Origin of the sequence: Kitasatospora sp. NPDC059827 (assembly GCF_042731675.1) — a bacterium.
Lineage (GTDB): Bacteria > Actinomycetota > Actinomycetes > Streptomycetales > Streptomycetaceae > Kitasatospora.
The window spans coordinates 1-57,671 of the sequence record NZ_JBHWIV010000046.1 but is presented as its reverse complement, the minus strand read 5'-3'; the positions used below and the strand labels follow the sequence as shown (position 1 = coordinate 57,671).

Genomic DNA, 57,671 nt, shown 5'->3' with positions numbered 1-57,671 from the left:
GCGCTCCACCGAGCCCCCGGTCCACGAGGCCGCCCGGCACCAGGGCAGCTCGGTGATCCGCAACCGCGGCCTCCAGGTGCTGATCCTCACCTTCGTCGCCACCGGTGCGATCTTCGGCTCGGTCGAAGTGGTCACCGTCGCCTACTCCGAGGCCCAGGGGCACAAGTCGGTCTCCAGCGTGATCCTCGCCCTGTGGGCGCTCGGCTCCTGTGCGGCCGGGGTGGTGTTCGGCGCGGTCAAGCTCACCGGCTCGATGGCGAAGCGCTTCTTCCTCGGCGTGCTGTTCATGGCGCTCAGCATGGTGCCGATCCTGCTGGTCGCCCACGCCGTGCACGGCATCGGCGGACTCGTCGCGGTCGGCGCCGCCCTGCTCGTCGCCGGCATCGCCATCTCCCCCACCCTGATCACCGCGATGGCCCTGGTCGAACGGCTCGTCCCGGCCGCCCAGCTCACCGAGGGCATGACCTGGACCACCACCGGCCTGGCCCTCGGCGTCGCGGTCGGCTCCTCCGCCGCGGGCTGGGTGATCGACGCCTCCGGCGCCGCCGCCGGCTACTGGGTCCCGCTGACCGCCGGCGTGCTCGGCGCCCTCGCCGCCCTGGCCGGACTCGGCCGGCTGCGCGCCGGACTCGACGCCCAGCAGCCCACCGACCAGGCCGGCGGAACGCCCGGCCGACCCGTAGACGTCGAACGGTGAACTGACTAATCTCGCCCTACCCGCGGCCCTTACCCGCGGGTAGGGCCTGTCTCCCGGGATCCGTCGGACCAGGCCCCACCGGACCGCGCCGACCCGATCGGCCACGGAGCAGGAGGCAGCGCAATGCCCCAGGCCAGCACCGCGACCCCCACCCGGTGGACCAACTGGGCCGGCAACCAGAACGCCCGGCCGGCCCGGACCGCCACCCCCGGCACCGCGGCGGAACTGGCCAGGGAGATCGCCCGCGCCGCCGACCAGGGCCGCAGTGTCAAGGCCGTCGGCTCCGGCCACTCCTTCACCGCCATCGCCTCGCCCGGCGACGGCCTGCTGATCCGGCCGCACGCGCTCACCGCCGTCCGCGGGCTCGACCGCGAGGCCGGCACCGTCACCGTCGAGTCCGGCCTCCCGCTCAGCCGCCTCAACCGGCTGCTCGCCGCCGAGGGCCTCTCCCTCACCAACATGGGCGACATCGAGGTCCAGACCGTCGCCGGCGCCACCAGCACCGGCACCCACGGCACCGGCCGCGACTCCGGCTCGCTCGCCGCCCAGATCCGCGCCCTGGAGATCGTGCTCGCCGACGGCAGCGTCCGGCACTGCTCCCCCACCGAGAACCCCCGGCTCTTCCAGGGCGCCCGGCTCGGCCTCGGTGCCCTCGGCGTGATCACCGCCCTCACCTTCGGCGTCGAACCGGCCTTCCTGCTCACCGCCCACGAGCAGCCGATGACCTTCGACGAGGTGCTGGAACGCCTCGACGACCTCACCGCCGTCAACGAGCACTTCGAGTTCTACTGGTTCCCGCACACCGACCGCTGCGCCACCAAGCGCAACAACCGCAGCCAGGGACCGGCCGCCCCGCTGCCCCGGTTCAAGGAGTGGCTGGAGGACGACTTCCTCTCCAACACCGTCTGGGAGGGCGCCTGCCGGGTCGGCCGCCGCTTCCCCGGCGCCGTGCCCTCGATCGCCTCGCTCGCCAGCCGCGCCTGGTCCGACCGCAGCTACACCGACACGGCGTACAAGGTGTTCACCAGCCCGCGCAAGGTCCGCTTCCTGGAGATGGAGTACGCCGTCCCGCGCGCGGCCGTCGCCGGGGTGCTGCGCGAACTGAAGGCCCTGGTCGAACGCTCCGACTGGAAGGTCAGCTTCCCGGTCGAGGTGCGCTTCGCCCCCGCCGACGACCTCTGGCTCTCCACCGCCTCCGGCCGGGACAGCGCCTACATCGCCGTCCACCTCTACCGGGGCACCCGCGACCAGGGCTACTTCACCGGCGTGGAACAGCTGATGACCGCCCATCAGGGCCGCCCCCACTGGGGCAAGCTGCACACCCGCGACGCCGAGTACCTGGCGGGCGTCTACCCGCACTTCGGGGACTTCACGGCCCTGCGCGACGAGGTCGACCCCCGGCGCGTCTTCGGCAACGACTACCTGCGGCGGGTACTGGGGACCTAGGGAGTCGCGGTGGCGGGCGGGGGCGGGGGCACCGTCGCGTTCGCCGGAGCGTTGCTCGACACGGGCGGCTGCGGCGTGGCCTCACCGGTGGGCCTGCCCGAGCCGCCCGCCGACGGCGAGGCACCGGCCGACGGGCTCGCACTGGGGCCCGCCGAGGGCGAGGCGCTTCCGCTCGCACCGGTGCTCGGGGTGGCGGTCGGCTCCCGACCCGGCCGCGTCGTCGTCGGGGCCGAGGCTCCGCCGGACGGCGCGTCCTGCGAGCCGCGCCCGGTGGACGGGCGCTGCGACGGGACGTCCTGCGGCGGCGGGTCCTTGCGCGTCACCGTGCCGCCGAAGGACGTCCCGTCGCCCGACTGGCCCTTCACCGTCGCCGCCACCGGCCGGCCGGTGGCCAGCTCGAACGCCACGATCGGCGTCATCGCCAGCACGAAGACCAGACCGGAGACCGCCGCGTAGCCCCGCCAGCCCAGCCGCCGGCGCGCCCGCACCACCTGCGGCGCGTTCCACTCCGAGGTGAGCACCGGCGGTCCGGCCGGCTCCCGCACCGACCGCTGAGCCGGGTGCTCCTGCTCCGCGGGCGCCTGGCGCAGGCCGTTCACCGTCTGGTTCGGCCCGCGGTCCACCGCGTCGCGCAGCTGCTCACCGGTCCGCCGGAACACGTGCTGGAACAGCGCGCCGCCGGTGGTGGCCCCGATGCTGACCACCGCGGCGCCCATGATCGTTCCGTACACGCCGAGTTCGGAGGCGAGCAGCGCGCCCACCACCGCGGCCAGCGCGCTCGCCACGACCTGAGCCACACTCAGATCGATCCGCTTGCGCTCCTCCTTGCCGCCCTCCTCGGCGGGGCTCCGCTCCGGCATCAACATCCCTCGGTCCGTACGACTGCAACTCGAACAAGCCTCTCCATCTTGCCCAAAGAAGGACACAATGGACGAAAATGCGGTTCTCCGCTCCCGGATTGTGTGAAGATGATCACCGTTCATCCGCCGGTGGTCCGCCGTTGGGGGCGCGCGCTCTTGAGATTCCCGTGAATCGCGGGAGACTTGAGCGGCGAGCCGCCCCTCTGGATGCCACGAATGGAGTACTGTTCGTAAAGCCCGAGCCTTGGGTCGACTTGTCGACTGTGCCTTCACCGGCAGCTTGACGAAGAGCCACTGAGCGGGCACGCACGGCGACGCCGGTCCCGGATCGTCGCGAACACTCCGCGTGCGAGGACGGCCGGGGCACCCAGGCGCGACGTCGACGGATGACGTGGCAAAAAGGCAACCGTGCCACAGCGGTGTGGCCGGGCGTAAGCCCGACACGCCGGGGAACTCAGCAAGGTTGTGGCCAGTCGCGAGTGGGCAGGCCACACTCAGTACGGGAGCAGCGACGCAGGTGACGTCGGCAGGCACAACCCGGGAGGTGACCGTGCCCGAACTGCGGGTTGTGGCCGTCAGCAACGACGGCACACGGCTGGTGCTCAAGGCTGCCGACAGCACGGAGTACACCCTCCCCATCGACGAGCGGCTGCGCGCCGCCATCCGCGGCGACCGGCCGCGCCTCGGCCAGATCGAGATCGAGGTCGAGAGCCACCTCCGCCCCCGGGACATCCAGGCCCGGATACGAGCCGGAGCCTCCGCCGAGGAGGTCGCCCAGGCCGCCGGCATCTCCGTCGACCGGGTCCGCCGCTTCGAGGGGCCGGTCCTCGCCGAACGCGCCTTCATGGCCGAGCGCGCCCGCAAGACCGCGATCCGCCGCAACGGCGAGTCCCCCGGGCCGCAGCTCGGCGAGGCCGTCGCCGAGCGGCTCGCCCTGCGCGGCGCCGAGAAGGAGACCGAACGCTGGGACTCCTGGCGGCGCGACGACGGCACCTGGGAGGTCATCCTCTCCTACCGCGCCGACGGCGAGGGCCGCAGCGCGTCCTGGACGTACGACCCGCCCCGGCGCCTGGTCCAGCCCAACGACGACGAGGCCCGCGCGCTGATCGGCGAGACGGTCGAGCGCGAGGAGGACTCGGTCTTCCCGTTCATCCCGCGGATCGCCCGGCTCCCCCAGGACCGGCCGCCCCGCCCGATGATCGACCGGCCCTCCGCCGACCGCATCATGTCGGCCCGCGAGGTCCGCGAGTCGCGCGAGGCCACCGCCGACTCCCGGGACTCGCTGACCAGCCTGCTCGACGTCGTCCCGGCCTTCCGCGGCGACCTCGCCGTCGGCGGCCCCGCCCCGATCGAACCGGTGCCCGCCGAGGTCGCCGAGGAGACCGAGGAGCCGGCCGCGGCCGCCGCCCCGGCGGTCGGCGCGGGCTCCGCCTACGCCGACATCCTGATGCCGCGCGCCGTCGCCCCGCACCGCGAACGCCTGGTCGGCACCACCGACCGGCAGGCCGAGGCGGACGGCGTCCGGCCCGGCCGCCGGGCCACCGTGCCCAGCTGGGACGAGATCGTCTTCGGCAGCCGGCGCAAGAAGCAGGAGTAGCGCACCGACAGTGCTGCGGGGCGCCGGCCGAGCCGGCGCCCCGCACTGCTTTGCGGCCGTCAGAAGATCCTGCCGCGGAACGGGTGCCCGCTCAGCCCGGCCGGTCGGTCAGCCCGGCTGGTCGGTCACCGCCACCGGGCGGCCCGGGTCGCTCGACCACTCGCTCCACGAACCCGGGTACAGCACCGCGTCCAGGCCCGCCGCCTCCATCGCCAGGATCTGGTGCGCCGCCGTCACACCCGAACCGCAGTACACCGCGACCTCGCGCTCCTCCGCGCCCAACGCCCGGAACCGGGCCAGCAGTTCGGCCACCGGGCGGAACCTCCCGTCCGGGCCCACGTTCTCGGCGGTCGGCGCCGACACCGCGCCCGGAATGTGTCCGGCCCGCGGGTCCACCGGCTCGCTCTCACCCCGGTAGCGCTCCCCCGACCGGGCGTCCAGCAGCAGACCGCTGCGGGCCCGGGCCGCGGCAGCGTCCGCGTCCAGCGTCGGCAACTGCCCCGGCACGGGCTTGAAGTCGCCCTCCGCCGGCTCCGGCAGCTCGGCCGTCACCGGCAGCCCGGCCGCCCGCCAGGCCGCGAAGCCGCCGTCCAGCACCCGGACGTCCGGGTGCCCGGCCCAGCGCAGCAGCCACCAGGCCCGCGCCGCCGCCATCGACGCCGCACCGTCGTACACCACGACCGGACGCCCGGAGCTCACCCCGAACCCGCGCATCGCCGCGCCGAACTCCTCCGGATCCGGCAGCGGGTGGCGCCCGCCCCGGCCCGGAGCGCCGGGCGGGGCCGCGAGATCCCGGTCCAGCTCGACGAAGTGGGCACCGGGCAGGTGTCCGGCCCGGTACTCCTCGGCCGCGGTCGGGCCGCCCGGCGCGGCACCGACCAACTGGTAGCGCACGTCCAGCAGTACCGGCGGCCGCGCGGAGGCGAGCGCCTCCCGCAGCTCGGCCGCGGAGATCAGCGGGGAACCGTCGTTGAAGGTGGTCATGCCGGCCATTGTCGCGCAGCGCGCCCGAACCGCGGCTCTTTGTGCGCTCTTTGCCGGACTTTCCGCGCGGGTCGAGGGTTGGGCGCGCGCCAGGGTGGAAGCATCACCCTCGCGCGCCCGGATCTCCGTGCGCCGAACACCCGTGAGGAGGCCCGCATTGCCCGCGGTGGAACTCCGACTGGCCCAGGGCACGCCCTGCTGGGTCAGCCTGCTGACCGACGACCTGCCCGGCGCGCGCGCCTTCTACGGCGAGCTGCTCGGCTGGACGTACTCCCCCGGGCCCGGCCAACTCGGCGCCTACGTCCGGGCCGAGCTCGACGGCACCCCCGTCGCCGGCCTCGGCGTCTCCAGCACCACCGGCTTCCCGGTGCAGTGGACCACCTACTTCGCCGTGGACGACGCCGACCGCACCGCCCAACTGGTGCGCGAGTGCGGGGGCACCGTCGCGGTCGGGCCGCTGCAGGCCGACGACGCCGGGCGGATGGCCGTCGCCGCCGACCTCTCCGGCGCCGTCTTCGGCCTCTGGCAGGCCGAGCGGCACCTCGGCCGGGAGGCCGGGACGGACCCGGGCGGACCCGCCTGGGCCGAACTGCTCACCCCGGACGCCGACGGCGCCGCCGTCTTCTACGGCACGGTGCTCGACCGGCCGGTCCGGCCCACCGCCGACGAGAGCGCGCTGCTGGTGCACGGGCGCCCGGTCGCGGGCATCCGCCACCGCGCCGACCTGCGCGGCCACCCGCCGCGCTGGCGCACCCACTTCGCCGTCCGGGACGCCGAGCTGACCACCCGTCACACCGTCGAACTCGGCGGCCGCGTCCTGGTCGAACCGCACGACACCGCCCGCGGCCGGGCCGCCCGGCTGGCCGACCCGCAGGGCGGGCACTTCTCGGTGCTCGAAGCCCTGTGACTCGCCCACTCGCCTCCGGGGCGCTCGGACCCGGCGCCGACGGTCGTCGCTCCGGCGCTCGTCCCTCGCTTGTCGCTCCTCGCTTTCGGCACCGGCGCACCCCTTCGGCTCGGGGCGGTTAGACCTGCTGCTCCTCGAAGGGCAGCACGTCCGGGGAGAGCACCGAGGCACGGGCGGTCGCGGCGGTCATCCGGCGGCGGTGGTGGCGGCGGCACAGCACCTCGTAGCCGATCTCGTCCTCGCTCACCGAGATGTCGCCGATCACCACCTGGGCGCCCTCGACCACCATCACGCCGCCGACCGTACGGGCGTTGTGGGTCGCCCGCGCGCCGCACCAGCAGAGCGCCTCGACCTGGAGCACCTCCACCCGGTCGGCCAGCTCGATCAGCCGCTGCGAACCGGGGAACAGCCGGGTGCGGAAGTCGGTGGTGATGCCGAAGGTGTAGACGTCGATGTCCAGCTCGTCGACCACCCGGGCCAGTTGGTCCACCTGCTCGGCGGCGAAGAACTGGGCCTCGTCGCAGATCAGGTAGTCCACCCGACCGCCCGCCGAGAGCCGCTGCACCACGTGCCCGTGGAAGTCGAAGTCGTCCGTCACCTCGACCGCGTCGGCGCGCAGGCCCAGCCGGCTGGAGATGGTGGCGGCGCCGGCCCGGTCGTTGCGGGTCAGGATGACGCCCTGCCGGCCGCGCGCGGCGTGGTTGTGGTCCATCTGCAGCGCCAGCGTCGACTTGCCGCAGTCCATCGTGCCCGAGAAGAACACCAGTTCAGCCATGGGTGGAGCAAGGGCCTTTCACATCAAGGGGGTTCGGGCGCGAAGGGGTCAAGGGTCCGCCTCAGCCCCGGACTTCGAGCAGCGGCACGAACTGTTCGACCGGAGTCATCGAGCCGTGCAGGCCGATCATCGCGGACTCGCCGGGCTCGTTGCGGGAGGCGACGATCGCGATGTCGTCGCGCGCCGCGGCGACCACGTCGCCGATCCGCCGGTACACCCGCTCGTCGACGGTCGGGCCGAACCAGCCCGCCGCGATCGCCTCGTCCCGGGTGGCCACCCACATCCGGTCGCCCAGCACCTCGCTCCAGACCGTGTGCACGTCGGCCGCGGCGCCCGGCACCGCGTACACGTGCCGGGCCCGGCCCTCGCCACCCAGCAGGGCGACACCGGCACCGAGCTCCCAGTCCTCGTCGAAGTCGATCCGGTCCTCGGGGGCGATGTCGATCATGCCGTGGTCGGCCGTCACGTACATCGCCGACCGCGGCGGCAACTGCTCGGCCAGTCGGCGGGCCAGCCGGTCCACCGCGTCCAGCGTCATCCGCCACTCGTCGGAGTCCACCCCGAAACGGTGGCCCGCGCCGTCCAGCTCGCTGACGTAGGTGTACACCAGTGCCCGGTCGTGCTCGGCCAGCCAGGAGGCGGCCAGGTCCATCCGCTCCTCGCCGGTGGTACGGCCCAGGAAGGTCCCGCCGGACAGCGCCACCCTGGTCAGCGGGGTCTGGGCGAACAGCGGGGAGGACACCTGGGCGGTCGCCACCCCGGCCCGGTGGGTCTGCTCGAACACCGTCGGGTACGGCTGCCAGACCTTCGGGTCGGTGTGCGGCTGCCAGCGCAGCTGGTTCATCAGGTAGTCGGTGCCCGGCACCGCCACCGTGTACCCGGCCAGGCCGTGCAGGCCGGGCGGCGTGCCCGTGCCGACCGAGGCCAGCGAGGTCGCGGTGGTCGACGGGAAGCCCGCGGTCAGCGGCCGGCCGGAGCCGCCCAGCGAGCTCCCGGCCAGCGAGGACAGGAACGGCGCGTACTCGGGGTGGCGCAGCAGCAGCTCCCAGCCCAGGCCGTCCACCAGGAAGACCACCGCCCGGTCGGCCGGGGCGATCGGCAGCGTCGCGGTGAACCCCGGGACGCCCAGGCCCGCCGCCACCGAGGGCAGCAGGTCGCAGAGCGAGCCGCTGCCGTACGGGGGCGCGGGGGCGTCGGCCGGGTCGAGGATCTCGAAGGCGTCGTAGCCGTCGGAGGGTGCGAAGGACATGGAACCGGATTCGTAGCGGGCGGGACCGCGGGCGGGCGCGCGATCGGGAACGGCGGGGCTCGGTGGCCGGGCGCGACGGGGCCCGGCCGGGACCTCAGACCCGCGGGCCGTTGTCGATCGTCGCGTCGGACAGCGCCCGGGCGAACAGCAGCGCCTGGGCCACCGTCTCCGGACCGTCCCCGGCCTCGCTCACCCGCAGCGAGAGGTCGTCGGCCGTCGCCGAACCGGTGTAGCCGTGGTCGGCCTCGCAGTTCGGGTCCGAGCAGCCGGCCGGCTCCAGGTCCAGGCGCTGCACCGCGCCCCAGCCGATGGTCAGCACCACCTCGCGCGGCAGCGTCCCGGGCGTGTACGTCTCCGGGTTCGCCACCATCCGGCTCAGCACGACCGAGCCGATCCGGTCCAGCCGGACGCTCTCCGTCGAGGTGGTGGCGAACGGCACGGCGGGGCTGCCCGCGTCGCCCGACTGCTCGTCGGTGTGGCTCACCACGAACCGGGTCGGGGTCAGCACCAGCACCGTCACGTGCCGGCGCACCTCGTTGGAGTCGAAGGTCGTCTCCTGGTGCACCAGGTAGGAGCTGATCGGCTCCGGGCCCACCGCGGACTCGACCGCCTCGGACACCAGGGCCGGGTAGTAGCCGCTGCGCTCGATCGCCGAGCGCAGGTCCTGAGTGGTGGTGGTACCGGTCTTCGCCATAACTCCATCCTGGCATGGTCCGCCGACGAAGCGGGCGGCGCGGCGCCGAGCTTCGGACATCAGCGCCCACGGGCAGGCGCAACCAAGGAAGATTACAGGGTGCTCATCGCGCGCGGGCCCAGATCGCTGCGGACGGGCAGCGGTGCGACCCGCACCCGCGCCCCCAGGATCGCCAGCCCGTGCGGGGCGACGACCACCGGTTCGAGATCCACCGAGGCGATCTCCGGTACGTCGTCCACCAACTGCGATACCCGCAGCAGCAACTCCTCCAGCGCGGCGGTGTCCACCGCCTCGGCGCCGCGCCAGCCGAACAGCAGCGGCGCCGCCCGCACCTCGCGGATCAGACCCGCGACGTCCTGGTCGGTGGCCGGGACGAGGCGGTGGGCCACGTCCCCGAGCAGCTCGGCCGGGGCGCCGGCCAGGCCGAAGGACAGGATCGCGCCGACGGCCGGGTCGACCGTGGCGCCGATCACGGTGTCCACGCCGCGCGGGGCCATCCGCTGCACCACCAGCTGGGCGCCGGCCGCGCCGCCGAGCAGGGCGTCCAGCTCGCGGTGGGCGCGGCGCAGGCCCTCCTCGCCGGTCAGGTCCAGCCGGACGCTGCCCAGGTCGGGGCGGTGGCGCAGGTGCGGGGCGGTCGCCTTCAGGGCCACCGGGTAGCCGAGCTGCTCGGCGGCCCGGACGGCCTCCCGCTCGTCGGGGGCGGCCAGCGTGGGCGAGACGTCGACGCCGTAGCGGGCCAGCAGCAGCCGGGCCTCGGAGTCGGACAGGGTGATCCGGGCGCCGCCGGGCTGGGTACGGGCGGCGACCGCGGTGCGGGTGCTGAGCGCCGCGTCCACCAGGGCGCGGGCGCCGGGCTCGTCGATCCGGTCCAGGTCGGGGACGCGCGCCGTCTCCTCCGCCGCGGCGGTGCGGCGGCGCCACTGCGCGTAGTGCACGGCGTGCGCGAGGGCGCGCACGGCCCGCTCGGGCGCCGCGTAGGCCGGGATCCCGCCCGGGCGCAGCCGGGTCGGCAGGTCGGTCAGGGCCAGGTGGGCCAGCACCAGGGGCTTGCCCAACTCCCGTGCCCGCTCGCCCGCTTCGAGCAGCCCGGTGGCGATCTCCGGATCGTCCGAGCCCATCTCGGGGTCGTCCGGGCCGGTCAGCCGGCCGCCCATGAAGGCGTGCGCGGAGGTGCCGATCGGCGGGATGGCGACGGCGATCACCGCGTCCACGGCCGGGTCGCCGAGCGCGACGTCCAGGGCGATCCGGAAGTTCTCACCGGTCGCCGCGGTGGTGAGGTCGACCGGCGTGCACGGGCGCAGTCCGGCGCTCAGGCAGGCGTCGTAGGTGAGCAGGCCCAGCGAGTCGGAGTTGCCGACCACGGCGACCCGGTCACCGGGCGGCAGCGGCTGCTGGGCGAGCAGCTCACCGGTGTCGAACAGCTCGGTGATGGTCGCCACCCTGGTGACCCCGGCCTGTTCGAACAGCGCGTCCACGGTGGCGTCGTGCAGGCCGGTGGCGGTGGCCGGGACGGCGTGGCCGGGCGGCAGGCTGCCGGTGTGGCGGGCGCCCTTGACCACCACCACCGGCTTGGCGGTGGCCAGTCGGCGCGCGATCCGGGTGAACTTGCGGGGGTTGCCGAAGGACTCCAGGTAGAGCAGCACCACCTCGGTGGCCTCGTCCTCGGCCCAGTACTGCAGGAAGTCGTTGCCGGAGACGTCCGAGCGGTTGCCGACCGAGGCGAAGGAGGAGACCCCGAGGCCGCGCCGGTGGGCGGACTCCAGCAGGGCCACGCCGATCGCCCCGGACTGGCAGAAGATCCCGAAGCCGCCGCGGTCCGGCAGGTGCGGGGCGAGCGAGGCGTTCAGCGGGTGGTCGGGGTCGGTGTTGATCAGGCCGAAGGCGTTCGGGCCGATCACCCGCATGCCCGCCGCGCGGGCCTGGCGCACCAGGGCGCGCTGGCGGTCGCGGCCCTCCGGGCCGGTCTCGGCGTAGCCGGCGGTGACCACCACCAGGCCCTGCACGCCGTGCGCGCCGCACTCGGCGACGGCCGCCGGGACGACGCTCTCGGGGACGGCGATCACCGCGAGGTCCACCGGCCCGGGAATGTCCAGAATCGAGCGGTGCACCGGGACGCCGTCCAGCTCGGTGCCGGGCGGGGCGCTGCGGTTCACCGCGTAGACGGTGCGCGGGGCGCCCTTGGCCTCGTACCGGCTCTCGAACTCGGTGTCGAAGCTGCCGAGCAGGTCGCGCAGCAGGGCCCGGCCGACGGTCTGCGGATTGCGGGAGACGCCGATCACCGCCACCGAGCGCGGGGTCAGCAGCCGCTGCACCGAGCGGGCCTCGGCGCGGTGCTCGCGGGCGCGCATCACGGCGAGTGAGCGGTCGGTCTGTTCGAGGGCGAACTCCAGGTGCACCACGCCGTCGGCGAAGCTGCGGCGCTGGGTGTAGCCGGCGTCGGTGAAGACCTTCACCATCTTGCGGTTCTCCGGCAGCACCTCGGCCTGGAAGCGGCGGATGCCCCGCTCCTGGGCCACCGCCGCGATGTGCTCCAGCAGCGCGGAGGCCACGCCGCGGCCCTGGTGGGCGTCCTGGACGAGGAAGGCGACCTCGGCGTCGGTGCCGTGCTCGGAGGGGCGGCCGTCGGCGTCGATCCGGTCGTAGCGGACGGTCGCGATGAAGTGGTCCCGGACCACCACGGCGAGGCCGACCCGGTTCACGAAGTCGTGGTGGGTGAAGCGGCGGACGTCCTTGTCGGAGAGCCGCGGGTAGGGGGCGAAGAAGCGGAAGTACTTGGACTGGTCGGAGACCTGTTCGTAGAACTCCACCAGCCGCCCGGCGTCGCCGGGGGTGATCGGCCGGATCCGGGCCGTGCCGCCGTCGCGCAGCAGGACGTCGGCTTCCCAGTGCTGCGGATAGTCGGGTTGCGCGGGGTTCGCCACCGCGGGGTCTTCCACATTCGTCAGGTTATCCGGCGGCGAGCCGAATGGCGCCGGGCGCGTGCCCACGGCAGGGTGGACAGGGCCGCTGGCCGGGCCTTATGCCCCGAAAAGAAACAATCACAAGTCCCGAACGCGGCGCCTCGCAGGGGTTGCCTGCGTGCAACACTGGTCTAGACAACACGGTCGTTCCCCCCGCTCGCCCGAGCACGGCCGTGACCAGCTTCACCGGAAAGGCACGTCTCATGGCTGAGCGCCGCGTCACCATCGGTTGGGCCGAGGGCCTGCACGCCCGTCCCGCCTCCGTCTTCGTCCGGGCCGTCACGGCCACCGGCGTGCCGATCACCATCGCCAAGCCCGGCGGCAACCCCGTGAACGCCGCCTCCATGCTCGGCCTGCTCGCCCTGGGCGCCCAGGGCGGCGACGAGGTCATCCTGGCCTCCGACGCCCCCAACGCCGACGAGGCCCTCGACCGCCTCGCCAAGCTCGTCGCCGAAGGCCTCGACGAGCTCCCGGCCGCGGCCTGAGCCCACGCAACACACGCGAAGAGCCCGGCGGTGCCTAGCACTGCCGGGCTCTTCTGTTCGCGGAATCGGTCGTATCCACACCATTGAGCGAACTGGTGATCGTTCGACCCCCTCGAACGGTGAATGGCGCCGATGCTCGCGGCATGACGTTCTTCGACCTCGAACGACCCGAGCACGCCTACATGTTCGCCTTCCTCCAGGCGGACGGACACCTCACCGAACAGTCCCGCAACCGCGGTCGACTCTCCGTGGAACTCTCCGCACGGGACGCCCCGATCCTGGAGGAGTTCCAGCGGCTCTGCCCGTACAACAGCACCATCAGCTACCGGACGCGGACGACGAACTTCAAGGCGGACCACACCTCAGTGCTCTGGACCGTCTGCGCCCGGGAGTTCCGAGAGGAACTGCAGGCACTCGGCCTACCGGTCGGACGGAAGTCCGAAATCATCGCGCCGCCAAGCGTCCCATTCTCCGAGCGCGACTATCTGCGGGGACTGATCGACGCCGACGGCTCGGTGGGTCGCTCCTCGCAGGACCTCCCGTTCGTCTGTCTTACGACGCAGAGCGACGCCATCGCCACGTTCGTCCATGGCTACCTGGACGGCCTCACTGGCACTCGACGCACATTCCGACGGAACAAGCGAGACGGGATCTTCAACCTCTTCTACTCCAGGGAAGAGGCGGTGACCATCCTCGGCCACATCTACTACCCCGACTGCTTGGCGCTGCGCCGCAAGAGGACCGCAGCCGCAGAAGCCGCGGCGTGGGTCCGGCCCTCGGGCGTGAGGCGCATGATCAAACGCAGCTGGAGCAAAGACGAAGATGACGTCCTCATGGCGGCACCCGACATCAAAGCAGCAGCAGAACGGCTCGGTCGCACCGAGAAGAGCTGCAATATCCGCCGGTGGCGCCTCAATGGCTGCCAGCCACGAAAGATAGCTTCGTAGATGAGGCGCCCGGGAATGACTCCGGGCGCCTCATCATTTTGTCAACCCTTCACGCAGACCACCTGCTTGAGGTGCGCAACCACCTCGACCAGGTCCTTCTGCTGCTCGATGACCTTCTCGATGTTCTTGTAGGCGCCCGGGATCTCGTCCACTACTCCGCTGTCCTTGCGGCACTCCACGCCCTTGGTCTGCTCGGCCAGGTCGCGCGTGGTGAACCGCTTCTTCGCGGCGGTGCGGCTCATCTTGCGGCCGGCGCCGTGCGAGGCGGAGTTGAACGACGCCTTGTTGCCCAGGCCGCGGACGATGTAGGAGCCCGTCCCCATCGAGCCCGGGATGATCCCGAGGTCGCCGGAGCCGGCCCGGATCGCGCCCTTGCGGGTCACCAGCAGGTCGACGCCGTCGTACCGCTCCTCCGAGACGTAGTTGTGGTGGCAGCTGATCACCTCTTCGAAGGTGACCTGCGCCTTGGCGAACTCGCCCCGGACGACGTCCTGGAAGAGCGCCATCATGACCGCTCGATTGTTCTTGGCGTATTCCTGCGCCCAGAAGAGATCCTGGCGGTAGTCCGCCATCTCCGGGGTCCTCGCGAGGAAGACCGCCAGATCCCGGTCGACAAGCCCCTGGTTGTGCGACAGCGAGCGGGCGACACCCATGTGGTGCTCCGCCAGTTCCTTGCCGATGTTGCGCGATCCGGAATGCAACATCAACCAAACAGAATCGGTCTCATCCAGGCACACTTCTGAAAAGTGGTTGCCACTTCCGAGCGTTCCCATCTGCTGCATGGCCCGTTCGCGACGCCATTTGACCGCTTCTGCCACCCCGTCGAAGCGCTGCCAGAAGTCGTCCCAGCCCTCCGTGCGGAAGCCGTGCAGCGTGGCCGGGTCGACCGGGTCGGTGTGCAGGCCGCGGCCGACCGGGATGGCCTGCTCGATCTTGGAGCGCAGGGCGGAGAGGTCGTCCGGGAGGTCCTTGGCGGTGAGCGAGGTCTTCACCGCGCTCATCCCGCAGCCGATGTCGACGCCGACCGCCGCCGGGCAGACCGCGTCCTTCATCGCGATGACGGAGCCCACCGTCGCGCCCTTGCCCAGGTGGACGTCCGGCATCACGGCGAGGCCGTGCAGCCAGGGCAGGGAGCTGATGTTGCGCAGCTGCTGGAGGGCCGCGCCCTCGACCGTCGCCGGGTCGGTCCACATCCGGATCGGGACGCGGATGCCGGGAACTTCGGTGTACGTCATGGTCGAACGACCTCCATGGGTCGGGGAGTTCACGAGAAGTGGGGTGCCGCGCGCATGCGATCCCGGTGCGGCTCGGGGAAGTTCGGGGACGGGTGCGCTCAGGCAGCCGTGGCGAGGCATGGGAGGTACGGCCTCGGGGAGCGTCGTCGTATGGCTTGCTCGACCCGCATGGTGACCGCCTCCCTTCGCTGCTCGCAGTTCGCACGTGGTGTGCGTCGGGGAACATCTATCCACGGAACGGGCCGGGCCCGCAACGGATTTACGAACGCGTCCGGTACACGCCCGGAACGCGTCCGGCCCGGCGGAGCGAAGGCGCTCCACCGGGCCGGAGGGGACGTCGGAGGGCGTCAGCCGACGACGGTGACCTCGCCGATCCCGAGCGCCCGCACGTCCGCCTCGATGGCGGCGGCGTCGCCGACCAGGACGGTGATCAGGCGGTCCGGCGGGAAGGCCGCGACCACGGCCTCGGTGGCCGCCGCGGTGGGCAGTTCGGCCAGCTGCCGGTAGACCTCGGCCTGGTAGTCGTCGGCGAGGTACTGCTCGACCTGGTCGGCCAGGGTGCCGGCGACCGAGCCCGCGGTCTCGTACTTGAGCGGCGCGACGCCGACCAGGAACTGCACGGCCTCGTCGCGCTCGGCGTCGGTGAGGCCCTCGGCGGCGAGGGTGCGCAGGATGGTCCAGGTGTCGGCGAGCGCGGGGGCGGTGGAGGCGGTGTCCACCGAGCCGCTGATGGCGAGCAGCGAGCGCCCGCTGCCGTCGGCGGCGGAGCGCAGCGGCTGGGCGAAGGCCCGGACGCCGTAGGTGTAGCCCTTCTCCTCGCGCAGGACGCGGTCGAGGCGGGAGGTGAGGGTGCCGCCGAGGCAGTAGGTGCCGAGGATCTGGGCGGCCCAGACCGGGTCGTGGCGGTCGGGGCCGATCCGGCCGATCAGCAGCTGGGTCTGGACGGAGCCGGGGCGGTCGACGATGAGGACGCGGCCGTGGTCGTCGCCGGTGACCGGGGCGTGGGCGGAGGGTTCCGCGGTGGTGCCGGTCCAGGTGCCGAGGGTGCTCTCCAGCAGGGCGGGGAGGTCGACGCCGGTGAGGTCGCCGACCACCACGACGGTGGTGGTGGCGGGGCGCACGTGGGCGTCGTAGAAGGCCTTGACGGCGGCGCGGTCGATCGACTTGACGGTGTCGGCGGTGCCGCTGCGGGGCCGGGAGAGGCGGTCCGCGGCCTCGAAGAGCTCGGCGTAGAGGGCCTTGGCGGCGCGCCGGGCGGGGTTGGCCTGCTCGTGCACGATCTCGTCGAGGCGGTTGGCGACGAGGCGCTCGATCTCCTCCGCCGGGAGGGCGGGGGCGCGCAGGGCGTCGGCGAGCAGGGTGAGGCCGCGCTGGAGCCGGGAGGCGGGGACTTCGAGGGCGACCCGGATGCAGGGGTGGTCGGCGTGGGCGTCGAGGGTGGCCCCGGCGCGCTCGAGCTCGCCGGCGAACTCCTCGGCGGTGAGGGTGTCGGTGCCCTCGTTGAGGGCGCGGGCGAGGATGGCGGCGACGCCGTCGAGGCCCTCGGGCTCGGCGGCGAGCGGGGCGTCGAGGAGGACCTCGACGGCGACCAGCTGCTGGCCGGGCCGGTGGCAGTGCAGCACGGTGATGCCGTTGCCGAGGGCGGCCCGCTCGGGGGCGGGGAAGGCCCAGGGGCCGGGGGTGCCGGGCTGGGGCTGGGGGTGGAAGGTCATCGCGGGGACGTAGTCGGTGCTCATACGGCGGCACCCTCCTCTTCGGAAGCGGCGTCGGAAGCGGCGTCGGCGGCGGTCGCGGTCGGCTCGTAGACGAGGACGGCCCGGTTGTCGGGGTGGAGCCGGGCCTTGGCGACGGCCTGGACCTCTTCGGCGGTGACGTCGAGGACCTTGGGGAGGGCGTCGTTCAGCAGCTTGGGGTCGCCGAACAGGACGGCGTAGCGGCAGAGTTCGTCGGCGCGGCCGGCGACGGTGGTGAGCCGGTCGAGCCACTCGCGCTCGATCTGGGCCTGGGCGCGCTCGAGTTCCTCGGGGGTGGGGCCCTCGGCGGCGAAGCGGGCGAGCTCCTCGTCGACGGCGGCGTCGATCTGGGCGATGGTGGCGTCGCCGGAGGTCTTGACGTCGAGCCAGCCGAGGCTGGGGGCGCCGGCGAGGCGCAGCAGGCCGAAGCCGGCGGCGACGGCGGTGCGGTCGCGGCGGACGAGCCGGTTGTAGAGGCGGCTGGACTCGCCGCTGCCGAGGATGGTGAGCGCGAGGTCGGCGGCGTCGGCCTCGCGGGTGCCGTCGTGGGGCAGGCGGTAGGCGGCCATCAGGGCGCGGGAGGGGACGTCCTCGGCGAGTTCCTGGCGCAGTTCGCGGCCGATGGTGTCGGGGAGTTCGCCGGAGCGCGGGGGCTGCTTGCCGTCGTGCGCGGGGATGGAGCCGAAGTACTTCTCGACCCAGGCGATGGTCTGCTCGGGGTCGATGTCGCCGACCACGGAGAGCACCGCGTTGTTGGGCGCGTAGTAGGTGCGGAAGAACGCGCGGGCGTCCTCCAGGGTGGCGGCGTCGAGGTCGGCCATGGAGCCGATCGGGGTGTGGTGGTACGGGTGGCCGTCGGGGTACGAGAGCGCGGTGAGCTTCTCGAAGGCGGTGCCGTACGGGACGTTGTCGTAGCGCTGGCGGCGTTCGTTCTTGACGACGGCGCGCTGGTTCTCCATGGACGTCTCGTCGAGGGCGGCGAGCAGCGAGCCCATGCGGTCGGCCTCCAGCCAGAGGGCGAGCTCCAGCTGGTGGGCGGGCATGGTCTCGTAGTAGTTGGTGCGTTCGAAACTGGTGGTGCCGTTGAGCGAGCCGCCGGCGCCCTGGACGAGCTCGAAGTGCCCGTTGTTGGAGACGTTGGCGGAGCCCTGGAACATCAGGTGCTCGAAGAGGTGGGCGAGGCCGGTGCGGCCCTTGACCTCGTGGCGGGAGCCGACGTCGTACCAGAGGCAGACCGCGGCGACCGGGGTGAGTCGGTCCTCGGAGAGGACGACGCGCAGGCCGTTGGCCAGGCGGTGCTCGGTGATGGCGATGCCTCGGCTGGAGGCGGGGGCCGGGTTGGCCATGCGCTCGGGTCCTTCCCGTCGTCGATGTCGGGGTTCGTGTGGCGTCCCCCATTGTGGTGCAACGCGCGGGGAGCGTGTTTGTGTCCGCGCGGATGCGGCGTTCGCCAGGGGCGGAAGAGGGCCGCTGACCGGGAGTGTCGGCGCGAGGGTCCACAATGGGGGCGCCGTGCCCTGTCGGTCGCGCCCGGTTGACGGGTCGCGGCGGTAGGACGGTGAATCAGGGAACCGGGGCGGCGAAGCCCGTCCGGTGCCCGGACCGGACGCCCGGCGTCCGGCCGACGACACAGCCAGCGACACGTAAGGGAGCCCCGCCGCGATGGCCCGCCGCAGTTCGCAGACCCCGCCGCCCGGAGACTTCGAGGAGCGGATCCTCGACGTCGACGTCGTGGACGAGATGCAGGGCTCCTTCCTGGAGTACGCCTACTCGGTGATCTACTCGCGTGCGCTGCCCGACGCGCGGGACGGTCTCAAGCCGGTGCACCGCCGGATCCTGTACCAGGCCAACGAGATGGGCCTGCGTCCGGACCGGGCGCACGTGAAGTGCGCGCGCGTGGTGGGCGAGGTGATGGGCCGGCTGCACCCGCACGGCGACCAGTCGATCTACGACTCGGTGGTGCGCATGGCGCAGCCGTTCTCGATGCGGCTGCCGCTGATCGACGGGCACGGCAACTTCGGTTCGCTGGGCAACGACGACCCGCCGGCGGCGATGCGGTACACCGAGTCGCGGCTCACGGCGGCCTCGATGGCGATGGTGGAGTCGATCCACGAGGACACCGTCGACTTCGGGCCGAACTACGACGGCAGCGAGCAGGAGCCGCTGGCGTTGCCGGCCGCGTTCCCGAACCTGCTGGTGAACGGCGCGACGGGCATCGCGGTGGGCATGGCGACGAACATGCCGCCGCACAACCTGTCCGAGGTGGTGGCCGCGGCCCGGCACCTGATCAAGCACCCGAGCGCGGACCTGGACACGCTGATGCGGTTCGTGCCCGGTCCGGACCTGCCGACGGGCGGGCGGGTCGTGGGCCTGTCGGGCATCCGGGACGCGTACGAGTCGGGCCGCGGCACCTTCAAGATCCGGGCCACCACGACGATCGAGAACGTCACGGCGCGCCGCAAGGGCATCGTGGTGACCGAGCTGCCGTACAACGTCGGCCCGGAGAAGGTCATCGCGAAGATCAAGGACCTGGTCAACGCGAAGAAGCTGCAGGGCATCGCGGACGTCAAGGACCTGACCGACCGCGAGCACGGGCTGCGGCTGGTGATCGAGGTGAAGAACGGCTTCGTGCCGGAGGCGCTGCTGGAGCAGCTCTACAAGCTGACGCCGTTGGAGGAGACCTTCGGCATCAACAACGTGGCGCTGGTGGACGGGCAGCCGCTGACGCTGGGCCTCAAGGAGCTGCTGGAGGTCTACGTCGACCACCGCTTCACGGTGGTGCGCCGGCGCAGCGACTTCCGCCGCCGCAAGCGGCAGGAGCGGCTGCACCTGGTCGAGGGCCTGCTGGTGGCCCTGGTGGACATCGACGAGGTCATCTCGATCATCCGGTCGAGTGACAACGCCCAGCAGGCGAAGGAGCGCCTGATGGAGCGCTTCTCGCTGTCGGAGACGCAGACCGGCTACATCCTGGACACGCCGCTGCGCCGGCTGACCCGGTTCGACCGGGTGGAGCTGGAGCAGGAGAAGGAGAAGCTGAACGCGGAGATCGCGGAGCTGACCGAGATCCTGGAGTCGGACACCAGGCTGCGCAGCGTGGTGTCGTCCGAACTGGGCGCGGTGTCCAAGCAGTTCGGGACGGAGCGGCGCACGGTGCTGCTGGAGGCGGGGGCGGCTCCGGCCGCGGCGCTGACGGTGCCGCTGGAGGTGGCGGACGACCCGTGCCGGGTGCTGCTGTCCTCGACGGGGCTGCTGGCCCGGACGGCGGACGGTGAGCCGTTCGAGCTGTCGGAGAAGCGGGCGAAGCACGACGTGATCGTGTCGGCGGTGCCGGCCACGGCGCGGGCGGACGTGGGTGTGGTGACGTCCGCGGGCCGGGTGTTGCGCCTGCCGGTGATCGACCTGCCGGCGCTGCCGCCGATGCCCTCGCCGACGCTGGCGGGCGGGGCCGCGGTGGAGGAGTTCCTGCGGCTGGAGGCCGGGGAGCGGGTGCTGGCGCTGACCACGCTGGACGAGTCCTCGCCGGGGCTGGCGCTGGGCACGGTGCAGGGTGTGGTGAAGCGGGTGGTGCCGGAGTGGCCGGCGAACAAGGACGAGTTCGAGGTGATCGGCCTCAAGGACGGCGACGAGCTGGTGGGCGCGGTCGAACTGCGCACCGGTGAGGAGGACTTGGTCTTCATCACCTCGGACGCCCAGCTGCTGCGCTACCCGGCGGGTCAGGTCCGTCCGCAGGGCCGTCCGGCGGGCGGCATGGCGGGCGTCAAGCTGTCGGACGGCGCCCGGGTGCTGTCGTTCACGGCGGTGGACCCGGCCGTGGACGCGGTGGTGGTCTCGGTGGCGGGTGCCTCGGGCACGCTGTCGGGCGACGAGCAGTCGTCCTGGAAGGTCACCCCGTTCGAGCAGTACCCGCGCAAGGGCCGGGCGACCGGCGGTGTGCGCTGCCAGCGCTTCCTGCGCGGCGAGGACGGCCTGGCGTTCGCCTGGGCGGGTGCCGCCCCGGCCCGGGCCGCCGGTGCCAAGGGCGTGCCGGTCGACCTGCCGGAGCGCGACCCGCGCCGGGACGGTTCGGGTACGCCGGTGGCGGCGCCGATCGCGGTGGTGGCCGGCCCGGCGTGACGGCTCGCCCGCGCTGACGGGGGTCGGCGTGACGGCTCGCCCGCGCTGACGGGGTCGGAGGGCGGGGTGCCTGCGGGTGCCCCGCCCTCCGGCGCGTCCGGGGCCGGGCCGCTCCGGGCCTGGTCGCGGGCGTTGCGCGGCCCCCGGGCCGGGCCGGACCGCCGGGGGTAGCCTTGCCCGGGTGAGCACCTGTGCGACCCTCTCGCGTGAACTTTCGGAGCCGTTGACCGCGACGGCGGCGGTGGCGACCACCTGGCTGCTGCTGGAGCAGAACGGCCCCTGGGGCGCGAAGGCACTGGGCGAGAGCCACCTGGACGGGGCGGTCGGGCGCGCACTGGAGGCCGCCGCGGCGGGTACCGGCGTACGGGTCGCCCTGATCCGGCGCCCCGGGCGGCACGCGGACTGCCTGCCGACGGCGCGGCACGAGGTGGTCGTGGCGCACGCGGTGCCGGGCCGCGGCTGGGTCCGCCGCGCGCAGGTGGCGGATCCGGCGGAGCTGCTGGCGCTGGACTTCGCGGCGCTGGGCGTCGGTGACCACACGGGTTTCGGGGTGGAGCACGTCGGCGGCCCGCTGGCGCTGGTGTGCACCAACGGCCGCCGGGACCGCTGCTGCGCGCTGCTGGGCCGTCCGCTGGCCGCGGAGCTGGCGGCGGCCGGGCACAGCGAGGTGTGGGAGGTCACCCACCTGGGCGGGCACCGCTTCTCCCCCACGATGCTGGTGCTGCCGCACGGCTACGCGTACGGGCGGCTGACGCCGGAGAGCGCCAAGGAGGTGCTGGCGGCGACGGCGGCCGGGCACATGGTGCCGGAGTGGTCGCGGGGCTGCTCGGGCTGGGAGCGGCCGGGCCAGGCGGCCGAGCACGCGGTGCGGCTGGCGATCGGCGAGACCGGGGTGGACGCGCTGACCCTGGCGCAGCGGGTGGACGGCCCGGGCCGCTGGCTGGTGGCGGTGATCCACCGGGATGGGCGGGCCTGGGAGGTGGACGTGATCGAGTCGGTGAGCGAGCCGGCGCGCCCGGAGAGCTGCGGCAAGGCGGCGGGGACGCCGTCGCGGATGGACGTGCTCTCCGTACGGGGGATCTGAGCGGGGGAACCGAGCTGGGGATCCGAGCAGGCGATCCGAGCGGGCGATCCGAGCACCACGGCGGCCCCGCGCCCGTGGGGGTGGGCGCGGGACCGCGACGGCCGGACGTCAGCCGGCGGCCTTGCCGACGAACTCCGTGGTGTACGTCCTGGCCAGGTCGATCGTCCCTTCCTTGCCCTTGACGTCCGGGTGGAAGGCGGCGAGCACCGCGAGCACGGTCCTGGGCCCGTCGGCGGGCATCACCCCGTCGGTGGTGAACATCGGCAGGGTGGACTTGATGGCCGCCGCGTACTGCTCGGCGCCGCCCTGCGCGTAGTCGGCGGGCATCTTCGCGGCGATCTCCTCGGGGCTGTGGGTGGACATCCACTTGAGGGTCTTGACGAAGGCGTTGGTGAGCTTCTGGGTGGTGTCCTTGTTCTTCTCGACCCACTCGGTGTTCATGTACAGCGAGGAGGACGGGTAGAGCCCGCCGAGCGCCTGGCGCGAGCCCTCGGGGGTGCGCATGTCGTAGAGGATCTTGCCGAGGCCCTTGTCGAGGACGGTGGCGACGGTCGGGTCGGTGGTCATCCCGGCGTCGATGCTGCCCTGCTGGAGGGCGGCGATGAAGGTCTGCCCGGCGCCGACCGCGATCGGGCTGAAGTCGCTGACGGAGGCGCCGTTCTTGACCGCGAGGTACTTGGTGAGGAAGTCGGTGGAGGAGCCGATGCTGGTGACGCCGAGCTTCTTGCCCTTGAAGTCGGCACCGGACTTGATGGCGTCGGCCTGCTTGGCGGAGACCAGTTCGACCTCGCCGGGGGCCTGGGCGAACTGGACCACGGACTCGACGTGCTTGCCCTTGGCCTGGAGGTCGATGGTGTGGTCGTAGAAGCCGACGGCGCCCTGGACGTCGCCGGCCAGCAGCGCGGTGGTGGCGTTGACGCCGGCCGGCTCGGTGAGCAGTTCGACGTTGACGCCGGCCTCGGCGAAGTAGCCGAGCCGCTGGGTGAGCATCGCGGGCAGGTAGATGACCTTGTCCAGGCCACCGACCATGATCTTGACCTTGGGGCCGTCGACCTGCTGCCCGGCCGGGGCCGCGCCGTGGGTCGAGGTGGCGGCGTCGTTGGCGCAGGCGGAGAGCGGGACGAGCAGGGCGGCGGCGAGGACGGCAGTGAGAGCTCTGCGCATCGTGGGGGAACCTCTCGGTACGTACGGGTGGGGGGAGTTCAGCGGCCGTCGCCCGCGTCGGCGGGCTTCCAGCGGAAGAGTCTCTTCTCGGCGAAGGTCAGCAGCCCCTCGGTGAGCAGCGCGACGACGGCGAGGATGGTCATGGCGGCGTACACCCCGGCCGCGTTGAAGGTGCCCTGGGCGGCGGCGACCAGCAGGCCGAGGCCCTTGGTGGCGCCGATGTACTCGCCGACGATCGCGCCGATCAGCGCGAAGCCGAAGCTGACGTGGAGGCTGGTGAAGATCCAGGTGGTGGCGGCGGGGATGACCACCTGGAGGGTGACCTTGCGGTTGTCGGCGCCCAGGATGCGGGCGTTGGCGACCAGGTTGCGGTCGACCTCGCGGGCGCCCTGGAAGGCGTTGAAGAACACCGGGAAGAACACCAGGACCACCGCGGAGGCGACCTTGGAGGCCGGGCCGAGGCCGAACCAGATCAGGAAGATCGGGGCGAGCACGATCCGCGGGATGGCGTTGAGGACCTTGATGTACGGCCCGAACACGTCGGCCAGGAAGCGGATCCGGCCGAGCGCGATGCCCAGCAGCACACCGCCGACCACGCCGATCACCCAGCCGGTGAGGGCCTCGTACAGGGTGTAGCCGATCTGCTCGCCGAGCGAGCCCTGGGCGGTGCCGTGGGTGGTCCACTGCCAGATCTGGTCCCAGATCCTGGACGGCTGGGAGAAGTTGAACGGGTCGATGACCTCGGTGCGGGCGCACACCTCCCACAGGCCGAGGAAGGCGACCAGCACCCCGAGCCGGGCCGCGTAGACGGTCAACTTCCGGTTGCGGGCGGCCCGTTCGCGGGCCTCGGTTCTGGTCGTGGCGGCCGGGGGCTTTCCGGCGGCGGTCGACGCGGTCTCGGACGCGGTCTCAAGCGGCACGACCCGCTCCTCTCTCCCGGGTGATGCGCACCTCTTCGCCGAGCGAGGCCCAGATCTCGCGGTACAGCTCGACGAACCTCGGTTCCAGCCGGACGGCCTCCACGGTGCGCGGTCGTGGCAGGTCGACGGTGAAGACCTCCTTGACGGTGGCCGGGCCGGCCGTCATCACGACGACCCGGTCGGCGAGCGCGATGGCCTCGTCCAGGTCGTGGGTGACGAAGACGACCGACGAGCCGGTGCCGGCCCACAGCTCCAGCAGCTGGTCGGACATCAGGGCGCGGGTCTGCACGTCCAGCGCCGAGAACGGCTCGTCCATCAGCAGGATGGTCGGGTCGTTGACGAAGGTCTGGGCGAGTGCGACGCGCTTGCGCATGCCGCCGGACAGCTGGTGCGGGTAGCGGTCCTCGAAGGCGGCCAGGCCCACCCGGCCCAGCCAGTCCCGGGCCCGCTCCTTCGCCTCGGCGGCGGGCACGCCGCGGAAGCGCGGCCCGGCCATCACGTTGGACAGCACGGTGCGCCAGGGGAAGACGGCGTCCTGCTGGAAGACGAACCCGACCTTGGGGTCGATCCCGCGCACGGGCTCGCCGTACACCCGGACCTCGCCCTCGGTGGGCTCCTCCAGGCCGCTGACCAGGGTCAGCGTGGTGGACTTGCCGCAGCCGGTGGGGCCGACGACGGCGACGAACTCGCCCTGGGCGACGGTCAGATCGAGATCGCGGACGGCGGTGTGCAGCGCACCGGAGGGGGTGCGGAAGCGTTTCGTCGCGCCGGTCAGCTCGATCGCCGGGGTATCGGTCATTCATTCCTCCCGGATCAGTGCTTGCCCCGGAAAGGTAGGAGCGGGCCCGGCCCCGGCGGGAGCCATCTGCGCGTAGTGCGACTTCTCCGCATTGAGGGGTGTTCTGCTCCTTTTGCTTCCGCTACAACTGCGGGGACGCGGGCTGACAGAAACACGTCGGAAACATAGGGTGTCCCGACCCCACCCCTGTCGGCCCCCGTCCCTGTCGGCCCCCACCCCTCAGGACCCCACCTCGCAGAACCCCGCCCCTCAGGACCCCGCCCCTCAGGACCCCGCCCAGCAGGCCCCCACCTGGTGGGTCCCCGCCACACTCAGCCGCCGAGAGGAGGCCCGGATGAAGCTCCCCCACTGGCCCCGCCGGGTCTTCGCCCAGCTCCTGCTGAGCCAGACCGTCGTCACCGTCGGCGTCACCGCCCTGACCGCCGGGCTGTTCCTGGCCCCGGTCAGCAGCGAACTGGACCACGACGCCATGCAGCGGGCGCTGTCCATCGCCCAGGCCACCGCCACCGACGAGACCCTCGCCCGGGCCGCCGACGCCCGCGACGTCGTCACCGCGCAGCGCAACGCCGAGCAGATCCGGCTCGCCACCGGCGCCAGCTTCGTCGTGGTCACCGACCTGGACGGCATCCGCCTCTCGCACACCGACCCGGGCCGGATCGGCCAGCGGGTCAGCACCGACCCCGAGCCGGCACTGGCCGGCCGCAGCGTCACCGCGATCCAGCAGGGCACCCTGGGCCGCACCGCCCGCGGCAAGGTGCCGCTGCGGACGGCGGACGGCCGGATCGTCGGCGAGGTGTCGGTCGGCATCAGCGACGACTCGATCCGCCGCCGGCTGTTGAAGATGCTCACCGGCATCCTGCTGTGCGCCGCCGCCGGCCTGACCGCCGGCACCGTCGCCACCCTGGTGCTGGCCCGCCGGCTCAAGCGCCGCACCCACAACATCGCGCTGGCCGACATCTCCGCCCTGCTGGTCGAGCGCGAGGCGATGCTGCACGGCATCCGCGAGGGCCTGGTCGCGCTGGACGAACGGGGCCGGATCCGGCTGGCCAACGACGAGGCCCTGCGGCTGCTCGACCTGCCCGGGGAGTGCACCGGCCGCCCGATCGCCGCGGTGCTGCCGCCGGGCCGGCTGGCCGACGTGCTGACCGGGCGGATCACCGGCACCGACCTGCCGGCCGTCCGGGACGACCGGGTGCTGGTGGTGAACCGGACGGCCACCGCCGAGGGCGCCGTGGTGACGCTGCGCGACCGCACCGAGCTGGAGTCGCTGGTCCGCGAGCTGGACACCACCCGCAGCCTCACCGAGGCGCTGCGCGCCCAGGACCACGAGCACGCCAACCGGATGCACACCCTGCTCGGCCTGCTCGAACTCGGCCGCCACGAGCAGGCGGTGGCCTTCATCTCGGAGCAGTCCGGCTCGCACGCCGTGGTCGCCGCGCGGATCGCCGAACAGGTGCAGGACCCGCACGTGGCGGCGCTGCTGGCGGGCAAGACGGCGGTGGCCGACGAGCGCGGGGTGCGGTTGGTGCTCGCCCCGGCGGCGCACCTGCCGGACGCGGTGGTGGACGCCCGGGCACTGGTGACGGTGCTCGGCAACCTGATCGACAACGCGGTGGACGCGCTGGTGCCCGGCGGCAGCGGGCGGACGGGCCCGGGCGGGCGGCTGGAGGTGACCCTGGCGGCGGCCGGCTCCACCCTGCTGCTGCAGGTCGCGGACAGCGGCCCGGGCGTGCCGGAGGAGCTGCGCGAGCAGGTCTTCGAGGAGGGGTGGACCAGCAAGGACGCGCCCGCGCACCGTCCGCGCGGGCTGGGCCTGGCGATGGTGCGGCGGCTGGTCGAACGGACCGGCGGCCGGATCGTGCTCGACACCGGCCCGCTCGGCGGCGCCCGGTTCACCGTCGAACTGCCCGAGGCCCTGCTCACCACTCAGCTCGTGGAGGCGTGATGATCGACGTACTCGTGGTGGACGACGACTTCCGGGTCGCGGACGTGCACGCCGCCTACGTGGCCAAGGTGCCGGGCTTCCGGGTCACCGGCACCGCCCACTCGGCCGGAGAGGCGCTGGCCGCGCTGGAGCGCCGCCCGGTCGACCTCCTGCTGCTCGACCACCACCTGCCGGACGAGACCGGCCTGGCGCTGGTCCGCCGGCTGCGGGAACGCCAGGTGACCTGCGACGTGATGATGGTGACCGCCGCCCGGGACGTCTCCACCGTGCACGCCGCGATGCAGCACGGCGCCCTGCAGTACCTGGTCAAGCCGTTCACCTTCGCCGGGCTGCGGGACAAGCTGGTCTCCTACGCCCAGCTGCGGCACGCCCTGGCCGCCCCGGCCCGGGAGGCCGGCCAGGACGAGGTGGACCGGCTGTTCGCCACCCTGCGCAGCGCCGCCGCGCCCGCCGGGACACTGCCCAAGGGCCACTCGGCGCCCACCACCGACCTGGTGCTGGGCGTGCTGCGCCGGGCGGGCCGGCCGCTGTCCGCCCAGGAGGTCGCCGATGCCACCGGGCTGAGCCGCTCGACCGCCCAGCGCTACCTCAAGCAGCTGGAACGGGACAGTCGGCTGCGGCTGACCCTGCGCTACGGCGACACCGGCCGCCCCGAGCACCGCTACGGGCTGGCCGCCCGGGCGTGACCGCCCCCGGACGCCCGACCCGCCAGGGCATAACCGCCCCCGGACGCCCGACCGGCCCGGGTCACGGCGGCTACGCCGCTCCCGCTCCGGTGAGGGCCCGCACCTCCAGCTCGGCGAAGCGGTCCGCGTCGGCCGGTTCGGGAGAGGTGAGCGTCCCGATCCAGCCCGCCAGGAAGCCGAGCGGGATGGAGACGATCCCGGGGTTCTCCAGCGGGAACCAGTGGAAGTCGACGCCGGGGAACAGCGCCACCTTCGAACCGGAGACCACCGGCGAGAAGAACACCAGCACGATCGCCGGGACGAGCCCGCCGTACACCGACCAGACCGCGCCCCGGGCGGTGAACCGCGACCAGAACAGGCTGTACAGCAGCACCGGCAGGTTCGAGGAGGCGGCCACCGCGAAGGCCAGGCCGACCAGGAAGGCGACGTTCAGCTGCTGGGCGTAAAGGCTGATCACGATCGCCACCGCGCCGATCCCGCCGGCCGCGAACCGGGCCACCACCACCTCCTGCTGCTCGCTCGGCTTCTCCTCGGTGCGCTCCGCGCCGCGCCGGCCCGGCCGGCTCCGCCAGGCGCCGGCCCAGATGTCGTGGGCGAAGGCGGCGGAGGAGGCCAGGGTCAGCCCGGCGACCACGGCGAGGATGGTGGCGAAGGCGATCGCCGAGATCAGCGCGAACAGCACCACCCCGCCGGTGCTGCCGTTGCCGCCGCCGAGCACCAGGGCAAGCAGCGGAACGGCGGTGTTCCCGGCCGCGTTGGCGTGCCGCACCTCGGCGGAGCCGACCAGTGCGGTGGCGCCCAGGCCGAGCGCGATGGCCATCAGGTAGAAGCCGCCGACCAGGCCGATCGCCCACATCGTGGAGCGGCGGGCGGCCCGCGCGGTGGGCACCGTGTAGAAGCGGGACAGGATGTGCGGCAGGCCGGCGGTGCCGAGCACCAGGGCCAGGCCGAGGCTGAAGAAGTCCAGTCGGCTGGTGAAGGTGGCGCCGTACTTGAGCCCGGGTTCGAGGTAGCGCTGACCGGCGCCGCTGTGCCGGGCGGCCTGGCGCATCAGCTCGAACAGGTCGCCGTGGAAGCGGGCCACCAGCAGCACGGTGAGCAGCACCGAACCGGCGATCAGCAGGAACGCCTTGACGATCTGGATCCAGGTGGTGGCCCGCATCCCGCCGATGGTGACGTAGACGATCATCAGCGCGCCGACCGCGATGATCGTCCAGGTCCGGGCCTGGGCGCTGTTGGTGCCGAGCAGCAGGGCGACCAGCGAGCCGGCGCCGACCATCTGGGCGACCAGGTAGAGCAGGGTGACCACGACGCTGGCGCCGCCGGCCGCCGCCCGCACCTTGCGGCGGCGCAGCCGCAGCGCGAGCACGTCGGCGAGGGTGTACCGGCCCGCGTTGCGGACGAGTTCGGCGACCAGCATCAGCACGACCAGCCAGGCGACCAGGAAGCCGATGCTGTACAGCACGCCGTCGTAGCCGTACAGGGCGATCAGCCCGGCGACGCCCAGGAAGGAGGCGGCGGACAGGTAGTCGCCGGAGAGCGCGAAGCCGTTCTGCAGCGGGGTGAAGTCGCGCCCGCCGGTGTAGAAGTCCTCGGCGGCGCTGCCCTGGCGGCCGACCCAGAGGGTGATCCCCAGGGTGACCAGGACGATCACGGCGAACAGCACGATCGCCAGGCCGTGGTGCTGGCCGGCCGGGGCGACGGGGGGCGGGGTGGCGGTGGTCAGCACGCCGGTGGTGGCGGTCACCGCAGCTGGTCCTGGGTGTCCCAGCGCAGGCCCAGGGCGGCGCGGTCGCGCTTGGTCCGGGCGTTGCGGGCGTAGAGCCAGGTGAGCAGGAAGGTGGACGCGAACTGGAGCAGGCCCAGCACCCAGGCCACGTTGAGCGGGCCGACCACCGGGCTGCGCATCACGCCGGGCGCGGCGGCCTCGGCGGCGACGTACATCAGGTACCAGCCGAGGAAGGCGCCGCTGGTCGGGAAGACGAACGAGCGGTAGCTGCGGCGGATGTCCTGGAAGGCCGCGCTGGCCTGGACGTTCCGGTAGACCTCGGTGCTGTCGGTGGTGCTCACCGCCGCTGCCGGTGGCTGCGGCACCACGGGCGGTACGGCGGGCGGGACGAGCGGCGGGGCGGCGGCCGGTACCCGTGGCGGTACGGCGGGTGGCGCGACCGGCCGCGCGGCGACGGCCGGGGCGGGCGGCGCGGCCACCGGCTCGGGAGCGGCGGCCGACCGGGCGGCGGCCGGACGGGTGGCAACCGGCTGGCCCGGTACGGCCGTTCGGCGGGGGGTGGCAGTCGGCTCGGACGCAGTGGCGGCGGCCGCCGGAGCGGCCCACCAGTCGAATCGCTGCCCCTGTCCGGGACTGCTGGTCTGCTGCTGTGGCACTGCTGCTCCTGGGCGCGGGCCGGGCGTTCTGACCCCAACCATCATGGAGGCCCCCGGACACCGTCCCTGACCATCGCAGATACGTTCACTCAATGAGGTGATCGATCATCTGACGGACGCTCATCCGACTACTGCTGCGTACCGGTGATTCCGTGCCGGAAGGCGTACGCGACCGCCTGCGCCCGGTCCCGCACCGCCGTCTTGGCGAACAGGTTGTTGATGTGCGTCTTGACCGTCGCCTGGCTGACGAACAGCCGCTGGGCGATCTCCGCGTTGGAGAGCCCCTCGGCGATCAGCGCGAGCACCTCGGCCTCCCGCAGCGTCAACCCGTCCGGCAGCTGACCGCCCCTCCCGCCCGGCGGCACGCCCGGTGCGGCCGATGCCCCGGGCACTCTGACGGGAGCGGCCGGCGCGGTCGGCGCGGTCGACCCGCTCTTCGCCGGCCCCTCCGAAAGCCGCTCCAGCAAGCGGAGTTGGACCTGCGGGGAGAGTCCGGCCGCACCCGAGCGGACGTCCGCGATGGCCTTGGCGATCTCCTCACCGCTGGCGTCCTTGGTGAGGTAGCCGCGCGCCCCGGCCTGCAACGCCGGGAACAGGGACTCGTCGTCGGCGTAGGTGGTGAGCACCACGACCTCGGTCCCCGGGTGGGCGGCCCGGATCCGCCGGGTCGCCTCGACGCCGTCCACCCGCGGCATCCGCAGGTCCATCAGCACCACGTCCGGGTGGTGCCGCTCCACCAGGGTGACGGCCTCCTCCCCGTCCGCCGCCGCGCCGACCACCTCGATGCCGGGCAGCAGGCCCAGCAGCATCACGATGCCCTCGCGCACCACCGTCTGGTCGTCCGCCACCAGCACCCTGATGACCCCGCCGTTCATGCCGGCACCCGCAGCAACACCCGCCACCCTCCGTCCTCCGGGCCCGCCAGCAGGGTGCCGCCGAGCAGTTCCGCGCGTTCGCGCATCCCCAGCAGACCGTACCCGCTGCCGCTCCCGGCCAGTTCGCCGGAGGACGGCTCACCCGTCGACTGGCCGCGCGGCGCCCGGGTGTTGCGCACCTCCAGCTCCACCGCGTCGTCCAGGTAGCGCAGTTCGACCGAGCAGCGGGCGCCCGGCGCGTGCTTGCGGACGTTGGTCACCGCCTCCTGCGCCGTGCGCCGCACCGCGAGCCCGGCCTCGGCGGCCAGCGGCCGGGGCGTACCGGTCACGGTGAGCGGGGCCCGCTCGCGCTCGGCCAGTTCCACCAGGAACTCCCCGACCGGGGTGAACTCCCCGCGCAGCGCGGACAGCGCCTGCCTCGTCTCGACCAGCCCGTCCTGGGCCATCCGCCGTGCGGCCACGACCCGTTCGCGGACCTGCGCACGGTCCGTCCCGGCGTCCAGCATCAGCCGGGCCGCCTCCAGGTGGACCAGCTGCGCGGAGAGGCTGTGGGCCAGCACGTCGTGGATCTCCCGGGCGATCCGGGCCCGTTCGGCGAGCGCCGCGCTCTCCGCCTCGGCGGCCCGGACGGCGCGCTCCTGGACCAGCAGCCGACGGGCGGTGCCGCGGGCCTCGATGTCCAGCCGCAGCAGGAAGCCGACCAGCAGCGACCCTCCGACGGTGGCGGCCACACTGAGCCAACTCGCCGGGGAGGCCGCCGTGTACGAGGCCAGCGCGGCCGCCGCGGTGAGCAGGGCCGGCGCGGGCGGCAGCCGGATCAGGGACGTGACGGCCAGCCCGATCCAGAGGAAGTCGGCCAGCGTGTAGGCCTGCCCCTGGTTGGCGAGCCAGCCGGCGCCGATCAGCACCGCGGCCAGCAGGTACGAGGGGAGGGGGCGCTGTTCCCGGCTGACCCTCAGGTACAGCACGCTGAGGGCGACGGCCGCGACCAGCCCGGCCGCCGCGGCCGCAGCCGCCCAGCCGGCGTACCTGCCGCCGGAGAAGGTCGCCCAGCCGACGACGACCAGCAGGACGGCCCGGCCGAACACGGTGAGGACCCGCCGCGGTCGGCTCTCGGCCTCGCGCTCCAGTCCCTCCCGGGACTGCCAGCGGGTCCAGTACCACCCGGGCAAAGGGGCCTCCTCGGTGCTCACGGCGACGGTTCAGTGCAGCAGGGCGGTCGCCCGCGCGGGCTCCAGCGTCCGGGCCCTCCAGTTGACCACGAGCGAGCGGACCAGCAGCAGGACCGCCATGCCGAGCATCAGCGAGCTGCCCGCCTGGTGGACGCCCAGGGCCGAGCCGGCCGCGTACAGGCCGATCCGGACGACGACCATGCCGCCCCAGGCGGCCAGGGTGGCCTTGGTGCCCTTGACCATGACGTTGCCGTCGGCGGCCCGCCAGACCCGGACGGTCCAGCCCCAGACCGTCCCCATCGCGAGGGTGGTGACCAGCCCGGCGGCGAGCAGGGCGCCCGACAGCGCGGTGTGCTGGTGGTCGATGATCTGGGGGTCGCGCAGCGCGAGCACGCCCAGGATCAGCGGGAGCAGCCAGAAGCGGCGTTCGGTGTCCAGTCGCTGGACGCGCATCTGGCGTCCGACGACCAGAACCACCACCGCGGCGATCACGAGGAGGTTGGCGAGGGATCCCATCGGATTCTCCGTCCCGGGAGAGGCGTGTTGCTGACCTCTCCGACGCTACGGATCCGGCGCTCCCCGCTGATCGGAGCCGGGGTGGACCCCGGGTGGAACCGACGGCGCGGGGGCCCTCCACCCGTGGGTGGAGGGCCCCCGTCGGCCGGCCGCGTCAGGCGTCGATGCGGGAGCGGTCCAGGGTGGCCGCCGAGTCCACGATGAACTCCTTGCGCGGGGCGACGTCGTTGCCCATCAGCAGGTCGAAGATCTTCTCGGCCTGCTCCAGGTCGCCCAGGTTGATCCGGCGCAGGGTGCGGTGGCGCGGGTCCACGGTGGTCTCGGCCAGCTGGTCGGCGTCCATCTCGCCCAGGCCCTTGTACCGCTGCACCGGCTCCTTCCAGCGCTGCCCCTTGCGCTGGAACTCCAGCAGGGTGGAGCGCAGCTCGGCGTCGGAGTAGGTGTAGTGGTACTTCTCCTGGCCGCGCTTGGGGCTGGTGAGCTCGATCCGGTGCAGCGGCGGGACGGCGGCGAAGACCCGGCCCTGCTCGACCATCGGCCGCATGTAGCGGTGGAAGAGGGTCAGCAGCAGGGTGCGGATGTGCGAGCCGTCGACGTCGGCGTCGGCCATGAAGATCACCCGGCCGTAGCGCGCCTGGTCGATGTCGAAGGTGCGGCCCGAGCCGGCCCCTATCACCTGGATGATCGCGGCGCACTCGGCGTTCTTGAGCATGTCGCTCACCGAGGCCTTCTGCACGTTGAGGATCTTGCCGCGGATCGGCAGCAGCGCCTGGAACTCGGAGTTGCGGGCGAGCTTGGCGGTACCGAGCGCGGAGTCGCCCTCGACGATGAACAGTTCGCTGCGGTCGACGTCGTCGCTACGGCAGTCGGCCAGCTTGGCGGGCAGCGAGCTGGTCTCCAGCGCGGTCTTGCGGCGCTGGGCCTCCTTGTGCTGCCGGGCGGCGACCCGGGTGCGGGCGGCCGCGACGACCTTCTCCAGCACGGCCCGGGCCTGCTGCTTCTGGTCCTTCTTGGCCGAGGTGAGGAAGGCCTTGAGCTCCTTGGCGACGACGGACGCGACGATCCGGTTGGCCGCCGAGGTGCCGAGCACCTCCTTGGTCTGGCCCTCGAACTGCGGCTCGGCGAGCCGGACGGTGACCACGGCGGTGAGGCCCTCGGTGGCGTCGTCCTTGGTGATGTCGTCCTCGGCGACGCGCAGCAGCTTGGCGCCGCGCAGCGCCTCGTTGACGGTCTTGGCCAGCGAGCGCTCGAAGCCGGTGACGTGGGTGCCGCCCTTGGGGGTGGCGATGATGTTGACGAAGGAGCGCAGGGTGGTGTCGTACCCGGTGCCCCAGCGCAGCGCGATGTCCACGCCGAGGTGGCGGGTCACCTCGGTCGGGGTCATGTGGCCGAGGTCGTCCAGGACCGGCACGGTCTCCTTGAAGGTGCCCTCGCCCTGTAGCCGCACCACGTCGCTGACCGGCTTGTCGGGGGCCAGGAACTCGCAGAACTCGGCGATGCCGCCGTCGTAGCGGAAGACCGACTCCTCGACCTGCTCGCTCTCGGTGAGCCGCTCGTCACGCACGACGATGGTCAGACCGGGGACGAGGAAGGCCGTCTGCCGGGCGCGGTTGTGCAGGTGCTCCAGGGAGAGCTTGGCGTCCTTGAGGAAGATCTGCCGGTCGGCCCAGTAGCGGATCCGGGTGCCGGTGCGGGTCTTGGGCACCTTGCGGGTCCTGGTGGTGCCGTTGGCGGGCTCGAAGGGCGCGTCCGGGCTGGCCTCGGTGAAGATGCCGGGGGTGCCGCGGCGGAAGCTGATCGCGTGGGTGTGGCCGCTGCGGTCGACCTCGACGTCCAGCCGCGCGGAGAGCGCGTTCACGACCGAGGCGCCGACGCCGTGCAGACCGCCGGAGGCCGCGTAGGAGCCGCCGCCGAACTTGCCGCCGGCGTGCAGCTTGGTCATCACGACCTCGACGCCGGACAGCCCGGTCTTGGGCTCGACGTCCACCGGGATGCCGCGGCCGTTGTCGCGGACCTCCACCGAGGAGTCCGGGTGCAGCAGCACCTCGATCCGGTCGCAGTAGCCGCCCAGCGCCTCGTCCACCGAGTTGTCGATGATCTCCCAGAGGCAGTGCATCAGACCGCGGCTGTCCGTGGAGCCGATGTACATGCCGGGGCGCTTGCGGACGGCCTCCAGGCCTTCCAGGACGAGCAGGTGCCGCGCGGTGTAGTTGGAACCGTCGTCGCCGGCCAGCAGCGCGGACGGCACGGTCGTTTCGGCACTCACGCGGCACTCTCCTCGGTGAAGTTCTGTCTCATCGGTCACATCCGGACGCATCCGGACCAACCGCCAGTGCAGCACGCCGCACCGACAGTCGTCGCTCTGTGTGCTCGCACCCCTGCGACGGGTGCACAGCACGGCGGGCCGGCCCCGCGCAGCTTGTACGCGCTGCGCGAACAAGGACCGCGCCCGGGCTTGGGCCCCGGGGGCGCCATCTCCTCCCGGTACCACCGGTCCTGGCGGATCGTGGGGTCCGGCGCAGGCTCCGGAACTGCCGTTATGCAGGCTACCGGGGCCCGGGACGGGGCTTATGCTCCAACCCGGCAGAGGATTATGCTACGCGGACCTCGACCCCGGTCCCGATCGGACGTTCGAGCGACGGGCGGATCCCGGGATTCGGTACGCATGAACCACCGACGCCCGGGGCACCTCCTCATCAACACAGCAGAATCCTCAGAGAAGAAAAGCCACGAGCGGGAACGTTTTCGGCCTGGTTGGATGTTGACCCTGGTACGACAGCTCGTCGAGCTAGAGAAGAGGCGACGTGACTACTGTTCTGACACCTGCGAGCCCGCTCACCGCGGCGGACCGCTGCGACCGCTGCGGCGCCCAGGCCTACCTGCGCGTCGTACTCGCCAGCGGTGGAGAGCTGCTCTTCTGCGCCCACCACGGCCGGAAGTTCGAGCCGGAGCTCAAGAAGATCGCCGTGGAGATACAGGACGAGAGCGGCCGTCTCACCACCAGCACCACCGCGACGGCCGCCGAAGAAGAGCGCTGATCCCAGGCGCCGCCACCAGCAGCCAGCGTCGAGCTGTGTCCGGCCGCGCACCGCGCGCGACCGGGGAGCCGGGGGGGGGGGGGGGGGGGGGGGGGCCCCCCCCCCCCCCCCCCCCCAACCCCCCCCCCCCCCCCCCCCCCCCCCCCCCCCCCCCCCGGGCCCCCCCCCCGGCCCCCCCCCCCCCCCCCGGGGGGGGGGGGGGGCGCCCCCCCCCCCCCCCCCCCCGGGGGGGGGGGGGCCCCCCCCCCGGGGGGCCCCACCCCCCGGCTCCGCTGTTCTCCCGACCGCTCTCCCGCGTTCACCGCCACCCGGACCGCGGGGCCCCGGGCCGGAGCCGAAACGGCGTCAGGACGTCATCGCCCCATCACCCTCGGCGATGATCAGAGCGCGGAGCGCACCGCGTCCGTGACCGAGGACACCCTGGTGTAGACCCCGGGGTGGGCCGCCTCGGCGCAGCCCGTCCCCCAGGAGACCAGCCCGACCAGCCGGCCGGCCACGATCAGCGGGCCACCGCTGTCGCCCTGGCAAGCGTCCTTGCCGCCCTTCTCCTCGCCCGCACAGACCATGCCGCGGGCGTCGAACTTGCCGTCCTGCCCGCCCGGGTAGGCGTGGGCGCAGGTCTGGTCCGCGACGATCGGCACGTCCACCCGGCGCAGCACCGGCGAGTAGTCGCCCCGCCCGCTGGTGTCGCCCCAGCCGTAGACCTGCGCCGCCGTCCCGGCCGCGTACGGCCCGCTCTCGCCCTGGCCGACCAGCTCGACCACCGGCCGGGAGCCCTGCGACTCGTCCAGGGTGAGCACCGCGACGTCGTTCATGTTCGCGGCGAAGTTGTAGTCGGGGTGGACCCAGATCCGCTGGACGGCCACCTCGTGGCCGGCCGAGCCGCGCATGTCGTCCCGGCCGACGACCACCTTGAGCCCCGGGCGGTCCACCCGGCCCTTGGCCTCGTCGTAGAAGCAGTGCGCGGCCGTCACCACCTTGGTCGGGGTGACCAGCGCGCCCCCGCAGAACTGGCCGGAGCGCCCGCTGCCGAACTGCTGGCGGCTGGCCAGCGCCACGATCCACGGGTGGTCGGCGGTGCTCACGGTGGCACCCCCGACGACCCGGCGCTGCGCCTGCGCCGGGCCGGCCGCACCGAGCGCCGCCAGCGGCACCGGAACGGCGGCGAGCAGCGCCAGCAGCGCGCCCCGTCGCCGCAGGCGGCGGCCGGTCCGGGCGACGGCCGGAACGACGGCGCGGTCGCTCCGGCGCGGGACGGGGGTCGGCAGGTCGACTGGGTCCGGGTCGGTCAGCACCGTCACTCCACAAGGCTCGGCAGCAGGCAACCGGCACAGCGTAGGTGACCGGCTACACTGGGCGACCGCTTCCCGGCGTGCCGCCACCCGGACGAGCGACAAGCGCCACCCGGACGCTGACGCACCGCCCCCGAACGGCCCGAAGGCCCGGAACCGTGGGGTTCCGGGCCTTCGTCACGTACTGCCGCCGGTCGGGCCTGCCGACCGGTCGGTCCGCCGATCAGTCCAGGTAGTCGCGCAGCACCTGGGAGCGGGACGGGTGGCGCAGCTTCGACATGGTCTTCGACTCGATCTGGCGGATGCGCTCACGGGTGACCCCGTACACCTTGCCGATCTCGTCGAGCGTCTTCGGCTGGCCGTCGGTCAGGCCGAAGCGCATCGAGACCACGCCGGCCTCGCGCTCGGACAGGGTGTCCAGCACCGAGTGCAGCTGCTCCTGGAGCAGGGTGAAGGAGACCGCGTCGGCCGGGACGACCGCCTCGGAGTCCTCGATCAGGTCACCGAACTCGCTGTCGCCGTCCTCGCCGAGCGGGGTGTGCAGCGAGATCGGCTCACGGCCGTACTTCTGGACCTCGATGACCTTCTCGGGGGTCATGTCGAGTTCCTTGGCCAGCTCCTCCGGGGTGGGCTCGCGGCCCAGGTCCTGGAGCATCTGGCGCTGGACGCGGGCCAGCTTGTTGATGACCTCGACCATGTGCACCGGGATGCGGATGGTGCGGGCCTGGTCGGCCATGGCGCGGGTGATCGCCTGGCGGATCCACCAGGTGGCGTAGGTCGAGAACTTGTAGCCCTTGGTGTAGTCGAACTTCTCGACCGCACGGATCAGACCGAGGTTGCCCTCCTGGATCAGGTCCAGGAACAGCATGCCGCGACCGGTGTAGCGCTTGGCCAGCGAGACCACCAGGCGGAGGTTGGCCTCCAGCAGGTGGTTCTTGGCCCGGCGGCCGTCCTCGGCGATGATCTCCAGCTCGCGCTTGAGCTTGGGGGCGAGCTTGTCGGCGGCCGAGAGCTTGTCCTCGGCGAACAGGCCGGCCTCGATGCGCTTGGCGAGCTCGACCTCCTGCTCGGCGTTGAGCAGCGGGACCTTGCCGATCTGCTTGAGGTAGTCCTTGACCGGGTCGGCGGTGGCACCGGCGACGGCGACCTGCTGGGCCGGCGCGTCGTCCTCGTCGTCGTCGGAGAGCACGAAGCCCTGCGACTCCTCCTCGGGCTCCGCCTCCTCGCCCGCCTTGTCGCCGGGCAGCGCGACGTCCTCGAGCAGCTCCTCCTCGCCGATGAGCTCCTCGTCACCCTTGCCGGCCTTGGCGCCGGCGGTCTTCTTGGCGGCGGTCTTCTTGGCGGGGGCTGCGGTCTTCTTGGCCGCGGCCTTCTTGGCCGGTGCGGCCTTCTTCGCCGCGACGGCCTTCGCCTCGGTGACGACCGTGGTCGTCCCCACGACGGTGATGTCGGCGGACACGGTGGGGGCGGGCGCCGCGGCGGCGGCGACGGCCGGAGCCGCGACGGGAGCGCCGGGGGCGATCCGCACGGGCGGCTTGGTCGGGGCCGACGGAGCGGCCGGGGTCCGGGTGGTGACAGCCTTGGTGGCGGTGCGCTTGGTGGGGCTCTTGGCGGCAACGCTCTTGCGCTTGGCGCCGGCCGGCTCGGCCGCGCTGACCATGAGGTCCACGCCCTCCTCAATCAGCACCTGATTGAGGCTGCGCATGACGTTCTTCCACTTGGTGACCGGGATCTGGTCCGCCTCGAACGCCTGGCGCACGTCGTCACCGGCGATCTGCCCCTGGGCCTTGCCCCGCTCGATGAGCGCCAGCAGAGCCGCGGACTCGGCGATCTCGGGGGGAAGCGAACGGGATGTGCTGGCCGACACGAACAACCTCTCGGACGATGAGTGGACTCGAACCCGTACCGGCCGCCCGAGCGGGCGGGGAAGGAAATCGCGCGTCGGACGCGCGGTGTCGATTCCGACCGACTCGGGCTTGAGGACTGGGTTTGCAGGACGGCAGCAGCGCCGCGGACCAACACAGCATTCTGACATGTTGGAGTATTCCGGAGCTGCTCCCGCTCAGGAGACATCGCTGCTACTCGTCAAGTGTTACGCATGGCCTTGGTGTCGCGGGTCACACCGTTCGGTGCCCTCGACCCCGGGCCGCCATCCATCATCGCGCACTCGCGGTGAAGTCTATTGTCATGCGCGGGACATTGGCGGGGCGCGGGCAGAACTCGGGCGGGGCGCGGGCTGGACGCGGGCGGGACGCCGCCTCCACGCGAAGGCCCTCCGGCTGCGCCGCGCGGTGCGGCGGCCGGAGGGCCCTGGCGGAGCGGCCCGCACCCGGCGGGCCCGCTCGCGGAGAACAGCCCGCTCAGTGCTCCCGGGGGGCGGGGACGGAGGGCTCCAGCTCGGGGTGGACGGTGAGCAGCGCGCGCATCGCGGCCTCGCCCGCGGTGCCGTCGCCGGTGCCCAGCGCATCCACCAGCCGGGCGTGCAGGTTGACCGAGGACTCGGAGGGCCGCTCGCAGGAGATGGTCGGACCGCCCGAGACCTGGAGCGCGCAGGAGACGATCCCGGACAGGTGCTCCAGCATCCGGTTGCCGGCCATCTGCAGGATCAGCACGTGCAGCTCGGCGTCGGCCCGGGTGTAGGTGGACAGGTCGGCCTGGGCGGCGGCGTGGCCCATGATCTCGACCAGCTCGACCAGCCGCTGCTGGACGTCCTCCCGGCCGTGGCCGGCCGCGAGCCGGGCGGCCAGCGGCTCGATCGCCCAGCGGAGCTCGAACAGCTCCCGGCGCTGCTCGTCCCGCTGCGGCCCGAAGGCCCGCCACTCGATGATGTCCGGGTCCAGCAGGTTCCAGTCGCCGACCGGGCGGACCCGGGTGCCGACGTTCGGGCGGGCACTGACCAGGCCCTTGGCCTCCAGCACGCGCAGCGACTCGCGGACGACGGTCCGGGACACTTCGAACCGCTGGCCGATCTCCTCCGGCACGAGCGGACGGTCGGCGCCGAGGTCACCGGAGACGATCATCTGGCCGAGCTGCTGGACCAGCTGGCCGTGCAGACCGCGACCGCGGCTGCTGGTGGTCTTGCGGCCGACCCGGCCGATGTCGGACTCGGCGCCCTCCCAACGGGGCGCCGGCGGCATCGGCCGGTCGGCGTACGAGAAGCGGTCCAGGTCGCCGGGGCCGTGGATCGGCCCGTCGGCGGAACGGGCGGGGGTCATGGTGGGGTGCGCAAGGGTACTCACGCCTCCTTTGTCGGCGATCGGCAGGCGCAGCTTGAGAATTCTCGTGAAAAGCACACGAAAGGGTGATCGACCGTGACTGGATAATTGACTTCTTATCAGGAAGAACCGCGCATTGCGGTCACTGCTGGTCGATCTTGGTGGTTCGGGACGGCGCACCACCCCGGGACGGGCGGTACCGGTCCGCGGTACCGGTCTGCGGCGGCGGGTCCGCGGCGGCGGGTCCGAGGGCCACGGGGTGGGTCGCCTGTGGGTCACAGCGCGCGGCGGCGGGCCTGGACGAGCAGGGCGGCCAGCAGCAGGGCCCCCGCGGGGGCCGCGACCGCCGCGAGCAGCGCCGGGTCCGTCAACGCCGCGCCCCCGGCCGCCGCCTCGCGCGTTCCGCCGTACACCCAGCCGTAGGCCCACTCGACGCCGGACTGGAAGGGCAGCAGCTCCGCCGCCCGGGTCGGCCACGGACGGCCGGTGCGCCGCAGCAGCAGGGCGACGCCAGACTCCAGCAGCGGCGGCAGCGCGCACAGCAGCAGCACCCCGGCGGCGGCGCTGCGGGTCAGCGAGGCGGTCAGCACACCGGTCCAGGCGGCCACCACGGTCAGCAGGACGAAGGCCAGCAGCGCGCCCGGCACCCCGTGCCCGGTCGCCGGCGCCAGCGGGGCGAACAGGCCCGGCAGGTCGGCCGGCCGCTCCAGCCCGACGGCGCCCAGTGCCACGGACGCCCCGCCGGACAGCGCGCCTGGATCCGTCCGGGCCGCCACCGTCACGCCGTCCGGCAGCGCGAGGTGCACGGCCACCAGGTCGACCAGCAGGGTGGCCAGCGCCAGCAGCGCCGCCACCGGACCGACCACCAGCAGCTTGGCCAGCAGCAGCCGCACCCTGCGCCCGTACGCCACCTGCGAGGCCGCCAGCCCCGGGTGGCGCACCTCGTGGCCGTACGAGAGCGCGCCCAGCACGCCGGCGCCGAGCGCCGCGAAGGGCAGCGGGATCAGCGGGACGGCGGCGGTCAGCAGGCGCACCCCGGCCGGGCCGGCCAGTGGGCCGGGCGGGGCCTGGCTCGCCAGGACGGCGGCCACGACCGCGTCGCAGAGCAGGACGGCGGCGAGCAGCAGCCAGGTGGAACGCAGGCCGCGCAGGCGGCGCAGCTCGTAGGCCAGGACACGCACGGTTCACTCGCTCCGGTGGTCGTCGGGGGTGGCGGGGGCGGCAGGGGCGGCAGCGGGGCCGCTGCCGGGGATGACCCGGCCGAGGCGGACGGTGTCGTCGGTGAGCAGGTCGGCCCCGCTCCCGACGGCGGGCCGCGGCTCGGGCGTGCGCACGGTCACGGGCTCGGCCGGGGGCACCGCCTCGGTCGCGGTCGCGGTGGCGGCCTCGGCCACGGTGCGGACCGGGGCGGTGGGGAGGGGCTCGACGGGGAGGGGCCCGGGTGCCGGGGCGGGACGGTCGCGGAAGAGCCGCTCCACGGCGACGGTGGGCGCGGGCGCGGGGGCCGGCTTCCGCGCGGGGGCGGCGAGAACGGGCAGGGCGGCCGTCACGGCGGCGACCGGGAGCGCCCGGGTGCTCCGGAGCGCGTCCTCGCGGGAACGGCTCTCCGAGGCGGGCTCCGGGACGACGGCTGCGGGGAGCACGGGCTCAGCGGGGGCGAGCTCGGCGGCGGCGAGCGCGGGGGCGGGATCAGCGGCGGCCTCGGCGGAGGCCTCGGCCTCCGGCTGGAGGGGGAGACGGCCTGAGCGGCCGGAGGCCACCGGCAGGGCGGCGCGGGGCACCGGCTGCTCGACCACCCGGTCGGCCAGCTCGTGCAGCAGGATCCCGTGGCGGTAGGCGAGTTCACCGATCTCGGTGCGGTCGATGCCCGCCACCGCGATCCCCGCCCCGCCGTCCCGGCGGACCTCGGCGCCCTGACTGACCAGCAGGTCCGCGAGCCGTGCCATCTGCGGCCCCCGGACGGCCACTTCGGGGCTCAGCCTGGTCCGGCAGAACTCCGCCACCGGCTGGTCGGCCAGCATCCGGCCACGGTCCAGGGTCACCACCCGGTCCGCCAGCTGGGCCGCCTCCTGCGGGGTGCGGGTGGTCACCAGCACGGTTCCGCCCGCGACGGCGAAGGAGCGCAGGAAGGAGTGGAACCACTCGACGTTGCGCGGGGACAGGCCCTCGGTCGGCGCGTCCAGCAGCAAGGTGCCGGGATCGCCGAGCAGCGCGGCGGCCAGCGAGAGTCGGCGGTGCATCCCCGGGGAGAAGGTGCGCAGCCGCTGTCCGGCGACGGCGGCCAGCCGGGTCTGCTCCAGTAGTTCGTCGGCCCGCCGGGTCGGGACCCCGACCGCCGCGGCCAGCATCCGCAGGTGGCCGCGCGCCTTGCAGCCCGGGTTCCCGGACACCGCCGCGGCGCCTTCCCCCGGGGCCGGCAGCAGCACGCCGATCTCGCGCTCGGGGCGGCGGATCCGGCGGTAGGTGCGGCCCTCGAAGAGCGTGATGCCCTGGCCGCGTTCGAGTTCGAGCATCAGCCGCAGCGCCGTGGACTTGCCCGCCCCCTCGTCGCCGAGCAGTGCGGTCACCATCCCGGGCCGGGCGTCGAAGGTCAGGTCGAGCACCGCGGGCGGGGCGCCCTTGCGATGGACCTTGGTCAGTCCGGTGATCTGGATCATCGCTGGCTGCTCCCATGCCCTCGGCCGACCTGCTCGACGCCAGCACATTAGGGGTCAGCAGCGCCGATTCCGGGCATTACCGAACCGCCACGGGCCCACCGCCTGCCCACCTCACCCGATCAGGGGACAATCCGATCCTGCGATTCACCGGAGGAGGCGGCTACGACGGGCCGCCCGCTCCGCCCGTTCCGGGGCCGTCGGGCGGGGCCCGGGGCCCGGGGAACAGGGCCTGCGGACGGGGCCCGGGGATGGGGCCCGGGGAACGGTCGTGTGGGCCGCGGGTCCGACAAGGGTCCGCAGGGCGCCCTACGGCGACACGAAGACCTTGGCACCGGGCGGGAGCGGCTGGCCGACGCACTCACCTCGGTACTCGTCGACGGCGGCCCGGCCCTGGACGGCGGTCTCGGCCAACTGCTCCTTCTCCGCGCTCAGCCGCTCCTCCACGGAGGCGATCGCCTGCGGGTCACCGTGCGCGGCCTTCAGCGCGGCCAGCTCCTTCTCGGTCTGTTCGGTGGCCGCGGTGAGGTTCTCGAAGTCCGCGACGAAGGTCTCGATGATGCCTCGCTGCCGGGCGCAGTCGTCGGTGACGGCCATCGCAGGGCTCCCAGGGCTCGCAGGCCTTCGGTCCGGTGACCGAAGCGTCCACCGCCACTGTGCCCCGGCGCCACCGGTCCGGCCCCCGGGCCGGGGCCGTTCGGTGGGGGCTCAGGAGTCGGGGCGGAGCATCGGCGGGTTGAGGACGGTCGCGCCGCCGGCGGTGAAGAGCTGCGCCGGGCGACCGCCCTGACGGGTGGTGGTGCCCCCGGAGGGGAGGAGGAAGCCGGGGGTGCCGGTGACCTTGCGGTGGAAGTTGCGCGGGTCGAGGGCGACGCCCCAGACGGCCTCGTAGACGCGGCGCAACTCGCCCACGGTGAACTCGGTCGGGCAGAAGGCGGTGGCCAGGGAGGAGTACTCGATCTTGGAGCGGGCGCGCTCCACACCGTCGGCGAGGATCAGGCCGTGGTCGAAGGCCAGCGGGACTCCGTCGGCCGGGCTCCCGCCGAGGAGTTCGCCCACCGGCGCCCAGCGTGCGCCACTGGCGTCACCGCCGGCCCGGGGGGTCGGCAGGTCGGGGGCGAGCACCAGGTAGGCGACGCTGACCACGCGCATCCGGGGGTCGCGCTGCGGGTGGCCGTAGGTGGCGAGCTGCTCCAGGTGGGCACCGGCCGCGCCGGGGCCGACCGCCTCGTGGCCGGGGGCGGAGTGGGCGCGCAGACCGGTCTCCTCGGCCAGCTCGCGGGAGGCCGCCTCGGCCAGGCCCTCGTCCGGCCGGACGAAGCCGCCGGGCAGCGCCCAGTACCCCTGGTAGGGCGGCTCACCCCGTCTGACCAGCAGGGCGCAGAGCGAGTGGTCGCGCACCGTCAGAACCACCAGGTCAACCGTGACAGCGAACGGGGGGAAGGCCGACGGATCGTAGCGCGACATGGCGACGATCATAGTCGTCTCTCTGACGATAAGCACAGGCCCGTACGCGGAGCGCACAGCAGCCGCCCCCGGCCGTCCGAGACGGTTCGCCCACGGGCGGTCCCGGCGAGCAGTCCCAGCAGGTGGTGTCAGGAGCTCGTGGCTAGGGCTGGTGTCAGGGGCTGGTGTCAGCGGGCGACCAGTTGCAGGTGCGCGGGGGCCTCCTCCACCATCGCCACTCCGATCCGACTCACCCGCACCGAGAAGGGCTCCCCCGCCACCCGCAGGCCGGTCAGTTCGAGTTCGCCGAGCGGGGCGGTGCTGGCCGGGCGGACCAGGACCCGGCCACCGGGGACGTCCGGCCGGACTCCGGCGAGTGCGAACACCGCGTGAACGGCTCCGGCCGCGGAGACCGCCGCCGGGCGGCAGGCGGCCGGGTGCGGCACCGGTGGGCAGCCGGGGGTGCGCTGCTCGCCCGCGTACATCTCCGGCAGCCGCCCCTCGAAGTGGGCGGAGGCGGCGAGCAGGCCCTCCAGCAGGGCACCGGCCTCGTTCTCGTGGCCGGCCTCGGCGAGCCCGGCGATCGCCAGCGCGGTCTCGTGGATCCGCACCGCGCCGCCGCGGTGGCCCAGCGGGTTGAAGCGGGGCGACTTGGCGCTGAGGGTGCGCAGGCCCCAGCCGCTGTCCAGCTCGGGCGCGACCAGCCTCTGGGCGAGCAGCCGGGTGTGCTCGCGGTCCAGCAGGCTCTCGTGCCGGCCGCCGTCGGCGGCGAGCCCGGTGTCGAGCAGGTGCACCAGGGAGGAGGCGACGGCGGGCAGCGGCTGGCCGCCCGGAGCCAGCCCGGCGGCGGGGCGGCCGCCGGAGAGGTCGTCGATCCAGAACCGCTCGCGGAAGCGTCCGCGCAGCCCGGCGGCCCAGGCCCGCCATTCCCCGGCACCCGGCCTGCCGAAGGCCTCCAGGAGCTCGGCGCCGTGCAGGGCGGCGCGGTGGGCCTGCGCCTGCACCTCGGCGCGGGCGGCGACCGGCTGGGCGGCGCGGTCCTCCACCGGGCGGCCGAGGTCGGTGACGAAGCCGTCGACCAGGCCCTCGTGCAGGGCGGCCAGGGCCCGCTCAGCGGACGGGAGCAGTTCGGCGACCTCCGCCCGGGGCAGCCCCCAGCGCCAGGCCTCGGCCAGCACGGTGACGAACAGCAGGGTGGCCTCGGTGGCCGTGCAGGTGGGCGGCAGCTCGGGGCCGCCGTGTCGCAGGGCGCCGGGGAGCAGGCCCTCGGTGCGGCCGGGGGCGGCGGCGAGCTGCTGACGGCGGGCCAGTGCGCGCAGGGTGCCGGCCGCGAGCCGGGTGCCGAGCGGGAGGGCCAGCCGGGCGGCCCAGAGCGCGTCGGCCGGGGCGAGTCCGAAGCGCCAGGGCGCGCCGGAGGCCGGGTAGAGGTCGGTCGGGCGGTCCGGGTCGGCGAACAGCAGCCCGCCGAGGGCGTCCAGGGAGCGGTCGACCAGCAGCGTGGCGCGCGGGTCGTCGCTGCGCACCTCCGGTTCGGCCCAGGGCAGCGGGACGCCGGTACCGCGCCCGCCGGGCGGGCGCGGGCCGCCGGGGACACTCTCCAGTTCGACCCGCAGCTCGACCGACCAGCGGGCGCCGGGCTGGACCTCCAAGTCCCAGCGGAGCACCCCGGCCCCGGCGAGGACGGCGTGCGGCGAGGGCTTGGCGCCGACCACGGCGCTGTGCACCGGGCCGGACCAGCGCAGCCCGGCCGACTGCACCTGGCCGGGCAGGTCGGGCGGGCGGTGCCCGGCGGCGATCTCGGCGACCGGGCCCAGGTCGGTGCCGAGGGCGATCTCCAGTGGCAGCCGCGCGGGCCGGGCGCCGGTGTTGCGCACCGTGACGGTCTCCACGCCGTCCGCGTGGCGCAGCCGCTCGACGGTGAGCGCCGGGTCCGGGTCGGGGTCGCCGGGGAGGCGGACGGCGCCGAGGAAGCGGGCCTGGGCGGTGCTGGTCAGGGTGCCCTGGAGCGGCAGCGGCTCCATCCCGCCCAGCCGCAGCTCCATCCGGGCCAACACCCGGACGCCGTTGCGGTAGAAGCCGTGCAGACCGTGGCCGCGCAGCTGGCCGTCCGGGCCGGAGGCCGCCATCGCGGGGGCGTTGACGCAGAGCAGCGCGTGGTGGACGGCCGGGGGCTGGGGGCGCGGCGGGGCCGCCGGTCGGCCGGGGCTGGCGGGTGCGCCTGCCGGCCCGGTCGGCGGGACCTGGTCGGGCCGGCCGACCGGTCTGGGCGCGCCGACCACGCTCTCGGCCGGCATGGCCTGCAGTGGCCTCATGGCGGTCACCGGACTCTCCTCCCCTCGGCGGTCCGGTGGCCGTCAGGCCGGTGGGCCGCGAGCATGCTCGATCGCGTGCTGGTGGTGCCCGGCCGACGGGGACGCTCCCGTCGGCGGTCGTGCCGTGTCTGGCCGTACCCGACGGTGGGCCGTGCCATGCGGTGTGCGGTACCGGTCCGGTACCGGCGCTCCGCGCCTTTCGCGTCGGGCACCCCCGTCGTGCCCGGTACGCCGTCACACCCGGCGCTCCGGCCTACCGGTGACGCCCCGCCCGTGCCACCCCGCCCCGCGACCCGCGCCCGCCGGACGCAGGGCCCCGGGGGGTGAACGCCGCGCACCGCCGCCAGGTCACGCCCGCCGGGGCTGCCGCTGGTCGCGCCCGGCCGCCGGACGGTGGCGCCGCCCCTGCCGGGCCGTCACCGGAGGCCTCCCCAGGGGCTCGGAGCCGCCCCTGGCCCGGGCCGCACTCCGGGGCCGGGGCACTGCCGGCCGCCCGGTCCGCTGGGCGGAGGCGGTCGAACCGGTGCTCGACCGCGGTCAGGATACGGTGCGGGGGTCGCGGCGCCCGTACCCGGTGACCCCGTGAACCGCGACGCAACCGCTGTGACCAGCAGAGACCGAGGAGTTGCATGTCCACCGTCAGCCGGCTGCCCGGGATTGTCACGACCGACCACGTCTTCCACGTCCCGCTCGACCACGCCTCCCCGGAGGGCGAGCAGATCGAGGTCTACGCCCGCGAGGTGGTGGCCTCCGGCCGCGAGCGCGGCGACCTGCCCTGGTTGCTGTTCCTCCAGGGCGGCCCTGGCGGCAAGGCCGCCCGCCCGCTCGGCCGGGACGCCTGGCTGGAGCGCGCCCTGGACGACTACCGGGTGCTGCTGCTCGACCAGCGCGGCACCGGCCGGTCCACCCCCGCGACCCGGCAGACCCTCGCCCGTCGCGGTGGCCCGCAGGAGCAGGCGGACTACCTCGCCCACTTCCGCGCGGACGCCATCGTCCGGGACGCCGAGCTGATCCGCCACCGGCTGCTCGGCGCCGACCGGCGCTGGAGCGTGCTCGGCCAGAGCTTCGGCGGCTTCTGCACCCTCACCTACCTCTCCTTCGCTCCCGAAGGCCTCACGGAGGCCTTCATCACCGGTGGCCTCTCCGGCCTCGGCAGTTCGGCGGACGACGTCTACCGCGCCGCCTACCCGCGCGTCGTCCGCAAGAACGAGGACCACTACGCCCGCTTCCCGCAGGACGTCGAGGCCGTCCGGCGGATCGCCGCCCACCTGGCCGACTCCCCGGCCACGCTGCCCGACGGCGGACTGCTCACCGTCGAGGCCTTCCAGGTGCTCGGGATGATGCTCGGCGGGGGCAGCGGCTCCGGAGCCCTGCACTACCTCCTGGAGGAGGCCTGGGTGGAGGGCCCGGCCGGGGCCGAGCTCTCCGACACCTTCCTGGCCGGCGTCCAGGCCCGGCTCTCCTTCGCCGAGGGCCCGCTGTACGCCGTGCTGCACGAGTCGATCTACGGTCAGCGCTCGGTGGACCAGGGCGGCACCGCCTGGTCGGCGGAGCGGGTCCGCAAGGAGTTCCCGCAGTTCGACGCCCGGGCCGCGCTGGAGGGCGACGGCCCGGTGCAGTTCACCGGGGAGATGATCTACCCCTGGATGTTCGACACCGACCCGGCGCTGCGCCCCCTCAAGGAGACCGCGGACCTGCTCGCCGCCCGCACCGACTGGCCCGACCTCTACGACCCGGCGCGGCTGGCTGCCAACACCGTGCCCGTCGTGGCGGCGGTGTACCACGACGACATGTACGTGGACACCGCCGACTCGCTGGAGACCGCCCGCGCGGTGCGCGGGCTGCGGACCTGGATCACCAACGAGTGGGAGCACGACGGCCTGCGGACGAGCGGCGGCAAGGTGCTGGACCGGCTGATCAAGATGGCGCACGGGGAGGCGTAGCACCCTGCCGACCGGTGGGGCGGCGGGCGGTTCAGTGCGCACGGTGGGCTCCTCTCGCCCCCTGTCGGGCACCGCGGCACCGGTGCAGGCCGGTACCGGACCGGACGGCGGCCGAGGCGCAGGCCGCCGCCCGGCCGAGGCGCACACCCCGGGTGGGCCGTGCCCCGGCCTCCGGCCCGCAGCCCGGGGCCGGGAGCAGGGCGACCGAGCCCCTGGGTCGACCGGCCGGCCCCGGCTCACCGGGGTGGTCGGGGCCGCCCTGGCGCTGATCCTCCGGAGCCGGAGCCGGAGCCGGCGTCGGCGTCGGGGCCGCGGTCGGGGTCGGGGCCGCGGAACCGCCCTTCCGGCGCCCGCCCCGGTGCCGTCGGCGCGCCTTGCCCGTCGAGCCTGAGCGCGGCCCGGGTTCGCCGCCCGGGGCCCGCTCGGCACCCGGCGGTGCCCCCGGCCCGTCGTCGGCCGCGGGCCCGGAGCCGCGCCGCACCGCCGCCGCGCGCTCCTCGCGCCGCCGCCGCTGGGCCTCGACGGCGGACAGCAGCGCCCCGGGCGTCATGCCGTCGTTCATCGACTCGTACAACAGCTCCGCCAGCAGGTAGCCCGGCGAGAGCCGCAGGACGTGGCCGAGCACCACCCGGGCGGTGGCCGTGTCCCCCGCGACCCAGGACGCCCAGGCCAACAGGGTGAGCGGGGCCACCGCGCAGCCCTCGTACGGCGGGACGGCCCGCCGGGCGAGGAAGCGCCAGAGCCGCTCGGCGGGCGCGAGCTCGGCCGGCCGGACGAACTCGACGCCGCGGTCCCGGGTGAGGCGGTCGCGCAGGGCGAACAGCAGCCGGGCCGTCCGCTCCTCGTCGAGCTCCCGGGCACCGGCCGCGAACTCGGCGAAGGCCTGCTCCAGCAGTTCGAGGCCCTGCTCCCGGGAGACCGACCCGGCGAGCGGCTCGGCGCGGGCGAGCGCCTCGCGCTGCGCGGCGTCCGCCGGCGGGCCGACCGGGGCCAGCGCGCCGACGATCGCCTTCCGGCTGCCGCGCGGCACCAGGCCGGCCACCGTCGCGGCGGCGGCCGCCGGGCCCGGATCGGGCCCGCGCCGCACCGGGTTGCCCGCCGGATCGCAGCAGCCCTCCCGGCGGCAGAGGAAGGACCACCAGCGGCCGTCCGAGACGCACAGCGACTCCTTGACCGCCACTCCCCTGCGCCCGAAGGCCGCGCGCAGCTGGTCGGCCAGCGGCCGCAGTTCGTCCACCGCGGGCGGGGCGTGCGCCGTGACCGGATCCTGGCAGAGGTAGAGGAGCACCTCGAGCGGCCGGCCGCCGTGCCGCTCGGAGAGGGCGACCAGCAGGGCGGCCGTCTCCTCCGCCGCCGCCGGCCAGTCCGCGGACGAGAGCGGGAGATCCGCCCGGATGACCCCGCCCTGGTGGAGGTCGGGGCCCTGGAGACCCACCGCGACGATGCTGTCGTCGGGGTAGAACCCCAGGAGATAGGGCAACAGCTCGGCCATATCGGCCGGACCGCGCATGACGACGGGCCGCTGCTCGGAAGCCGGACCCAGGGACAGGGTGACGTGTTCGTTGTTCATCGCGTTCATGGCCGTAAGCGTGGGCGCAATGCGAGAACGGCTCCGGCACTTTCTTTTTTCCTGTGGATAACTCGGCCCCCGAATTTTCCTTCGCTCGATCGGAGCACAGAACGGCCACTCCGGAGAGTGAATTTTGGCGGCCGTTCAGCGGATCAGCGGATGAAATACACCCGGCCTTCCACTCCACCACCCCACCCGCATTCGCCCCTTGTCGGCGGCATGGGGTTACATCGACGCCATGCAGCAGCCCGACATCCACACCACCGCCACCGCCGACCGCGCCGAGGTCCGGGCGCGGGCCGAGGCCGTCCTGCGCGAGCTGGCCGGCCCCGCCGCCAGCCTGCGCGAGGACCAGTGGACGGCGATCGAGGCCCTCGTGGTCGACCACCGCCGCGCACTGGTCGTCCAGCGCACCGGCTGGGGGAAGTCCGCGGTCTACTTCATCTCCACCGCCCTGCTCCGGGCCCGCGGCGCCGGGCCGACGGTGATCGTCTCCCCGCTGCTCGCCCTGATGCGCAACCAGGTCGAGTCGGCGGCCCGGGCCGGGATCCACGCCCGCACCATCAACTCGGCCAACACCGACGAGTGGGACGAGGTCCAGGCCGAGGTCGCCGCCGGGAAGGTCGACGTCCTGCTGGTCAGCCCCGAGCGGCTGAACAACCCGGACTTCCGCGACCAGGTACTGCCGAAGCTCGCCGCCTCCACCGGCCTGCTGGTGGTCGACGAGGCCCACTGCATCTCCGACTGGGGCCACGACTTCCGCCCGGACTACCGCCGGCTGCGCACCATGCTGGCCGACCTGCCGCCCGGCGTCCCGGTGCTGGCCACCACCGCCACCGCCAACGCCCGGGTCACCGCCGACGTCGCCGAACAGCTCGGCACCGGCAGCACCGACGAGCACGCCCTGGTGCTGCGCGGCCCGCTCGACCGGGAGAGCCTCACCCTGGGCGTGCTCGCGCTGCCCGACCCGGCGCACCGGCTCGCCTGGCTGGCCGACCACCTCGACCGGCTCCCCGGCTCGGGCATCGTCTACACCCTGACGGTGGCCGCCGCCGAGGAGGTGACGGCCTTCCTGCGCGAGCGCGGCTTCCCGGTGGCCTCCTACTCCGGCCGCACCGAGGACGCCGAACGCCGCACCGCCGAGGCCGACCTGCTGGCCAACCGGGTCAAGGCGCTGGTCGCCACCTCCGCGCTCGGCATGGGCTTCGACAAGCCCGACCTCGGCTTCGTCGTCCACCTGGGCTCGCCCAGCTCCCCGATCGCCTACTACCAGCAGGTCGGCCGGGCCGGCCGCGGGGTGGACCGGGCCGAGGTGCTGCTGCTGCCCGGGCGCGAGGACGAGGCGATCTGGCGCTACTTCGCCTCGCTCGCCTTCCCGCCGGAGGAGCAGGTGCGACGCACCATCGACGCGCTCGCCGAGGCCGGCCGCCCGCTCTCCACCGCCGCCCTGGAGCCCCGGGTGGACCTGCGCCGTGCCCGGCTGGAGACCATGCTCAAGGTGCTGGACGTGGACGGCGCCGTCCGCCGGGTCAAGGGCGGCTGGACGGCCACCGGGCAGAGCTGGGCCTACGACGCCGCCCGCTACGCCAAGGTCGCCGCCTCCCGGGAGGCGGAACAGCGGGCGATGCGCGAGTATGCGGCGACCACCGGCTGCCGGATGGAGTTCCTGCGCCGCCAGCTGGACGACGAGCAGGCCGTGCCGTGCGGGCGGTGCGACAACTGCGCGGGGCCGCTGCACACCCCGGAGGTCTCCGCGGAGGCACTGGCCGCTGCCCGGGCCGCACTCGGCCGCCCGGGCGTGAGCTTCGAACCGCGCCGGCTCTGGCCGACCGGGATGGACTCGCTCGGGGTGCCGTTGAAGGGCCGGATCCCGGCGGGCGAACAGGCGGAGACCGGCCGGGCGCTCGGCCGGCTGTCCGACATCGGCTGGGGCACCCGGCTGCGCACCCTGCTCGCCGACCAGGCGCCGGACGTGCCGGTGCCCGGCGAGGCGGTGGACGCCCTGGTGGCGGTGCTCGCCGACTGGGCCCGCGGCCCCGGCGGCTGGGCCGGGCCCGCGACGGCGGAGGGCACCCGGCTGGAGCGGCCGGTCGGTGTGGTGACCATGGCCTCCTCGACCCGCCCGCAGCTGGTCGGCAGCCTCGGCGCGCGGATCGCCGAGGTCGGACGGCTGCCGCTGCTCGGCCGGATCGAGTACGCCGGCGGGCTGCCGCCGCACGGGGCCCGCAGCAACAGCGCCCAGCGGCTGCACTCACTGGCCGGGTCGCTGGTGCTGCCACCGGAGCTGGAGCAGGCGGTGGCAGCCGCCGGCGGACCGGTGCTGCTGGTGGACGACCTCGTGGACTCGGGGTGGACGGTCACCGTGGCCGCCCGGCTGCTGCGCCGCGCGGGGGCCGGCGCGGTGCTGCCGCTGGTCCTGGGGGTGCAGGGGTGAGCGAGCGGCGGGCGGCCGCCGCTCCCGAGGCCGCCATCACTCGAATGGCCTAACGGAAAGGAGTTGCCAGGGCGATTTCGATCACACCGGAGATCCGACCCGAGATAAGGAGGGCCCAGCGTGCCGACCACGGTTCGACATGCCCTTCGCGTGGTGTGGATCAAGGTCGGGCGTCACCCGAACCCCACTCGGGCCGACGTGGAACATATCCGGCAGAACATGGGCTATCGGGTGGCGTTCATCATTTCATCGTTGCCGCTCCGGCCCCGTTGCCCTGAGAATTGGGAGGTACCCGAAATCCGGTCCGCTGGGCCCGCCCTTCGGCGTACCCAGGCACCCGCCTGCCCACGGGCCAGGAAGGAGGATCGTGATCAACGGTATCGGCCGAGGTCAGCATCCCCTCTCCGGAGGTTCGGCGCCCAGACGGCTGCTGGACCTGGAGACCTGGACCGCCTCGGGGATCCCGTTGCTGCGCGATCCGCGCGAGTTCGTCCTGGAACTGCACCAGCGTCACCTGCCCCAGCCGGGCACGGTCGTGGTGGCGGTCCTGGACGCGCTCCACCACCTGGCCGCCTCGGCCTCGTTCACGCCCTGGCCGCACGACACCGACGGCTGGCAGCACCGGAACGCCCTCCTGACGCACCTGCGCCGGGTCACCCCGCACGACCTGCGCCAGCCCGAGCCGACCCGGACGGCCGTGCTGCTGCGCTGCCGCGACGGTGCGCCCGGCTGGACGGAACAGGACGGCGCCTGGATGTGGGCGCTGCGGGACGCGGCCGGGCTGCACGGGCTGCGCTGCGGCTCGTACATCGGGCTCACCGCGACGGGCTGGCAGATCCTCGGCGACGGGCGGGGCGGACGCAATCCACATGCGGGTTCGTGGGCGGACGGACCGCTGCACATCGTGACGGAGCTGCCGCCGCGGTCGGTGCTCGACGACGCCCCGCGCAGCCAGCGGGCCCGGCAGCAGGCCGCCGAACAGGCCAAACGGGTCGACGCCCCGCAGCGCTCCACGCAGGCCGAGCCGCCCTGGATCCCGGCGCGGGTCACGGCTGTGGAACCGGGCCGTCGCACCGGGACGCGCTGATCGGTCCGCGCCGCTCGGTCCTCACCGCCCGGCCGTCATCGCTGGACCCTCAGCGCTCGGTCCGAGCCTCGGCCACGGGCCGCCGGCCGTGGCGGACGGGCCCGGGCCCGGCACCGTACGGCACCGGACCCGGGGCGAGGACGACGGTCGGAGTTCCGGTCAGGCCTTGACCGGACGCGCGGGTGCGGCTGCGGACGCCGCCGTGGCCGCCGGGCCGGCCTCCCCGCACACGACCAGCAGGGCGTTGGCCCGGCCGAGCGCGTCGGCGTACGCCTCGGTGGCCCGGGCGGGCGGACCGCCGTTCACCACCAGGACGACCACGTCGCGGCGGACCGGCCTGGCCGGCGCCGCGTCCGCGTAGAACACGTCGCCGCCCTCGGCGAGTTGCGCCCAGTAGCGCTCCTCGCCGAAGGACAGCTCGTGCTGCTGCGAGGGGTGGGCGTCGCCGACGGTCAGCACCAGGATCTCGCCCGGGTTGCGGCCCGAGTCCAGGAGCTGGTCGACCACGTCGTCGGCGCGTTCCAGCGCCTGCGCCGGGGTGGCGGCGATGCGCCGGACCTCGACCTGCGACGCGGCCGGGGCCGACGACGCGACTGGGGCCGGGGCGGGGACCGGGCGGCGCGGTGCCGGACCGGGCTTGGGGATCAGGCGCGACGGTCCCGGGCGGTCGGCACGCGGCGGTGCCGGACGGGGCGCCGGTCGCGGGCCGGGCACCGGGAGCGGCGCGGCGGTGGTGGGTGCGCCGCCGGTGGCAGGCGCGTGGAGGGCTTGTGCGTCCGACTCGCGGGGGAAGGGAACGCCGGGGCCCGGGAGGCTCTCGTGAATCTCCGGCTCCTCGGGGAAGACAGGCATACCCGGATATCTATCAAATGCCGGTCGAACGCGCACGGGCGCCCCACCCATTGGGCACGGGACTTCCGTCACCCCCACCCCGGGCAATTCCAGACGGACCGTCAGAAACCGAGCGTCAACTGTTCGTCGGCGGATCCCTGACCGGCACCGAAGGCGTCCCGACCGCGCTTCAGATGACGCCACTTGGGCAGTGCGTCCAAGTACGCCCAGGAGAGCCGGTGGTGGTCGGTGGGGCCGAACTCCTCCAGTGCGGAACGGTGCACCGGGGACGGATAGCCGGCGTTGTCCGCGAAGCCGTACTCCGGGCAGGTCTCGCCGAGTTCGGCCATCAGCCCGTCACGGTGGACCTTGGCGAGCACCGAGGCGGCGGAGACGCAGATGCAGGACTGGTCGCCCTTGATCACCGTGCGCACCCGCCAGGGGCCGCCGAGGTAGTCGTGCTTGCCGTCCAGGATCACCGCGTCGGGTTCGACCGGCAGCGCCTCCAGCGCGCGGACGGCGGCCAGCCGCAGCGCCGCCGTCATGCCGAGTTCGTCGCACTCCTGCGGCGAGGCGTGACCGAGCGCGTACGCGGTGACCCAGTCGGCGAGCACCGGCGCGAGGGCCTCGCGGCGCAGCTCGGTGAGCAGCTTGGAGTCGGTGAGCCCCTCCGGCGGCTTGCGCAGGCCGGTGACGGCGGCCCCGACGGTGACCGGTCCGGCCCAGGCGCCGCGCCCCACCTCGTCCAGCCCGACCACGACCTTGGCGCCGGCCCGGCGGAGCGAGCGTTCGACGGAGTGCGTCGGCGGGACGATGGGCATCACGGACTCCGTTCGGCAGTGCAGCCCCCCTGCGGTGGGGCGCTCTCCAGCCTAAGCCCGCCCGCACGGGCCCCGGACCGGCTACGTCCGCCGGACCATCGGGACCAGCACGTCGTCCACCAGCCGGACCGCGAAGTCGGGGGCCAGGTCGCGTTCGGCGACCTTCACCTGGAACATCAGCATCGCGGGGACGACGTCGGCGACCAGTGGGGTGACCGCGTCGGGGCGGACGTCGCCGCGCTCGACGCCGCGGCGCAGGATGTCCAGGATGCTGTCCTTGGTCGGCCCGATCACCCGCTGCACGATGAAGTCCTTGAACACCTCGGCCTGTTGCTGGGAGAGCTCGGCCATCAGCGCGTGCAGGGCGGCGCCCGCCCGGGAGCAGATCGCGTCCGTGAACAGCTCGATGAGCTGCAGCAACTCGGCCCGGGCGGACCCGAGGTCGGGGATGCCGTAGGGGCGTGGCAGAGTGGCGTCCAGGGCGTCGATGACGAGTTCGTCCTTGGACGCCCAGCGCCGGTAGAGCGCGGCCTTCCCGGTCCGCGCCGCGCCGGCGACGCCTTCCATCGTCAGCCGCGCGAATCCGCCGGAGGTGAGCTGGTCGAGCGCAGCCTCGAAGATCGCGTTCTCCAACTCCTTCCCCCGCCGCCGCACCGGCCGGGCCAACGCCTCCCGGACGGCCTGCACCGGGCAGCAGTGCTCGGCCCCCTCCCCCGGCACACCCGACACCGCCGATACCGCCGACCCTCCCGGCGCCCCGGGCGTTGCCGGGAACGCGCCGGACGGCAGCACGGCGGGGCCCCCGGGCGCCCGGTCCGCCGCCAGTCGCCGTATCAACCGATCCATTGCCACCATCCTTAAGGAACGCTTGCGTTCACTATCGAGCCCAGGCTATCGTCCAGATTAGTGAACGGCATCGTTCCTTCCCAGCCTGCGCCGACGCGCAGCGGCACGTTCGGGCCGGCGGATCCGCTGCGACCCCGAACACGCGAAGCACCACCGATGCACCACTGACGCACCGCAGTTCCCGCGCACCGAGCGCACCACCACACCCACCACACCCATCGCACCCACCGCACCGCGCGCGTAGCCAGCAGGGGGCACATTCGTGGCTATCTCCGACACGCTCAGCAAGAACCCACCACCGAAGACCGGCCAGGGCCGGGGGAAGAACATCACCCTGGCCGTCATCGCGGCCACCCAGCTCATGGTGGTGCTCGACGCGACCATCGTGAACATCGCGCTGCCGCACATCAAGGACGCGCTGAACTTCTCGACCACCGACCTGTCCTGGGTCATCAACGCCTACACGCTGACCTTCGGCGGCCTGCTGCTGCTCGGTGGCCGGGCGGGCGACATCCTCGGCCGCCGCCGGGTGTTCATCTTCGGCACGCTGCTGTTCGGCCTGGCCTCGCTGCTGGGCGGCTTCGCCCAGGACAGCACGCTGCTGCTGGCCGCCCGCGCGCTCCAGGGCATCGGTGGCGCGATCTGCTCGCCCACCGCCTTCGCCCTGATCGCCACCAACTTCGAGGAGGGGCCGGAACGCAACAAGGCGTTCGGCGTCTTCTCCGCGGTGGCCGGCTCGGGAGCGGCGATCGGCCTGCTGGCCGGCGGCCTGCTGACCGAGTACCTGGACTGGCGCTGGGTGTTCTTCGTCAACGTGCCGATCGCCGTGCTGATCGCGATCGCCGCGCCGCGCTACATCGCCGAGTCCGAGCGCCACCCGGGCCGCTTCGACCTGCCCGGCGCCTTCACCTCGACCCTCGGCCTGGTCGGCCTCGTCTACGGCTTCATCCGGGCCGCCTCGGACGGCTGGTCGGACCCCCTGACGCTCGGCTCCTTCGCCGCCGGTGCGGTCCTGCTGGCCGCCTTCGTCGTGATCGAGCGGCGCACCGACCAGCCGATCACCCCGCTGCACCTGTTCGCCGACCGCAACCGCACCGGCGGCCTGGTGATGATGCTCTGCCTGGCCGCGGCCATGTTCGGCATCTTCTTCTACGTCGTCCTGTTCGTGCAGGGGCCGCTCGGGTACAGCCCGCTCAAGGCCGGGGTCTCGTTCCTGCCGATCAGCGTGGCGATCATCATCGCCGCGCAGCTCGCCTCGACCTTCCAGGCGAAGTACGGCCCGAAGCCGTTCATGGCGGGCGGCGCGCTGCTGGTCACCGTCGGCCTCACCTGGCTGACCCAGATGGGCAAGGACAGCGGCTACCTCGACGGTGTCCTCGGCCCCACGGTGATCTTCGGCTTCGGCATGGGCCTGATCTTCGTCCCGGTGATGCTGCTCTCGGTCGCGGGCGTCCCGGGCGAGGAGACCGGCGCCGCCTCCGGTCTGCTCAACTCGATGCAGCAGATCGGCGGTTCGCTCGGCCTCTCGATCCTGACCACGGTCTTCGCGCACTACGCGACCGCCGAGGGCAAGCTCCAGATGCCGGCGTTCCTGCAGAACGGCAGTCCGGCGGAGCACAGCTACTTCGAACAGCACCACGAGTTCCTCCCGGGCTCCGACGCCGCCAACTCGGTGCTCGCCCAGGGGATCTCGCACGGCTTCATCGTCGGCGCGGTGCTCGCCGGGATCGCGCTGCTGATCGCGGTCTTCGTCATCAAGGCGAAGGCCGGCGACCTGCCGAGCGGCGACAGCGCCGGCATCGCGATGCACTGATCCGCACCGGGCCCCCGCGGGGCACCGGAACCGCCGCCGGGGGGGGCGCGGGCCACCTGCGGCCCGGGCGCGCCCCCCGCCAGCCCGGGCCCCCCCCCCCCGCCCCCCCCCCCCCCCCCCGCCCCCCCCCCCCCCCCC

Annotated in this window: 45 protein-coding genes (1 of these 45 running past the window's edge); 15 read left to right on the top strand and 30 right to left on the bottom strand. The window is 73.8% G+C overall.

Annotated elements, in window-relative coordinates:
• Positions 1-697 carry the 3' portion of an MFS transporter gene (locus ACFV8H_RS26075; RefSeq protein ID WP_380404281.1) on the top strand. Its footprint begins 572 nt before the window's first position, so the window shows 697 of its 1,269 coding nt (coding positions 573-1,269); its start codon lies off the left edge, out of view; the stop codon is at positions 695-697.
• Positions 698-820: 123 nt separating this feature from the next.
• Complete coding sequence (locus tag ACFV8H_RS26070) at positions 821-2,143, top strand: D-arabinono-1,4-lactone oxidase (protein WP_380404278.1); 1,323 nt, start codon at positions 821-823, stop codon at positions 2,141-2,143.
• Here the strand turns inward: ACFV8H_RS26070 and ACFV8H_RS26065 are convergent.
• Positions 2,140-3,003: a hypothetical protein gene (locus ACFV8H_RS26065; RefSeq protein ID WP_380404275.1), complete on the bottom strand. Its 864-nt coding sequence runs from the start codon at positions 3,001-3,003 to the stop codon at positions 2,140-2,142. The two genes, ACFV8H_RS26070 and ACFV8H_RS26065, sit on opposite strands and share 4 nt — an antisense overlap.
• A 517-nt stretch (positions 3,004-3,520) precedes the next feature.
• Between ACFV8H_RS26065 and sepH the strand changes: the two genes are divergently transcribed.
• Positions 3,521-4,600 (top strand): septation protein SepH, encoded by a 1,080-nt coding sequence (gene sepH / locus ACFV8H_RS26060; protein ID WP_380404272.1) that lies wholly within the window; start codon positions 3,521-3,523, stop codon positions 4,598-4,600.
• A gap of 108 nt (positions 4,601-4,708) precedes the next feature.
• On the opposite strand, the gene ACFV8H_RS26055 is transcribed toward sepH, so the two are convergent.
• Positions 4,709-5,584 (bottom strand): sulfurtransferase, encoded by an 876-nt coding sequence (locus ACFV8H_RS26055; protein ID WP_380404269.1) that lies wholly within the window; start codon positions 5,582-5,584, stop codon positions 4,709-4,711.
• Positions 5,585-5,750: 166 nt separating this feature from the next.
• Here ACFV8H_RS26055 and ACFV8H_RS26050 point away from each other — a divergent pair, with 166 nt between their 5' ends.
• On the top strand, positions 5,751-6,491 hold the full coding sequence (locus ACFV8H_RS26050; RefSeq protein ID WP_380404303.1) for a VOC family protein: 741 nt from the start codon (positions 5,751-5,753) through the stop codon (positions 6,489-6,491).
• 118 nt (positions 6,492-6,609) lie between these two features.
• Here the strand turns inward: ACFV8H_RS26050 and ACFV8H_RS26045 are convergent, their stop codons facing one another.
• From ACFV8H_RS26045 to ACFV8H_RS26030, 4 genes are all read right to left on the bottom strand, one after another.
• The gene (locus ACFV8H_RS26045) at positions 6,610-7,266 is read right to left on the bottom strand and encodes a thymidine kinase (protein ID WP_375889245.1); all 657 of its coding nucleotides are present in this window, start codon (positions 7,264-7,266) and stop codon (positions 6,610-6,612) included.
• A 61-nt stretch (positions 7,267-7,327) separates the two neighbouring features.
• Positions 7,328-8,515 carry an alkaline phosphatase family protein gene (locus ACFV8H_RS26040; protein ID WP_375889248.1) on the bottom strand — a complete coding sequence of 396 codons (1,188 nt, stop codon included), beginning with the start codon at positions 8,513-8,515 and terminating at the stop codon, positions 7,328-7,330.
• A 94-nt stretch (positions 8,516-8,609) separates the two neighbouring features.
• On the bottom strand, positions 8,610-9,209 hold the full coding sequence (locus tag ACFV8H_RS26035; protein ID WP_360237602.1) for a DUF5998 family protein: 600 nt from the start codon (positions 9,207-9,209) through the stop codon (positions 8,610-8,612).
• A 92-nt stretch (positions 9,210-9,301) separates the two neighbouring features.
• Positions 9,302-12,148 (bottom strand): GNAT family N-acetyltransferase, encoded by a 2,847-nt coding sequence (locus tag ACFV8H_RS26030; protein ID WP_375889251.1) that lies wholly within the window; start codon positions 12,146-12,148, stop codon positions 9,302-9,304.
• A 227-nt stretch (positions 12,149-12,375) separates the two neighbouring features.
• Between ACFV8H_RS26030 and ACFV8H_RS26025 the strand changes: the two genes are divergently transcribed.
• Together ACFV8H_RS26025 and ACFV8H_RS26020 are read left to right on the top strand one after the other, a co-directional pair.
• Positions 12,376-12,657 (top strand): HPr family phosphocarrier protein, encoded by a 282-nt coding sequence (locus tag ACFV8H_RS26025; protein WP_375889253.1) that lies wholly within the window; start codon positions 12,376-12,378, stop codon positions 12,655-12,657.
• 143 nt (positions 12,658-12,800) lie between these two features.
• The gene (locus ACFV8H_RS26020; RefSeq protein WP_380404264.1) at positions 12,801-13,604 is read left to right on the top strand and encodes an LAGLIDADG family homing endonuclease; all 804 of its coding nucleotides are present in this window, start codon (positions 12,801-12,803) and stop codon (positions 13,602-13,604) included.
• A 41-nt stretch (positions 13,605-13,645) separates the two neighbouring features.
• Here the strand turns inward: ACFV8H_RS26020 and ACFV8H_RS26015 are convergent, their stop codons facing one another.
• From ACFV8H_RS26015 to ACFV8H_RS26005, 3 genes are all read right to left on the bottom strand, one after another.
• Positions 13,646-14,839: an RtcB family protein gene (locus ACFV8H_RS26015; protein WP_380404261.1), complete on the bottom strand. Its 1,194-nt coding sequence runs from the start codon at positions 14,837-14,839 to the stop codon at positions 13,646-13,648.
• Positions 14,840-15,186: 347 nt separating this feature from the next.
• The gene (locus ACFV8H_RS26010; protein ID WP_380404259.1) at positions 15,187-16,575 is read right to left on the bottom strand and encodes a M16 family metallopeptidase; all 1,389 of its coding nucleotides are present in this window, start codon (positions 16,573-16,575) and stop codon (positions 15,187-15,189) included.
• Complete coding sequence (locus ACFV8H_RS26005; RefSeq protein ID WP_380404256.1) at positions 16,572-17,918, bottom strand: M16 family metallopeptidase; 1,347 nt, start codon at positions 17,916-17,918, stop codon at positions 16,572-16,574. The genes ACFV8H_RS26010 and ACFV8H_RS26005 overlap by 4 nt, the downstream gene beginning before the upstream one ends.
• 316 nt (positions 17,919-18,234) lie before the next feature.
• Here ACFV8H_RS26005 and ACFV8H_RS26000 point away from each other — a divergent pair, with 316 nt between their 5' ends.
• A complete protein-coding gene (locus ACFV8H_RS26000; protein WP_380404253.1) occupies positions 18,235-20,685 on the top strand; it encodes a DNA topoisomerase (ATP-hydrolyzing) subunit A in 2,451 nt (816 codons plus the stop codon).
• A gap of 181 nt (positions 20,686-20,866) precedes the next feature.
• Positions 20,867-21,769 (top strand): sucrase ferredoxin, encoded by a 903-nt coding sequence (locus tag ACFV8H_RS25995; RefSeq protein WP_380404250.1) that lies wholly within the window; start codon positions 20,867-20,869, stop codon positions 21,767-21,769.
• Positions 21,770-21,877: 108 nt separating this feature from the next.
• Here the strand turns inward: ACFV8H_RS25995 and ACFV8H_RS25990 are convergent, their stop codons facing one another.
• The 3 genes from ACFV8H_RS25990 to ACFV8H_RS25980 are packed head-to-tail and all read right to left on the bottom strand — an operon-like array spanning position 21,878 to position 24,652.
• Entirely contained in the window at positions 21,878-22,933 is a 1,056-nt protein-coding gene (locus ACFV8H_RS25990) for an ABC transporter substrate-binding protein (protein ID WP_380404247.1), read from the bottom strand.
• Positions 22,934-22,971: 38 nt separating this feature from the next.
• The gene (locus tag ACFV8H_RS25985; RefSeq protein ID WP_380404244.1) at positions 22,972-23,853 is read right to left on the bottom strand and encodes an ABC transporter permease; all 882 of its coding nucleotides are present in this window, start codon (positions 23,851-23,853) and stop codon (positions 22,972-22,974) included.
• Positions 23,843-24,652: an ABC transporter ATP-binding protein gene (locus ACFV8H_RS25980; protein WP_375889273.1), complete on the bottom strand. Its 810-nt coding sequence runs from the start codon at positions 24,650-24,652 to the stop codon at positions 23,843-23,845. The genes ACFV8H_RS25985 and ACFV8H_RS25980 overlap by 11 nt, the downstream gene beginning before the upstream one ends.
• A 334-nt stretch (positions 24,653-24,986) precedes the next feature.
• On the opposite strand from ACFV8H_RS25980, the gene ACFV8H_RS25975 reads away from it, so the two are divergent.
• A complete protein-coding gene (locus tag ACFV8H_RS25975) occupies positions 24,987-26,597 on the top strand; it encodes an ATP-binding protein (RefSeq protein ID WP_380404241.1) in 1,611 nt (536 codons plus the stop codon).
• Positions 26,597-27,283 (top strand): response regulator, encoded by a 687-nt coding sequence (locus ACFV8H_RS25970; protein WP_380404239.1) that lies wholly within the window; start codon positions 26,597-26,599, stop codon positions 27,281-27,283. Before ACFV8H_RS25975 ends, ACFV8H_RS25970 begins: the two co-directional genes overlap by 1 nt.
• A 70-nt stretch (positions 27,284-27,353) precedes the next feature.
• Here ACFV8H_RS25970 and ACFV8H_RS25965 read toward each other — a convergent pair whose 3' ends face one another.
• The 6 genes from ACFV8H_RS25965 to ACFV8H_RS25940 all read right to left on the bottom strand — a co-directional run bounded on the left by ACFV8H_RS25965 (position 27,354) and on the right by ACFV8H_RS25940 (position 34,497).
• Entirely contained in the window at positions 27,354-29,030 is a 1,677-nt protein-coding gene (locus ACFV8H_RS25965) for a cation acetate symporter (protein ID WP_380404236.1), read from the bottom strand.
• Positions 29,027-29,668 (bottom strand): DUF485 domain-containing protein, encoded by a 642-nt coding sequence (locus ACFV8H_RS25960; protein WP_380404234.1) that lies wholly within the window; start codon positions 29,666-29,668, stop codon positions 29,027-29,029. The genes ACFV8H_RS25965 and ACFV8H_RS25960 overlap by 4 nt, the downstream gene beginning before the upstream one ends.
• Before the next feature lie 128 nt (positions 29,669-29,796).
• Complete coding sequence (locus ACFV8H_RS25955; protein ID WP_380404232.1) at positions 29,797-30,543, bottom strand: response regulator; 747 nt, start codon at positions 30,541-30,543, stop codon at positions 29,797-29,799.
• Complete coding sequence (locus ACFV8H_RS25950) at positions 30,540-31,715, bottom strand: sensor histidine kinase (RefSeq protein ID WP_380404230.1); 1,176 nt, start codon at positions 31,713-31,715, stop codon at positions 30,540-30,542. Before ACFV8H_RS25950 ends, ACFV8H_RS25955 begins: the two co-directional genes overlap by 4 nt.
• A gap of 30 nt (positions 31,716-31,745) precedes the next feature.
• On the bottom strand, positions 31,746-32,231 hold the full coding sequence (locus tag ACFV8H_RS25945; RefSeq protein ID WP_375889290.1) for a DUF1453 domain-containing protein: 486 nt from the start codon (positions 32,229-32,231) through the stop codon (positions 31,746-31,748).
• A gap of 154 nt (positions 32,232-32,385) precedes the next feature.
• The gene (locus ACFV8H_RS25940) at positions 32,386-34,497 is read right to left on the bottom strand and encodes a type IIA DNA topoisomerase subunit B (RefSeq protein WP_380404227.1); all 2,112 of its coding nucleotides are present in this window, start codon (positions 34,495-34,497) and stop codon (positions 32,386-32,388) included.
• 538 nt (positions 34,498-35,035) lie between these two features.
• On the opposite strand from ACFV8H_RS25940, the gene ACFV8H_RS25935 reads away from it, so the two are divergent.
• Positions 35,036-35,269 carry a hypothetical protein gene (locus tag ACFV8H_RS25935; RefSeq protein ID WP_375889296.1) on the top strand — a complete coding sequence of 78 codons (234 nt, stop codon included), beginning with the start codon at positions 35,036-35,038 and terminating at the stop codon, positions 35,267-35,269.
• A 380-nt stretch (positions 35,270-35,649) separates the two neighbouring features.
• Here the strand turns inward: ACFV8H_RS25935 and ACFV8H_RS25930 are convergent, their stop codons facing one another.
• The 8 genes from ACFV8H_RS25930 to ACFV8H_RS25895 form a co-directional block, all read right to left on the bottom strand.
• Positions 35,650-36,570: a trypsin-like serine protease gene (locus tag ACFV8H_RS25930; protein WP_375889299.1), complete on the bottom strand. Its 921-nt coding sequence runs from the start codon at positions 36,568-36,570 to the stop codon at positions 35,650-35,652.
• A 214-nt stretch (positions 36,571-36,784) separates the two neighbouring features.
• Complete coding sequence (locus tag ACFV8H_RS25925; protein ID WP_380404224.1) at positions 36,785-38,428, bottom strand: RNA polymerase sigma factor; 1,644 nt, start codon at positions 38,426-38,428, stop codon at positions 36,785-36,787.
• Between the two features lie 493 nt (positions 38,429-38,921).
• Positions 38,922-39,854, bottom strand: a complete 933-nt coding sequence (locus ACFV8H_RS25920) for a FadR/GntR family transcriptional regulator (protein ID WP_375889304.1) — start codon at positions 39,852-39,854, stop codon at positions 38,922-38,924.
• 197 nt (positions 39,855-40,051) lie between these two features.
• Entirely contained in the window at positions 40,052-40,957 is a 906-nt protein-coding gene (locus ACFV8H_RS25915; protein WP_380404221.1) for a hypothetical protein, read from the bottom strand.
• A gap of 3 nt (positions 40,958-40,960) precedes the next feature.
• Positions 40,961-42,433, bottom strand: coding sequence for an ATP-binding cassette domain-containing protein (locus ACFV8H_RS25910; protein WP_380404218.1), 1,473 nt, complete (start codon positions 42,431-42,433; stop codon positions 40,961-40,963).
• Positions 42,434-42,739: 306 nt separating this feature from the next.
• Positions 42,740-43,027 carry a hypothetical protein gene (locus ACFV8H_RS25905; protein WP_380404215.1) on the bottom strand — a complete coding sequence of 96 codons (288 nt, stop codon included), beginning with the start codon at positions 43,025-43,027 and terminating at the stop codon, positions 42,740-42,742.
• Between the two features lie 111 nt (positions 43,028-43,138).
• Entirely contained in the window at positions 43,139-43,897 is a 759-nt protein-coding gene (locus ACFV8H_RS25900; RefSeq protein WP_375889312.1) for an NUDIX domain-containing protein, read from the bottom strand.
• Between the two features lie 167 nt (positions 43,898-44,064).
• The gene (locus ACFV8H_RS25895) at positions 44,065-46,188 is read right to left on the bottom strand and encodes a glycogen debranching N-terminal domain-containing protein (protein ID WP_380404300.1); all 2,124 of its coding nucleotides are present in this window, start codon (positions 46,186-46,188) and stop codon (positions 44,065-44,067) included.
• A 629-nt stretch (positions 46,189-46,817) separates the two neighbouring features.
• Between ACFV8H_RS25895 and ACFV8H_RS25890 the strand changes: the two genes are divergently transcribed.
• Positions 46,818-48,131 carry an alpha/beta fold hydrolase gene (locus ACFV8H_RS25890; RefSeq protein ID WP_380404212.1) on the top strand — a complete coding sequence of 438 codons (1,314 nt, stop codon included), beginning with the start codon at positions 46,818-46,820 and terminating at the stop codon, positions 48,129-48,131.
• A gap of 31 nt (positions 48,132-48,162) precedes the next feature.
• Here ACFV8H_RS25890 and ACFV8H_RS25885 read toward each other — a convergent pair whose 3' ends face one another.
• Complete coding sequence (locus ACFV8H_RS25885; RefSeq protein ID WP_380404210.1) at positions 48,163-49,710, bottom strand: DUF4192 domain-containing protein; 1,548 nt, start codon at positions 49,708-49,710, stop codon at positions 48,163-48,165.
• Positions 49,711-49,939: 229 nt separating this feature from the next.
• Here ACFV8H_RS25885 and ACFV8H_RS25880 point away from each other — a divergent pair, with 229 nt between their 5' ends.
• Positions 49,940-52,135: a RecQ family ATP-dependent DNA helicase gene (locus ACFV8H_RS25880; protein WP_375889318.1), complete on the top strand. Its 2,196-nt coding sequence runs from the start codon at positions 49,940-49,942 to the stop codon at positions 52,133-52,135.
• Between the two features lie 367 nt (positions 52,136-52,502).
• Entirely contained in the window at positions 52,503-53,222 is a 720-nt protein-coding gene (locus ACFV8H_RS25875) for a hypothetical protein (protein WP_380404207.1), read from the top strand.
• Between the two features lie 159 nt (positions 53,223-53,381).
• Here the strand turns inward: ACFV8H_RS25875 and ACFV8H_RS25870 are convergent, their stop codons facing one another.
• The 3 genes from ACFV8H_RS25870 to ACFV8H_RS25860 all read right to left on the bottom strand — a co-directional run bounded on the left by ACFV8H_RS25870 (position 53,382) and on the right by ACFV8H_RS25860 (position 55,594).
• The gene (locus ACFV8H_RS25870; protein WP_380404205.1) at positions 53,382-54,074 is read right to left on the bottom strand and encodes a hypothetical protein; all 693 of its coding nucleotides are present in this window, start codon (positions 54,072-54,074) and stop codon (positions 53,382-53,384) included.
• 101 nt (positions 54,075-54,175) lie between these two features.
• On the bottom strand, positions 54,176-54,874 hold the full coding sequence (locus ACFV8H_RS25865) for a ribonuclease HII (RefSeq protein WP_375889325.1): 699 nt from the start codon (positions 54,872-54,874) through the stop codon (positions 54,176-54,178).
• 81 nt (positions 54,875-54,955) lie between these two features.
• Complete coding sequence (locus ACFV8H_RS25860; protein ID WP_380404202.1) at positions 54,956-55,594, bottom strand: TetR/AcrR family transcriptional regulator; 639 nt, start codon at positions 55,592-55,594, stop codon at positions 54,956-54,958.
• A gap of 487 nt (positions 55,595-56,081) precedes the next feature.
• On the opposite strand from ACFV8H_RS25860, the gene ACFV8H_RS25855 reads away from it, so the two are divergent.
• Entirely contained in the window at positions 56,082-57,533 is a 1,452-nt protein-coding gene (locus ACFV8H_RS25855) for an MFS transporter (RefSeq protein ID WP_380404297.1), read from the top strand.
• The last annotated feature ends 138 nt before the right edge of the window (positions 57,534-57,671 follow it).

Bases quoted from the DNA above. Each gene is read 5' to 3' on its own strand.
- ACFV8H_RS25855 (WP_380404297.1), top strand. From the start codon at position 56,082: ATGGTGGTGCTCGACGCGACCATCGTGAACATCGCGCTGCCGCACATC.
- ACFV8H_RS25900 (WP_375889312.1), bottom strand. From the start codon at position 43,897: ATGTCGCGCTACGATCCGTCGGCCTTCCCCCCGTTCGCTGTCACGGTT.
- ACFV8H_RS25885 (WP_380404210.1), bottom strand. From the start codon at position 49,710: ATGAACGCGATGAACAACGAACACGTCACCCTGTCCCTGGGTCCGGCT.
- ACFV8H_RS26045 (WP_375889245.1), bottom strand. From the start codon at position 7,266: ATGGCTGAACTGGTGTTCTTCTCGGGCACGATGGACTGCGGCAAGTCG.
- ACFV8H_RS26065 (WP_380404275.1), bottom strand. From the start codon at position 3,003: ATGCCGGAGCGGAGCCCCGCCGAGGAGGGCGGCAAGGAGGAGCGCAAG.
- ACFV8H_RS26035 (WP_360237602.1), bottom strand. From the start codon at position 9,209: ATGGCGAAGACCGGTACCACCACCACTCAGGACCTGCGCTCGGCGATC.
- ACFV8H_RS25980 (WP_375889273.1), bottom strand. From the start codon at position 24,652: ATGACCGATACCCCGGCGATCGAGCTGACCGGCGCGACGAAACGCTTC.
- ACFV8H_RS26020 (WP_380404264.1), top strand. From the start codon at position 12,801: ATGACGTTCTTCGACCTCGAACGACCCGAGCACGCCTACATGTTCGCC.
- ACFV8H_RS25990 (WP_380404247.1), bottom strand. From the start codon at position 22,933: ATGCGCAGAGCTCTCACTGCCGTCCTCGCCGCCGCCCTGCTCGTCCCG.
- ACFV8H_RS26040 (WP_375889248.1), bottom strand. From the start codon at position 8,515: ATGTCCTTCGCACCCTCCGACGGCTACGACGCCTTCGAGATCCTCGAC.
- ACFV8H_RS25865 (WP_375889325.1), bottom strand. From the start codon at position 54,874: ATGCCCATCGTCCCGCCGACGCACTCCGTCGAACGCTCGCTCCGCCGG.
- ACFV8H_RS25970 (WP_380404239.1), top strand. From the start codon at position 26,597: ATGATCGACGTACTCGTGGTGGACGACGACTTCCGGGTCGCGGACGTG.
- ACFV8H_RS26055 (WP_380404269.1), bottom strand. From the start codon at position 5,584: ATGACCACCTTCAACGACGGTTCCCCGCTGATCTCCGCGGCCGAGCTG.
- ACFV8H_RS25880 (WP_375889318.1), top strand. From the start codon at position 49,940: ATGCAGCAGCCCGACATCCACACCACCGCCACCGCCGACCGCGCCGAG.
- ACFV8H_RS26070 (WP_380404278.1), top strand. From the start codon at position 821: ATGCCCCAGGCCAGCACCGCGACCCCCACCCGGTGGACCAACTGGGCC.
- ACFV8H_RS25945 (WP_375889290.1), bottom strand. From the start codon at position 32,231: ATGGGATCCCTCGCCAACCTCCTCGTGATCGCCGCGGTGGTGGTTCTG.
- ACFV8H_RS25895 (WP_380404300.1), bottom strand. From the start codon at position 46,188: ATGAGGCCACTGCAGGCCATGCCGGCCGAGAGCGTGGTCGGCGCGCCC.
- ACFV8H_RS26010 (WP_380404259.1), bottom strand. From the start codon at position 16,575: ATGAGCACCGACTACGTCCCCGCGATGACCTTCCACCCCCAGCCCCAG.
- ACFV8H_RS26015 (WP_380404261.1), bottom strand. From the start codon at position 14,839: ATGACGTACACCGAAGTTCCCGGCATCCGCGTCCCGATCCGGATGTGG.
- ACFV8H_RS26025 (WP_375889253.1), top strand. From the start codon at position 12,376: ATGGCTGAGCGCCGCGTCACCATCGGTTGGGCCGAGGGCCTGCACGCC.
- ACFV8H_RS25905 (WP_380404215.1), bottom strand. From the start codon at position 43,027: ATGGCCGTCACCGACGACTGCGCCCGGCAGCGAGGCATCATCGAGACC.
- ACFV8H_RS25910 (WP_380404218.1), bottom strand. From the start codon at position 42,433: ATGATCCAGATCACCGGACTGACCAAGGTCCATCGCAAGGGCGCCCCG.
- ACFV8H_RS26000 (WP_380404253.1), top strand. From the start codon at position 18,235: ATGGCCCGCCGCAGTTCGCAGACCCCGCCGCCCGGAGACTTCGAGGAG.
- ACFV8H_RS25890 (WP_380404212.1), top strand. From the start codon at position 46,818: ATGTCCACCGTCAGCCGGCTGCCCGGGATTGTCACGACCGACCACGTC.
- ACFV8H_RS26005 (WP_380404256.1), bottom strand. From the start codon at position 17,918: ATGGCCAACCCGGCCCCCGCCTCCAGCCGAGGCATCGCCATCACCGAG.
- ACFV8H_RS25955 (WP_380404232.1), bottom strand. From the start codon at position 30,543: ATGAACGGCGGGGTCATCAGGGTGCTGGTGGCGGACGACCAGACGGTG.
- ACFV8H_RS25870 (WP_380404205.1), bottom strand. From the start codon at position 54,074: ATGCCTGTCTTCCCCGAGGAGCCGGAGATTCACGAGAGCCTCCCGGGC.
- ACFV8H_RS25975 (WP_380404241.1), top strand. From the start codon at position 24,987: ATGAAGCTCCCCCACTGGCCCCGCCGGGTCTTCGCCCAGCTCCTGCTG.